The sequence below is a fragment of the Streptomyces acidicola genome, from assembly GCF_009377235.1.
Taxonomy (GTDB): Bacteria; Actinomycetota; Actinomycetes; order Streptomycetales; family Streptomycetaceae; genus Streptomyces; species Streptomyces acidicola.
The window spans coordinates 1-53,328 of record NZ_VMNX01000033.1 but is presented as its reverse complement, the minus strand read 5'-3'; the positions used below and the strand labels follow the sequence as shown (position 1 = coordinate 53,328).

Genomic DNA, 53,328 nt, shown 5'->3' with positions numbered 1-53,328 from the left:
CCCCCAGCACCCCACCACGGGGGCCTGGGGGCGGAGCCCCCGGGATGGGACCTACGTAGGCTTCACCACGTGAACGAGAACTTCAGCTTCGGCCCCGCCACCGGCATCGGCTCCATGCCGGGCACCGACGCCCGCGAGGCCGCCAAGACCGTCACCGGGACCTTCGAGGGCCCTCAGACGGGAATGCCGCACCTGCCCGAGCTACCCGCCCGCGGCCCCGGCGCCGACATGATCGGACGAACCGCCGGAATGCTCGTCGAGCTCTACGCGCGCGTGGAGCCCAGCGGCTGGCGGATCGGGGACCGGCCGGGCCGTGACACCAAGCGGGCCAGGTCCTGGCTGGGGGAGGACCTCGACGCGCTGGAGGAGTTCACGCAGGAGTACGAGGGGCCGCTGAAGGTCCAGGCCGTCGGGCCATGGACGCTCGCCTCGGCACTGGAGCTGAAGAACGGCGAGGCGGCCCTGTCCGATCCCGGTGCCTGCCGGGATCTCGCCGGGTCACTCGCCGAGGGGCTGCGGGCGCACATCGAGGACGTACGCCGGCGCGTACCCGGAGCAGAGGTCGTCCTCCAGCTCGACGAACCGTCCCTCGTCGCCGTCCTGCGCGGCCAGGTGAAGACCGCCAGCGGCTACCGCACCCACCGCGCCATGGACCGCCAGGTCGTCGAGGCGACGTTGCGGGACGTCATCGGCGCACACGGCACACATGGCGCAGGCGGCCCCGTCGTCGTCCACTCCTGCGCGCCCGACGTCCCCTTCGCACTGCTCCGCCGAGCCGGCGCCGCCGCGATCTCCTTCGACTTCGCGCTACTCACCGAGCGTGATGACGACGCGATCGGGGAAGCCGTCGAGGCCGGCACGAGGCTGTTGGCCGGCGTCGTGCCGGGCACGGACGGCCCATTGTCAGACCCTGCCGGTAGCGTCATGGGTGTCAGGACGCTGTGGCGCAGGCTGGGGCTGAATCCGGGGCTTCTCACGGATGCGGTCTCCCTCACGCCGTCGTGCGGACTCGCAGGGGCTTCCCCGGCGTACGCGCGCGCGGCGCTCGCCCACTGCGTCCGGGCGGCGAGATCCCTCGCGGACAACCCTGAGTAACGGGAGGACAACACGGTGGCCGGCGACAAGCAAGCGGAGACGGCGGTGCCCGCCGAGGCACGGGACAAGCACGCGCAGCTCGCTGAGCAGATCGAGGAGCACCGCTTCCGGTACTACGTGAAGGACGCCCCCGTCGTCAGCGACGCGGAGTTCGACAGGCTCCTGCGCTCACTGGAGGCACTGGAGGAGGCGTATCCCGAGCTGCGCACCCCCGACTCACCGACCCAGAAGGTGGCGGGGGCGTACGAGACGGACTTCACCGCCGTCCAGCACCGCGAGCGCATGCTCTCGCTCGACAACGCGTTCGACGACGAGGAGCTCGCCGCCTGGGCCGAGCGGATCGCCAAGGAGGTCGGCACCTCCGAGTACCACTTCCTGTGCGAGCTCAAGGTCGACGGCCTCGCCGTCAATCTGACGTACGAGCACGGCCGCCTCACACGCGCGGCGACCCGCGGCGACGGCCGCACGGGAGAGGACATCACTCCCAATGTCCGGACCATCGCGGACATTCCGGACCGTCTCCAGGGTGATCACGTCCCCGATCTTGTCGAGATCCGCGGCGAGGTCTACTTCCCGATGGAGAAGTTCGAGGAGCTCAACGCCCGTCTGGTGGAGGCCGGCGACAAGCCCTTCGCCAACCCGCGGAACGCGGCGGCGGGTTCCCTGCGCCAGAAGGACCCGCGCGTCACCGCCACCCGCCCGCTCCACATGGTGGTCCACGGCATCGGCGCACTGGAGGGCTTCGAGGGCCTCACCCGCCTCTCCCAGGCGTACGACCTGCTGAAGACCTGGGGACTTCCCACCTCCCCGCACAACAGGGTGGTGGACGACCTCGACGGCGTACGGGAGTTCATCGCGTACTACGGGGAGAACCGCCACTCCGTGGAGCACGAGATCGACGGCGTGGTCGTGAAGCTCGACGAGATCCGCCTCCAGGGCCGCCTCGGATCCACGGCCCGCGCCCCGCGCTGGGCCATCGCGTACAAGTACGCACCGGAGGAGGTCAACACCAAGCTCATCAACATTCGTGTGGGTGTGGGCCGTACGGGCCGGGTGACGCCGTACGCGCAGGTCGAACCGGTCACGGTCGCGGGCTCGGAGGTCGAGTTCGCCACGCTGCACAACCAGGACGTGGTCAAGCTCAAGGGCGTCCTCATCGGTGACACGGTCGTGCTGCGCAAGGCCGGCGACGTCATCCCGGAGATCCTCGGCCCGGTCGTCGACCTGCGGGACGGCAGCGAGCGGGAGTTCGTGATGCCGGCCGAGTGCCCTGAGTGCGGTACGGCGCTGCGGCCCATGAAGGAGGGCGACGTCGACCTCCGCTGCCCGAACTCCCGTACCTGCCCGGCCCAGTTGCGCGAGCGGCTGTTCTACCTCGCGGGCCGCAAGGCGCTGGACATCGAGCACTTCGGATACGTCGCCGCCGCAGCCCTCACCAAGCCGCTGGAGCCGGCCGATCCGCCGCTGGTGGACGAGGGCGACCTGTTCGACCTCACCGTCGAGCAGTTGCTGCCCATCAAGGCCTACGTCCTGGACCAGGACAGCGGCCTGCCCAAGCGCGACCCGAAGACGGGCGAGGAGAAGGTCGCCACGGTCTTCGCCAACCAGCAGGGCGAGCCCAAGAAGAACGCGGTGGCGATGTTGGAGAACATCGCCGCCGCCAAGGAGCGCCCGCTCGCCCGCGTCCTGACCGGTCTGTCGATCCGTCACGTGGGGCCGGTCGCGGCCGAGGCCCTGGCCCGCGAGTTCCGGTCGATCGACCGTATCCAGCAGGCCACCGAGGAGGAGCTGGCGAACACCGACGGCGTCGGCGCCATCATCGCGGCCTCGCTCAAGGAGTGGTTCGCGGTCGACTGGCACCAGGAGATCCTCCGCAAGTGGAAGGCCGCCGGCGTCCGCATGGAGGAGGAGGGCTCCGGCGAGGACGAGGGCCCGCGCCCGCTCGAAGGGCTCACCGTCGTCGTCACCGGCACGCTGGAGCATCACACGCGTGACGGTGCGAAGGAGGCCCTGCAGAGCAGGGGAGCGAAAGTGACCGGCTCGGTTTCGAAGAAGACCTCATTCGTCGTAGTGGGCGACAACCCCGGGTCGAAGTACGACAAGGCGATGCAGCTCAAGGTGCCGGTCCTGAATGAGGAGGGCTTCGCCGTCCTGCTCGGACAAGGGCCGGACGCAGCAGCGGAAGTCGCGCTTCCGACTGAGGAGTAGCGGTTGAAGGCCACCCGTTCGGCGCATACCAGATGCATACGGGTGGCCGGGTCGCATTCGGGCAACCGTCGACGACCGCTGCCCGCGGAAGCCTTCTGCGGCCTACTGTTGAGGTGTGCGCCTGCCGTGCCCGGACGCGTGGTGGGTTGTCAGACGCGGTGCCGTTGAGGGTTGTCGGGAGCATCGGGCCGCGCTGCGTGAGCACCGCCGGCTGTGAGAGGGACGGGAATGGAACCGACCGAGAGCGCCGCCCCGGACTCACGGCTGCGTCTGCGCCGGGTGCCCGGGGCATGGCTGAGCAGCCGACGAGCGGGTGCAGGCCGATCGTCGGAGCGCGCGAACGGTGCTTCCGTGCGCGGCGATGACGCCGCCGCACGCGGCGCTTTGGTGCACACCACGGGCGCGCACGGTGCCGCGCACCACCCCTCCGCGCACCAAGGCGCCGGGCGCGATGTGGGACTCGCGGGACACGAGTCCGAGCGGCACCTGTCCTGGCCCGCGGTGCCCGCCGCCATCGTCGGGGTGGCCTGCGCGGTGCTCGGTGTCGGGTTCTACCGGGCGTTCACCGGACAGCACGCGCTCTTCCCGTCCGGCACGGCCGGCTGGTCGCTGGCCGTGTTGGCCGGCGTCATCGTCGGCCACCTGGTCGCGATGGGACGCGCCCGCTGGTGGGGCGGCACCGGATCGGGCGGCGCGCTCACCCTCGCCGCCCTGCTGCTCTACGGCTGGGTGCCCGCCGGGATGGTCAGCCTCACCGTCGTCGTCCTCGTCGGCGCGGCGCGCCGGGGCCGCTGGCGGCAGGGCGTGCTGCACGGCGCCGTCGACATACTCGGCATCGGTGCCGGCGCGCTCGTGCTCGCCGCGTTCGGACGCGTGCCCTCCGTCGAGTCGCCGTGGACTCCCACGAGTTGGAACATCTACGCGGTACCCCAGGTGGTGCTGGTCGCCACCGCGTACCTCGCGGTCACCCGCGGCCTGCTCTGGTACGTCCACGCGCCCCGCGGGGGCGGCGTCCCCACGGTCGCCCGCACGGCCCTGGTCAGGCACGGCCTCGTTGCGGTCGCGCTGCTCGGCATCGCGCCGCTCGTCTGTGTGGTCGCCGAGGCCCAGCCCCTCCTGCTGACGCTGTTCGCCATCCCCCTCATCGCGCTCGACTACACGCTGTGGATCGCCCGCGCCCGGGCGGAGGAACAACTGCGCGATCCGCTCACGGGGTTGCCGAACCGTCAGTGGCTGCTCGAACGGACCTGGACGGCGCTCGACGACGCGGAGCGGATCGGTGCGCGGGCGGCCCTGATGCTGATCGACATGGACCGCTTCCGATCGGTGAACGACACACTCGGTCACCTTGCCGGTGACCGGTTGCTGCTGCAGATCGCCGACCGGCTGAAGCTGGCGCTGCCCCGCGGAGCGGAGGCCGCGCGGCTCGGCGGCGACGAGTTCGCCGTCTTACTGCCCGTGGCCGACTCCACGACGTCCGCGTCGCGGGTCGCCCGCAACCTCGTCGCCGCGCTCGGCTCTCCCCTCGACCTCGACGGGCTCACCCTCGTGCTGGAGGCCAGCGCCGGGGTCGCCGTCTTCCCCGACCACGCGCTCGACGCGGAGGGCCTGCTGCGGCGGGCGGACGTGGCGATGTACCAGGCGAAGCGGGACCGTACGGGGGTGGAGGTGTACGAGTCCAAGCGGGACTCCAACACCCCCGACCGCCTCGGTCTGCTGGGCGATCTCAGGCGCGCGCTCGACGCGCACGAGGTCGAGTTGCACTACCAGCCGAAGGTCCGCTTCGACGGGAAGGTGGCCGGGCTGGAGGCCCTTGTGCGGTGGGTGCACCCCGAGCGGGGCAAGGTCCCGCCGGACGAGTTCATAGCGATCGCCGAGTCGTCCGGACTGATGCCGCATCTCACGGAGTACGTGCTGGAGACGGCACTGGAGCAGGTCGCACGCTGGCGCGCCAAGGGGCTCCACGTACCGGTCGCGGTGAACGTGTCACCGAGGGACGTCCACACTCCCGGGTTCGCTGGGGCGGTCGCGGCGCGGCTCGCCCGGCACGGGGTCCCGGCGGGAGCCCTGCAACTGGAGATAACGGAACACGTGCTCCTGGAGGACCCGCAGCGAGCCGCGGACACCCTGGCCGGGCTCGCCGGGCACGGAGTGAAGATGTCGCTGGACGACTTCGGTACGGGGTACTCATCGCTCGTGCACCTGCGCAGGCTGCCCGTGAGCGAGCTGAAGATCGACCGGTCGTTCGTGGCGCGGCTGGCCGTGGACACCGAGGACGCGGAGATCGTGCGGTGCACGGTCGATCTCGCGCACTCCCTCGGGCTGTTGGTGGTCGCCGAGGGCGTCGAGGACGACGAGACCTGGGAGCGGCTGCGGGACCTCGGATGCGATGCGGTGCAGGGGTGGCTCGTCGCAGCCGCCATGCCTCCGGAGGAGACCACGGCGTGGTTGCGGGCGCGGGGATCACGGGGATGGCAGCGCCCGGCGGCTGCACTGCCGGCGGCCACGACGGACGAGTAGGGCGGGGCGCCGAGGGGGCTGCGCACCCTGGACCCCGTTCCGGGGGCGGCAGCCCCCAGGTAAGGGACGGGAATGGGTAGGGGCGGCGGGGGCGAGAACAACCCGTCCACACCCCGCTCACACCCCGCCCTCCACACCGCGCCCCAGTGACGCATCCCCCTCAGACACAATCCCGTGCGCGCGCAAGTCGGCGTGCCCCATAGGATTGAGCTCAAACCACACACACTCACCCCAGAGGATCGCTGCATGCCTGGCATCACGCGCGAGGAGGTCGCCCACCTCGCCCGGCTGGCGCGTCTGGAGCTGAAGCCCGAAGAGCTCGACCACTTCGCAGGCCAGCTGGACGACATCATCGGCGCGGTCGCCCGCGTCAGCGAGGTCGCCGACCAAGATGTACCGCCGACCTCGCACCCGCTGCCGCTGACGAACGTCATGCGCGCGGACGAGGTCCGTTCGTCGCTCACCCCCGAGCAGGCGCTCTCCGGCGCCCCGGCCCAGGAGCAGCAGCGTTTCAAGGTGCCGCAGATCCTGGGGGAGGACTGATCACGTCATGACCGACGCCATCATCAAGCTCACAGCGGCCGAGATCGCCGCGAAGATCGCTTCCGGCGAGCTCACCGCCGTAGCCGTCACCGAGGCCCACCTCGCCCGCATCGAGGCCATCGACGAGAAGGTGCACGCCTTCCTGCACGTCGACCGCGAGGGCGCCCTGGCGCAGGCCCGCGCCGTCGACGAGAAGCGGGAGCGCGGCGAGAAGCTCGGCCCCCTCGCCGGTGTGCCGCTCGCCCTCAAGGACATCTTCACCACCGCCGGGGTTCCGACGACCGTGGGATCGAAGATCCTCGAAGGCTGGATCCCGCCGTACGACGCCACCCTCACCAAGAGGCTGAAGGACGCCGACGTCGTCATCCTCGGCAAGACCAACATGGACGAGTTCGCCATGGGGTCCAGCACCGAGAACAGCGCGTTCGGGCCGACCGGCAACCCGTGGGACCTGACCCGCGTCCCCGGCGGCTCCGGAGGCGGGTCCTCCGCCGCGCTCGCCTCCTTCCAGGCGCCCCTCGCCATCGGTACCGACACCGGTGGCTCCATCCGCCAGCCCGCCGCCGTCACCGGCACGGTCGGTGTGAAGCCGACCTACGGCGGGGTCTCCCGCTACGGCATGGTGGCGTTCTCGTCCTCCCTCGACCAGGGCGGACCCTGTGCCCGTACGGTCCTGGACGCGGCCCTCCTGCACGAGGTCATCGGCGGGCACGACCCGCTCGACTCCACCTCCATCGACGCCCCTGTACCGCCGGTCGTCGAGGCCGCCCGCAACGGCTCGGTCGCCGGTATGCGCGTCGGCGTCGTCAAGCAGTTCCGCGGCGAGGGCTACCAGGCCGGCGTGGTGCAGCGGTTCGACGAGGCCGTGGCCCTCCTCAAGGAGCTGGGTGCCGAGATCGTCGAGCTGGACTGTCCGTCCTTCGACCTGGCGCTCTCCGCGTACTACCTGATCGCGCCCAGCGAGTGCTCCAGCAACCTCGCCCGCTTCGACGGCCTGCGCTACGGCCTGCGGACCGGCGACGACGGCACGCACTCGGCGGAAGAGGTCACGTCCCTCACCCGCGCGGAAGGCTTCGGGGCCGAGGTCAAGCGCCGGATCATGCTCGGTACGTACGCACTGTCGAGCGGCTACTACGACGCGTACTACGGCTCCGCCCAGAAGGTCCGTACCCTCATCACCCGCGACTTCGAGAAGTCGTTCGAGAAGGTCGACGTGATCGTCTCCCCGACCACGCCCACCACGGCCTTCGCGATCGGTGAGCGCGCCGACGACCCGATGGCGATGTACCTGGCGGACCTGTGCACCATCCCGACCAACCTGGCAGGCAACGCCGCCATGTCCCTGCCCTGCGGCCTCGCGCCGGAGGACGGGCTGCCGGTCGGCCTGCAGATCATCGCCCCCGCGATGAAGGACGACCGCCTGTACAAGGTGGGGGCGGCCGTCGAGGCCGCCTACGTGGAAAAGTGGGGGCATCCGCTTCTTGAGGAGGCTCCGTCGCTGTGAGTGCACTGACCAAGGCCAAGGGCTTCAAGAAGTCCAAGTCCGGTACGTACCTGTCCATGGCCGCCACCGCGTTCGGCGCGATCGGCGTCGCCAAGCAGCTCAAGAAGGCCCGCGCCGAGAACGACACGCTGGTCCTGATCGACGCCACCGTGTCCGCCGCCGCCATCGTCACCGGCCTCGCCATCCTGTACCGCGAGCTGAAGCGGCTGGGCGACGACGACGTCCTGCTGGGTTGAGAGGGAAGTTTCACCGTGACCACCACGACCGACCTGGTGTCGTACGAGGACGCGCTGGCGTCGTACGACCCCGTCATGGGCCTTGAGGTCCATGTCGAACTCGGCACCAAGACCAAGATGTTCTGCGGGTGCTCCACCGAGCTCGGCGCCGAGCCCAACTCGCAGTCCTGCCCCACCTGCCTCGGCCTGCCCGGCTCGCTCCCGGTCGTCAACGCGACCGGCGTCGAGTCCGCGATCAAGATCGGTCTCGCGCTGAACTGCGAGATCGCCGAGTGGTGCCGCTTCGCCCGGAAGAACTACTTCTATCCGGACATGCCGAAGAACTTCCAGACCTCCCAGTACGACGAGCCGATCGCCTTCAACGGCTACCTCGACGTGCAGCTGGAGGACGGCACGACCTTCCGCGTGGAGATCGAGCGCGCCCACATGGAGGAGGACACCGGAAAGTCCACGCATGTGGGCGGTGCCACCGGGCGTATCCACGGCGCACAGCACTCGCTGCTCGACTACAACCGCGCAGGCATCCCGCTCATCGAGATCGTCACCAAGCCGATCGTCGGCGCCGGGGAGCGCGCCCCCGAGGTCGCGCGGGCGTACGTCGCCGAGCTGCGCGAGCTCATCAAGGCGCTCGGTGTCTCCGAGGCCCGTATGGAGATGGGCCAGATGCGCTGTGACGTGAACCTGTCGCTGATGCCGAAGGACGCCGACAAGTTCGGTACCCGCAGCGAGACCAAGAACGTCAACTCGCTGCGGTCCGTCGAGCGTGCCGCGCGGTTCGAGATCCAGCGCCACGCGGCCGTGCTGAGCGGCGGCGGCACGATCGTCCAGGAGACCCGCCACTTCCACGAGGACACGGGAAGCACCACCTCGGGCCGCGTGAAGGAGGAGGCCGAGGACTACCGGTACTTCCCGGAGCCGGACCTCGTGCCCGTCGCCCCGTCCCGTGACTGGGTCGAGGAGTTGCGCGCCACACTGCCCGAGCTGCCGCTCGCCCGCCGCAACCGGCTGCGCGAGGAGTGGGGCGTCAGTGCCGTCGACATGCAGGCGATCCTGAACGCCGGTGCCATCGACCCGATCGTCGCCACCATCGAGGCGGGCGCCGACGCGACCTCCGCCCGCAAGTGGTGGATGGGCGAGCTGGCCCGTACGGCCAACGAGACGGGCACCCACCTGGAGGCGCTGCCCATCACGCCCGAGCAGGTCGCCCGGGTCACCGCGCTGGTCGCCGAGGGCTCCCTCAACGACAAGCTGGCCCGCCAGGTCATCGAGGGCGTCCTCAAGGGCGAGGGCACCCCGGACGAGGTCGTCGAGAAGCGCGGCCTGAAGGTCGTCTCCGACGAGGGCGCCCTGACCGCCGCCGTCGACGAGGCCATCGCGGGCAACCCGGCCATCGCGGACAAGATCCGCGGTGGCAAGGTCGCCGCGGCCGGTGCGCTCGTGGGCGCCGTCATGAAGGCCACCCGCGGCCAGGCCGACGCGGCCCGTGTCAAGGAGCTCATCCTGGAGAAGCTCGGCGTCAGCGAGGGCTGATTCGCATCATCCGCGGATCGCGCGGATCGCACGTCCCCAGGGGCGGTACATCGACCACACCGATGTACCGCCCCTGGGCGTGTCCGCAGGTGTGAGGAGAGGCGAGAGAGTCCGCCGATCTGTCCTGTGACCTGGCTCGCACTCCTGGGACGGAACCCGTGAAAACGGCAAACGATCTTCTCCGTTTGCCAGAGTGTGGGCCATCAGACATGCGTTCTTTGCGGGTCCTTCGGTTCGCCCACGACTGTTCCCGGTCAAAGATCCACCCATTCCCCAGGGAGCACGTTCGTGGCAGCCCTCGCGCGCTGGTGTGTCCGGCACCGCCTCGTCGCCGTACTTCTGTGGCTTCTCACCTTCGCGGGCGCCGCCGCCGTCGCATCCGTCGCAGGATCCGCGTACTCGAACGACTATGCGACCCCGGGGACCGAGTCCAGCCGCGCCACGCAACTCCTCGACGAGGGCTTCCCGCGCCTCGGCGGCGACAGCGACACCATCGTCTGGCACACCACCCACGGCACCGTGCGGGCCGCCGACGTCGAGCAAGCCATGACCCGCACCCTGGACGAGATCGCCGACCTGCCCTCAGTGGCGTCCGTGACCAGCCCGTACGAAGGGTCACCCGGCGGCCGGATCAGCCGTGACGGACACACCGCGTACGCCACGCTCACCTTCGACGACCAGACCCAGGACATCGACAAGGCCGAGGCCCAGAAGGTCGTAGACACCGCCAAGGCGGCCGAGACCGACGGACTCCAGGTCGAACTGGGCGGCAGGGCGATCGGGCTCACCGAGTCGACGGGCGGGCATATCGCCGAGGCGGCCGGCGTGCTCGTCGCCGCCGTCGTGCTGCTCCTCGCCTTCGGCTCGCTCGCCGCCTCGCTGCTGCCCATCGCGACCGCGCTCGTCAGCGTGGGGACCGCGTACGCCGGGATCGTGCTGCTCGGCCACGTCATGACCGTGGCCGACTTCGCGCCCATGCTGGGCATGCTGATCGGGCTGGGCGTCGGAATCGACTACGCGCTGTTCATCGTCACCAGGCACCGCAGGGAACTCAAGCGCGGGTTGTCCGTCACCGAGGCCGTGACCAGCGCCGTCGCGACCACGGGGCGGGCCGTCGTGTTCGCCGGCGCCACCGTGTGCATCGCCCTCCTGGGCATGCTCATCCTGCGGCTCGGCTTCCTGAACGGCGTCGCCATCGCCGCGTCGCTCACCGTGGTCCTCACGGTCGCCGCCTCCGTGACACTGCTGCCCGCCCTGCTCTCCCTCATCGGCATGCGCGCCCTGAGCCGCCGTGAGCGCCGCCGCCTCGACGAGCACGGCCCCGAGCCGGAGCGGCCCACCGGGCTCGCCGCCCGCTGGTCCGCGTTCGTGGAACGGCACCCCAAGAAGCTCGGGGCCGTCGCGCTCGGCGTCATGACCCTGCTCGCGCTACCCGCGCTCGGCCTGCACCTGGGCACCTCCGACCAGGGCAACAACCCGAAGACGGCGACCACGCGCCAGGCGTACGACCTCCTCGCGGACGGCTTCGGCCCCGGTGTGAACGGGCCCCTCACCCTGGTCACCAAGGTCGGCGGCGCCCAGGACAAGCTCGCCCTCGACAACCTCGACGCCACCCTCCGAGCTACCGAGGGCGTCGCCGGGGTGAGCCCGGTGACGTACGACACGGCGGGCGACACCGCGTACCTCAGCGTCGTCCCGGAGTCCTCCCCGCAGTCCACGCACACCAGCGACCTCGTCGACCGGCTGCGCGACGAGGTGCTGCCGCGCGTCGAGGCGGGCACCTCGCTCGACCTGCACGTCGGCGGGGTCACTGCCGGCTACGACGACTTCGCGGACGTCATCGTCGGCAAACTGCCGCTGTTCGTGGGCGTCGTGATCGGGCTCGGCTGCCTGCTGCTCCTGCTCGCCTTCCGGTCCATCGGCATCCCGTTGAAGGCCGCCGCGATGAACGTCGCCGCCGTCGCTGCCGCCTTCGGGGTCGTCGTCGCGATCTTCCAGTGGGGCTGGGGCAGCGAACTGCTGGGCCTCGGCAGCGCCGGGCCGATCGAGCCCTTCCTCCCCGTGATCATGGTCTCGGTGCTCTTCGGGCTGTCCATGGACTACCAGGTCTTCCTGGTCAGCCGGATGTACGAGGAGTGGCTGGAGACCGGCGACAACCGGCGCGCCGTCCGCGTCGGCCTCGCCGAGACCAGCCGGGTGATCAACTCCGCCGCCGTCATCATGATCTCGGTGTTCCTCGCGTTCGTGCTCAGCGGGGACCGCGTCATCGCGATGTTCGGCATCGCACTGGCCACCGCTGTGGCCCTCGACGCCTTCGTCCTCCGTACGCTCCTCGTGCCCGCCCTCATGCACATGCTCGGCGGCGCCAACTGGTGGCTGCCCCGCTGGCTCGACCGCCGCATGCCGCGCATCAGCATCGAACCGGCCGAGTACCGGGCCGCCGCGGACGCGGCCGAAAAGACCAGCACGGAGAAAGCCGCCCGTGCGACCATCCCCGGGCAGTGAGCGGACGGTGGCGATCCGGCCACCGACGACGAGCTCGACGACGAACCGGTCGTACTGGCTGACGAACCGGTCGCACTGGCTAAGGAGCGGCAACAGGATGTACGCGATATCTCTGGGTGACGACGGCGCCGAACTGCGGCCTCTGGACCCCTGGCACGCCGAGGAGTTCCTCGCCCACCTCGACCGGGGGCGCGAGTTCATCGGGCAGCACATCCCGTTCGGCGCCAAGGCCACCGACATCGACACCGCGCGCGAGCTCCTCCAGTCGTACGCCGACAAGCGCGCCGCCGACACCGGCAGCCTGCACGGGCTGTGGCTGGAGGGGAAGCTCGTCGGCGGTGTGCTCTTCCGGATCTTCGACGCCGTGAACGGCACCTGCGAGGTCGGCTGCTGGCTTGAATCCGCCGCCACGGGGCGGGGTTTGATCACCCGCGCCGTGCGCGTCCTCATCGACTGGGCGGTTGACGAGCGAGGCATCCACCGTGTGGAGTGGTTGGCGTCGTCCGCCAACGAACCGAGCATCAACGTGGCGCGGCGACTGGGCATGAGCCGCGACGGCGTCCTCCGGCAGCGCTACCCGTACCGGGGCGTACGCCAGGACACCGAGGTGTGGTCGGTCCTCGCGCCCGAGTGGCGAGAGGCACGCGCGCGTACGGAACGATGACACCCACGCGCACGCGTACTGCTCACAACGATCATTAAGAGACTTCTCAGACAGCGTCCGTACGGTGCGAGGCATGGGTTCGAAGACAGTGAATGAGGCCGGGGTCGAGACCGGCGCAGAGGAACAGCGCGACAAGGAGACGGTGGACGTCTCCAAGGCGGCTCCTGAGACCAAGGAGGCCACCGGGGTCGCGGAGACCAAGGAGGACACTTCCGCGGAAGCCTCCGTCGACGAGACGGACGGTTCCGACGACGTGGCCGACGAGCAGGACGAGGCCGCCGACGGGAAGGGCGCCTCCGACGCCTCCGCCGGGGTCGGCCAGGGAGCGGCGGCCATCGTGTCCGTCGGGCTCGGGCTGGTCTCGCTGACAGGCAGCTGGGTCGGCACCATCGCGCAGGCCCGCGAGTCGCTGTACGGCCAGCTGGAGGCCGCGCAGGGCGTGAGCGTCGCCACACAGATCAAGCAGGTGTACGCCGACTCCTGGAACGCCAACGCCCTGGTGGCAGGCGTGTTCGCGCTGATCGCCCTGATCGCGGGCGTCGCCGTGCTGGTCCGGCCGGCGTTCGGCGACCCGGAGCGGGCGCCGCAGACACCCTGGATCAAGTCGGTTGCCTGGGCGGGTATCTCGCTCGGCTTCCTCGGCCTGGTACTGGCCGCCGTGAAGTACTCGGACATCCTGCTCTCCACGCCGACGGTGGGTTGACCCCGCCGCACAAGGAGGCTGATCAGTCTGATTAGCGATCCGTAGCGATCCTGTGGCAGGCTGTCACCTGCACGCCCGGCGCCCAGGCGACGTCGGGCACCCTCCTCGGCCCATAGCTGTGCAGGCTGGCCGACCAGCGTCCGGAGGGACGTGCCACGAGGGCTGACGGCACCTGCCACTCAGCACCAGGGCACGAAGACGATTGGCTCACACCTTGAGCAACACTGAAGGTCACTAAGCCAATCAGAGACGCTTGTCCTCGCAGCTCTGAGGGGCCTTAGACCCGCCGTACACGACGTACGGCGGACCTAAGGCCCCTCGCGCGTGCAAGATGCGGAACTCTCCCGATGTGGCTCGCCCCCCTCGGAGACGAAGGTGGAGGCATCGCAGCAAGCGAGCCCGAAACCAACGCCTCACGAGGAGTACGAGATGTTCCCGTACGAGCTCCAGAAGATCCGGTCCGCCGAGCTGATGCGCGATGCCGCCGAGTACCGGATCGCCCGGGAGGCCCGCCGCGCCGCCCGCGAGGCGTCCGGGCAGCACGACGCCGAGAGGAGGCCGCATAGTCCCCGCCCCCGTCGGCACCGGCTCGCCCGCCCGGCGTGAGCCCCCGGCCGGGGGAGGACGGCCGCCCGGGGGGTGGCCTGTCTCCGGTGAGTACGGCGAGTGCCCTGCCGGCCCGGCAGGGCACTCTGCCCGTCCGTGTGAGCGCCCCGCACGCGCGTGGCGGCGCCGTTGTGCCGATATTCGGTGCCGCGCTGTCAGATCCGCATGCGATGCTCGGCAGCGTGGAGATGAGATCGGTCAGCCCGGTGTTCGTCGGTCGTGCCGACGAGCTGGAGGTGTTGCACGACGCGCTCTCCCGCGCCGCCGCGGGGGAGCCCCAGGCGTTACTGCTCGGGGGCGAGGCCGGGGTCGGCAAGACGCGCCTGGTCGAGGAGTTCGCCACCACGGCCTGCCGCGAGAGCGCGGTCGTCGTGCTCGGCGGCTGCGTCGAGATCGGCGCCGACGGGCTGCCCTTCGCGCCGTTCTCCACCGCTCTGCGCTCCCTGCGCCGACAGCTCCCCGACGAGGTGGCCGCCGCGGCCGAGGGGCAGGAGGCGGAGCTGGCCCGGCTCCTGCCCGAGCTGGGCGAGGCGCCCCGCCGACTCGACGGCCGGCACGACGAGGAGGGCACGGCCCGCCTCTTCGAACTCACCGCCCGCCTCCTGGAGCGCATCGCCGCGGACCGCACGGTCGTCGTCGCGCTGGAGGACCTGCACTGGGCCGACGCCTCCACCCGCCACCTCCTGGCCTACCTGTTCCGCACACTCCGCACCGGCCGCCTCGTCGTCGTCGCCACCTACCGCGCCGACGACATCCACCGCCGTCACCCGCTCCGCCCACTGCTGGCCGAGCTCGACCGCCTGCGCACGGTCCGCCGCGTCGAACTGCGCCGCTTCAACCGCGCCGAGGTCGCCCGCCAGCTCGCCGGGATTCTCGCTTCCGCACCCGACCCGGCCCAGGTCGACGAGATCTTCGAACGCTCCGACGGCAACGCGTTCTTCGTCGAGGAACTGGCCGTCGCGGCCCACGAGGGCTGCCGGACCGGCCTCACCGACTCCCTGCGGGACCTGCTCCTCGTACGCGTCGAGGGGCTGCCCGAGGACGCCCAGCGTGTGGCCCGGATCGTCGCCGAGGGCGGCTCCACCGTCGAGTACGGCCTGCTGGCGGCCGTGGCCCGGCTCTCCGAGGACGACCTCATCGAGGCACTGCGCGTCGCTGTCGGCGCCAACATCCTGCTCGCCGTGCCCGACGGCGACGGCTACCGCTTCCGGCACTCCCTGGTCCGCGAGGCGGTCAGCGACGACCTGCTGCCCGGCGAGCGCTCCCGCCTCAACCGCCGGTACGCCGAAGCGCTGGAGGACGACCCGACGCTCGTCCCGGCCGACGGCCGCGCCACCCGCCTGGCCAGCTACTGGTACCACGCCCACGACGCCGCGAAGGCCCTCCCCGCCGTCCTCCACGCCTCCGTGGAGGCCCGCGGCCGCCACGCCCACTCCGAGCAACTGCGGCTCCTGGAGCGGGCGATGGAGCTGTGGGAGAACGCCCCCGACTCCGTGCGGGTCGGACTGCGCCCCGTCGACTACACGGAGGTCTACCCTCCGTGCGGCTGTGATCCGGCCACCACGCCCCTGCGCTATCTCGACCTCATGGCCGAGGCCGCCGTCGCGGGACGGCTGTGCGGGGAGCGCGAGCGCGCCCTGAAGATCACCAAGCGGGCGCTGCACTTTTTGGAAGACGAGAGCGACCCCCTGCGCGAGGCCTGGTTCTGGGTGCAGCGTTCCATGCTGGTGCAAGGCCTGGCCCGGGGTGACGGGTGGAAGGAGCTCGGCACCGCACAGGAGCTGGTGCGCGGGCTGCCCCCGTCCGAGGTGCACGCCGAGGTACTGGCCATGGTCGCGGGCTGGTCCATGCTCCACGCACCCGGACCCGAGGCGCTCTCCGACGCCCAGCGCGCCGTCGAGTACGCGCGCATGGTGGGCGCCGAGGACATCGAGCTGAACGCACGCCTCACACTCGGCACCCTGATGGTCGACGCGGGGGACATCGAGGCCGGGCTCGCCGAGATGTACGCGGTCAAGGACCAGGTGGAGAAGCGCTCCCTGACCGCCGTCGTGGGCCGCAGCCATGTGAACCTGCCGTCGGCCCTGGAGAGCGTCGGCCGCTCCGGGGAAGCCATCGAGGTGCTGCGGACAGGTCTCGAACTCACCCGCAGGATGGGCCTGTCGGACTCGGAGACCTGGGTCTGGGGCAACCTCGCCGAGTCGCTGTTCCCCTTGGGCCGCTGGGACGAGGCCGCCGAGGCCGCGGCGAACGCGATCAGCGGAGGACAGAGCGCGAAGCCACGCGCCGGCGGCTCCCTGCATCTCACGAACGTCGAGCTCGCCCGGGGGGACGTGGCCGGTGCCGCCCGCCATCTGGCCGACGCCCGCGCCTTCAACGGCACCCACGACCCGCAGCCCCAGAGCAACATCCCGCTGGCCGCCCTGACCATCGGTGTGGCCGCCGCCGAAGGCCGGCTCCTCGACGCCCGCGCCGAACTCCGCCGCGCCCTGGACGCCGGCTTCCCACCCGGCATGCAGCGCCATGCCTGGCCCCTGTTGCTGGCCGCGGTCACGGCTGAGGCCGACGCCCGCGGTCTGCCCGTCGCCGAAGAAGGGCGCACCGAGGTCCTGTCGGACATCTTCGAAGCCGTCAGGAAGCTCACCACGGGCGCGCCGGTCTGGCTCGCGTACGAGAGGTGGGTGCGGGCCGAACTCCGCTGTGCCGAGGGCGTGCTGGAGCCCGGGACATGGTCCGAGGTCGTGGCCGCCTTCGAGCTGCTGGAGCGGCCGTACGACCTCGCCCGCGTCCGGTACCGGCTCGCCGAGGCGCTTCTGGTGAGCGGCGCCGACCAGGAGAGCCGGGACCGCGCGACGGAACTCCTCCGGCTGGCCGCCGCCGTCGCCGACCATCTGGGAGCCCGCCCGCTCGCCGACTCGGTCGCCCTGCTCGCCCAGCGCGCACGCCTCACCCTGGCCCGCGTCCCCGAGCGGTCCGCCCCGGCTCCCGACGACCCCGTCGAGGCCCTGGGCCTCACCAGCCGCGAGCGCGACGTCCTGCGCCTGGTCGCCGTCGGACGCAGCAACCGTCAGATCGCCGAGGAACTCTTCATCTCCCCCAAGACGGCCAGCGTCCACGTCTCCAACATCCTCGCCAAGCTGGGCGTCTCGGGCCGGGGCGAGGCGGCGGCGCTGGCACATCGACTGCGGTTGTTTCCGCCGGGGGCGGAGGCGCAGACGGCAGCGGGATAGAGGAGCAGACGGCAGCGGATAATGACCCCAGGCCGTCAGCGGCGAGGACATCTGCAGAGACGAGGGCCGGTGGGGCCGGTCCGGGGAGGTGCCCGTGTTCAACGCCTTCGAGGAACTGTTCGCGCCCGGACACAAGCACACCAGCGATGAACGCAATCGCCTGGAGATGACCCGGGAGGACGTCGGCGACAGCGACCCCGCGCGAGGACCGATAGACCTGGAGTCGGGCACCGCGGTGATACGCCCATCATCCGTCCGGCTCCACGACGCCAAGGACCCCAACGAGGGGGAACCGGACGAGGATTGAGTCCCCCTGGTGCTGTGTGAGGGCGCTCCGGCGGCCCACCCCGCCCGGCTACTGCACCTCCAGCTCAAGGATCTTGTCGTCGCCCTTCCCAGGTGAGCCTCGGCCGTCCGTTTCGCTCGTCGTCAGCCACAGCCTGTCGCCGCCCGCGGAAACGACCGTGCGGAGGCGCCCGTACTCGTCCGTCAGGAAGGCCTGGGGGTCCGCGGAGAGCTCGGTGCCCTTCAGGGGGATGCGCCACAGGCGCTGGCCGCGCAGACCGGCCATCCAGACCGAGCCCTCGGCCAATGCGATGCCGCTCGGCGAGGCCTCCGCCACGCCCCACTGGGCGACCGGATCGACGAAGCCGGACTTGCCTTCCTTGCCCTCGACGTCCGGCCAGCCGTAGTTGCCGCCGGGCTTGATCTGGTTCAGCTCGTCCCAGGTGTTCTGGCCGAACTCCGACGCCCACAGGCGCTGCTTGTCGTCCCAGGCCACGCCTTGCACATTGCGGTGGCCGTACGAGTACACGAGCGAGTCGCCGAAGGGATTGCCCGGGGCGGGCTCGCCGTCCGGGGTCATGCGCAGGATCTTGCCGCCGAGGGACTTCTTGTCCTGCGCCAGCGGGCCCTCGTACCGCTCGCCCGTCGTGGCGTACAGCATCCGGTCAGGGCCGAAGGCCAGACGGCCGCCGTTGTGGTTCATGCCCTTCGGGATGCCGCGCACGACCGTGTCGGGGGCACCCAGCTGCTCACCCGACGGCTTCTCCGGGGCGTACAGCATGCGCACGATGCGGTTGTCCGACTCCGAGGTGAAGTACGCGTAGATCATGTGGTCCGACGCGTAGTCCGGGGAGATCGCGAGGCCCAGGAGACCGCCCTCGCCGCCGGGGGAGACCCCGGGGACCTCCCCGAGCTCCGTCTTCTTGCCGGTCTTCTCGTCGACGAGCGTGATCGTGCCCTCGTCCCGCGAGGACACCAGCAGCCCGCCCTCGGGGAGCGGAGCCAGGCCCCAGGGGCTCTTCAGGCCCTCGGCGACCGTACGCACCACCTTGACCGAGCCCTTCGCGGGCGCGGCGTCCTCCGGGGCCGACTCGTCCGACGACGCCCCCGGCCCCTTACTGTTCGCAGCCGAGGTCCCGCCCGCGCCCGGCTCCTCCCCGTCGCCGGAGGAACAACCGGACGTCACCAGAAGCACGGCCGCGGCCAATACGGCCGTCACAGCTCGACGTTGCACGATCAAGATCCCTTCGACGCGGAGCCACTACTGTTCTTACACCGCGAACGCCCCACAGGTTCCAGCTCCGGCGGATCAAGACAACTTTTCAACCGGAACCCTGTCCCGGACGGCCACCGAGAGCCTCTTCGGGACCTGTGCCCTCAGTCCCAGGAACCCTGCGCCGCCGGCAGCGCCGCGAGCTCTGCCAGGTCCTCCGGGGACAGGCGGAGATCGCCGGCGGACGCGTTCTCCGCCACCCAGCGCTCCTGCTTGGTGCCGGGGACCGGTACGACGTGGGCCCCCTGGGCGAGCACCCAGGCGATGGCCACGTGGGCCGGGGTCACCAGATCGCCATGACGTGCCGCCACCCTGCGCAACCCCGCCACGATCGGCTGGTTGGCCGCCATCATCTCGGCCGTGAAACGAGGGTGCCGGGCGCGCATGTCATCGGGTTCGAAGCCCTCGCCCGGCGTCAGCGTGCCGGTGAGGAAACCGTTGCCCAGGGGCATCGCAGCGAGGAAGCCCACGCCGTGTGCCGTGCACCAGGGAAGGAGCGCGTCGAGGGCGTCGGGCGACCACACCGACAGTTCCGCCTGGACCGCGCTGACCGGGAAGACCTGCTGGACACGCTCCAGCTGGCGGATCGTCCCGTCGTGCAGCCCCGCCCCGGCCCGGCGCGCGGCCCTCGCTCCCACCGCGCTCAGGCCCAACGCCCGCACCTTCCCCGCCCGGACGAGCTCCGCCATCGCGCCCCAGGTCTCCTCGACCGGCACCTCCGGGTCCGCGCGGTGCAGTTGGTAGAGGTCGATGACGTCCGTCTGGAGGCGGCGGAGGGAGGCGTCACAGGCGCGCTTCACATAACCGGGGCGGCCGTTCGCCACGATGTGCTGCTCGCCGACCAGCAGGCCGACCTTCGTCGACACGAAGGCATCCGCGCGGCGTTCCTTCAGAACCCGGCCCACCAGGAGCTCGTTCGTGAACGGCCCGTACATGTCGGCCGTGTCCAGGAGCGTGGAGCCCAGGTCGAGCGCACGGTGCAGCGCTCGGAGCGACTCGTCACCCCGCTGCCGCGACCCGCAGTACGCCCAGCTCATCGGCATGCACCCGAGCCCCACCGCCCCCACCGCGAGCGCCGCCGCGCCGATCGTCCTGCGCTCCACCTGGCCTTATCCTCCCTCTCCTGGCACCCCAAACTAACCAATGAGGCTCAGGAGGCTTCGCATAGCCTCCTTGGCATGACTGGTGACGTGTGGCTTCCGTTCGGCGCCGACGAGATCGAAGGGCTCCCTGATGGGCCCAACTACCTCTATTGGGATGGTGACCAGGAGTTTCCCGGTGATCCGGGCGAGTGTGTCTTTTACGTCGTGCCCTATATGAAGGCACCCGCGATCTCCCAGCGGCCGCTGCCCGACATGACCTCCGTCCAGGTCGTGCAGACGCTCTCCGCGGGCATCGACCACGTCGAGCCGGGCCTGAAGCACCTGCGCCCCGGCGTGCGGCTGTGCAACGCGCGCGGGGTGCACGAGACGAGCACGGCCGAGCTCACCCTCACGCTGATACTCGCCTCGCTGCGGGGCGTCCCCGACTTCGTACGCGGGCAGGAGCGTCAGGAGTGGCGGAGCGGGTTCCGCCCGGCGCTGGCCGACAAGACCGTACTCATCGTGGGGTACGGCTCGATCGGTGCCGCCATCGAGGACCGGCTCGCACCTTTTGAACTCGCGCGGGTGGCGCGCGTCGCGCGCTCAGAACGCACCACGGCACGCGGACCGGTGCACCCGCTCACCGAACTGCCCTCCCTGCTGCCCGAAGCGGACGTCGTCGTCCTGTCGACGCCCCTCACGGAGAGCACACGCGGCCTGGTGAACGCCGAATTCCTGGCCCGCATGAAGGACGGAGCGCTGCTCGTGAACGTCGCGCGCGGACCCGTCGTCGACACCGAGGCGCTCCTCGCCGAGCTGGAGAGCGGGCGCATCACCGCGGCCCTTGACGTCACCGATCCCGAGCCGCTGCCCAAGGGACATCCCTTGTGGCACGCGCCCGGCGTGCTCATCAGCCCTCATGTCGGCGGCCCGACGTCCGCCTTCCTGCCCCGCGCGACGAGGCTTCTGGCGGACCAGTTGAATCGATTCGTGAACCGGCAGCCGCTGCGAAACGTGGTCCTTATGACGGGCGATACGGCCGACGACTAATCCACTTCGGGCACCCTCCGCAGTCCCCCGGATGCGGATGGTGTCCGTATCGCCGCTGTTCGTCACGGAGCGTAGAGCGACTATGTCCCTGAGTGACGAGACTGGTGTATCGTCCCGACAGGGGTTGCGCCGCGCACCGTTCGGCGCCGGGGAAGGAATGCGACTGCGAGGGGGGCGACGGGCGATGCACGGCCTATGGACGAACGATCCGACGCGGCGGGGCCGTCGACGGCGACCCCTGCAGGGCGCGACGGCCAGACAGGGTCAGCGCGGTCACGGCCATCACCACAGCAGGCACAGCAGCCGTAGGCGGCACACGCATCCGGCGTCCCGGTACCAGCGGGACGCAGGAGCGGCACGGATGGGAGAGGTCCGGTGAGCGCCCGGTCGTCGTCCGTCACCACGCTCAACCCGATGCTGCGGGCACAGTCGCTGACGAGCCCCCAGCCGACCGGCGAGCCGGCCCTGCGCGGCGGCTCCGTGACAAGCGTGCGCTCGCAGCTCGTGCTGGCCCTGGTGTGCGCGGGATACGCCGTCGGCGCCGCCTTCGGCTGGGGCTCGCCGTACATGGCGCTCATCATGGGCGACTTCGGGCTGAGCGCCGCCGCGATCGCCGCGGCCGTGTCCTGCTTCCGCTACGCGCGCAGCCGCCGCAGCCGCTTTCGACCCGCATGGCTGCTGTTCGCGCTGTCCTCCATGATGGCGGCGCTCGGCAACCTGGTCTGGGGCTGGTACGAGGTCGTGCTGCGCCGGCCCATGCCCGACCCGAGCTATGCCGACCTGTTCTTCCTGTGCTTCGCGCCGCCCGCCATCGTCGGCCTGCTCGTCCTGGCCAAGAGGCCCGTGACCAAGGCCGGCTGGGTCTGCCTGGCGCTGGACGCCTGGCTGATCGGTGGCTCACTGGTCACGCTCTCCTGGAGCCTGGCACTCGCGCAGGCCGCGAAGGACGACGGCGACGTCGCGCACACGGCGCTCTCGCTCGCCTACCCGCTCCTCGACATCGCCCTCGTCAGCATGGTGCTCGCACTGCACTTCCGGCGCTCGGCGGTCAACCGCTCCGCGGTGAACACCGCGATCGGCGCCCTTGCGCTCACCGTGATGTGCGACGCCCTGTTCACCTCACCCCTGCTGCACAACAGCTACCGCTCCGGCCAGCTCCTCGACGCGGGCTGGTTCGCGGGCTCGCTGCTCCTCGCGTACGCCCCCTGGGTCAGCCACCGACGCGGCCGGCCGGCCGCCGACAGCCACCACACCGCCAGGGGCACCGCGGCCCCGCACACCACGGACGGGCACACGCGCGTGGTGCACGAGCACATCCCAGGGCAGCGACACGAGACCAAACGGCAGGAAACCGTACGGCACGAAACCCCACGGCACGAAGCGCAACGACCCGAAGCAGACCGGCACGACGGACACCAGGGAGGACATGTGCACATGCTCCTCCAGGGAGTAGGGCTCAGTCGCTGCCCGGCCCCCCGTCCGATCGCCGGATCACTGTCCGCGCTGACTCCCTACCTGGCCGCCGCCGTCTGCACCCTGGGCATCCTCTACAACGTGCTCAACGGCCGCAGCGTCGACCGCGTGGTGCTCATCACCGCCTGCACCGTCGTGCTCGCCCTCGTCGTACGCCAGGGCATCATGCTCCTCGACAACATCACCCTCACCCAGGAGCTGGCCCAGAAGGAGAACCACTTCCGCTCCCTGGTGCAGGGCTCCAGCGACGTCATCATGATCGCCGCCCCCAGCGGCATCCTGAGGTACGTCAGCCCGGCCGCCGCCGGTGTGTACGGTCGCCCCGCCGAGGACCTCGTCGGGACCGAACTCGCCTCGCTCATCCACCCGGAGGACCTGGGCTGCGTGGTGCACGAAGTACGCCGCTTCCTCGCCGCCAGCCCCCTCGAAGAGGCCACCACCCGCATCGAGTGCCGCTTCAAGTCCGGCTACGGCGCCTGGCTGAACGTGGAATCGACGGTCAACCGCCACCACGGCGGCCTCATCTTCAACAGCCGGGACGTGACCGAAAGGGTGCGCCTCCAGGCGCAACTCCAGCACAACGCCGAGCACGACCCCCTCACCGACCTGCCCAACCGCGCACTGTTCACCAAGCGCGTGCAGCAGGCACTGTCCGGCCGCCGCGCCACCGACCGGGGCGTCGCCCTGCGCAACACGGCGGTCCTCTTCATCGACCTCGACGGCTTCAAGGCCGTCAACGACACGATCGGCCACCAGGCCGGCGACGAGCTGCTGATCCAGGCCGCCCGCAGACTCCATGACGCGGTCCGGCAGGGGGACACAGCCTCCCGCCTGGGCGGCGACGAGTTCGCGGCCCTCATCGTGGGCGACAACACCCGCGACCGCGCCGCACGCGAGCGGCACATCTTCGAGCTCGCCGACCGGCTCCGGGTCACCCTCTCCCAGCCGTACATCATCGACGGCAACGACGTGCGGGTGGCCGCCTCCATCGGTGTCGCCTTCGCCGAGCCGGGCCTCGGCGCGGGCGAGCTGCTGCGCAACGCCGACCTCGCCATGTACCGCGCCAAGGCCTCCGGCAAGGGCCGCGTCGAGCTGTACGCCCCACAGATGCAGCAGGACGTCGTACGGAAGGCCGAGCTGGCCACACGGCTGCGCGCAGCCCTGCGCGACGGCGAGTTCACGCTGCTGCACCAGCCCGTCGTGGCGCTCCAGAGCGGCCGGATCACATCGGTGACGGCCGAGGCCCGCTGGCGCTCCTCCCAGGGGGTCCTGTTCACCCCCGCCGAGTTCCTGCGGGTCTCCGAGGACAGCGACAGGACCGCCGAGCTGGACCGCTGGTTGCTGGAGGAGGCCATCGAGCAGGCCGCCGAGCGCACCGCGGCCGGAGTCGGCGTGCCGGTGACCGTCCGGATGCGCGCCCGGCGTCTGCTGGACCGCTCTCTGCCCGCCGGTTCCATCGAGGCGCTCCTGACCCGCCACGGACTCCCCTCCGGCGCCCTGGTGATCGAGCTGGCGGACCTCGACGCTCGCCTCTGTCTGGACGATCTGGAGCGCCGGCTGAGCACCCTCCGGCGGCTCGGTGTCCGGATCGCCCTGGACGGGTTCGGCAGTGGCCACGAGGCGATGACGGCGCTGCAGCGCCTCCCCGTGGACATCCTCAAACTCGACCGCGGTCTGGTCGAGGGGATCGTCGAGTCACCGCGGCTGCACACGATCACCAGTGGGCTGCTGCGGATCGCGGGCGACCTGGGCGTGCAGTCGCTCGCGGACGGGGTGGACCTCCCCGAGCAGGTGATCGCCCTGCGCGCGATGGGCTGCACCCACGGACAGGGGGCGGCCTTCTCCGCGCCGCTGGACGAGTACCGGCTGCGCCGGGCGCTGGCCACGGGGCACTGTCCGGTTCCCCACGGACCGGCGGAGCCCGTGTTCGCGGGCAGCGTCCGAGAGTCGACGGGGCGCGTCGGAGTCGAGGGCGCGACCGCCTAGCGGCCCGAAGAGCCGAGCACGGTCGTGGCCTCGACACCGACGGTGGCGCCCCGGAGATGAACGAGCCGGAGAGAGGGGGAGCGAGGGGTGTACACCAGTGGAGTGCCCGCAGTTCACGGAGGCCGTACGCCCTTCAGCTCACATAATGAGACTCCCGTCCCACCCACTTGACACGTGGTGCGTGGCGGGTAGAGGGTCTGTGCCATGCGCACCCGAATTCTCGTACTTGGAAAGCGCGTCGGCTGAAGCTGGGGCCCACCGGAGGATCAACCGGAACCCCCAGCGACCGTATCCGGCGCGCTCCCCTCGCTTGCCTCACGGCACGAGGGGTTTTTTGTTGCACAGGCACCTGTCGCACACCGAACAAACCTCGCAAAAACCCTCAGCATCGAGAAGAGAAGCCGATGACCGAGCAGGCCACCGGGGCCCACCATCCGCAGCCGCGGCCCCGATCCGGAGGACAGCAGTCCACCACCGTCGAGCACGTGACGGGCGCGCAGTCCCTCATCCGCTCGCTCGAGGAGGTCGGGGCCGAGACGGTATTCGGCATTCCCGGGGGCGCCATCCTTCCGGCCTACGACCCGCTGATGGACTCCACTCGGGTGCGCCATGTGCTGGTCCGTCACGAGCAGGGCGCAGGCCACGCGGCCACCGGTTACGCGCAGGCCACCGGCAAGGTCGGGGTGTGCATGGCGACGTCCGGCCCGGGCGCCACCAACCTGGTGACCCCGATCGCGGACGCGCACATGGACTCCGTGCCGCTGGTCGCGATCACCGGGCAGGTCGCCTCCAAGGCGATCGGCACGGACGCCTTCCAGGAGGCGGACATCGTCGGCATCACGATGCCGGTCACCAAGCACAACTTCCTGGTCACCAAGGCCGAGGACATTCCGCGGGTGATCGCGCAGGCGTTCCACATCGCCTCCACCGGCCGCCCGGGCCCGGTCCTGGTCGACATCGCCAAGGACGCCCTCCAGGCGCAGACCACCTTCTCCTGGCCGCCCGTCATGGACCTGCCCGGCTACCGGCCCGTCACCAAGCCGCACGCCAAGCAGATCCGCGAGGCCGCCAAGCTGATCACCGCCGCCAAGCGGCCGGTCCTGTACGTCGGCGGCGGTGTCCTCAAGTCCCGCGCCACCGCCGAGTTGAAGGTCCTCGCGGAACTCACCGGAGCGCCCGTCACCACCACCCTGATGGCGCTTGGCGCGTTCCCCGACAGCCACCCGCTGCACGTGGGAATGCCGGGCATGCACGGTTCGGTCACCGCCGTCACCGCGCTGCAGAAGGCCGACCTGATCGTCGCCCTCGGCGCCCGCTTCGACGACCGCGTCACCGGCAAGCTGGACAGCTTCGCCCCGTACGCCAAGATCGTCCACGCCGACATCGACCCGGCCGAGATCGGCAAGAACCGCGCCGCCGACGTGCCGATCGTCGGTGACGCCCGCGAGGTCATCGCCGACCTGATTCAGGCCGTTCAGAAGGAGCACAGCGAGGGCCAGCAGGGTGAGGCCGCCGGGCCAAGGTACGCAGCCTGGTGGACCGACCTGAACCGCTGGCGCGAGACCTACCCGCTCGGCTACGACCAGCCGGGCAACGGCTCGCTCTCCCCGCAGCAGGTCATCGAGCGCATCGGCCAACTCGCCCCGGAGGGCACGATCTTCGCGGCGGGCGTCGGCCAGCACCAGATGTGGGCCGCCCACTTCATCCAGTACGACAAGCCCGCGACCTGGCTGAACTCCGGCGGCGCCGGGACAATGGGGTACGCGGTGCCCGCCGCGATGGGCGCCAAGGCCGGGACGCCGGACCGGGCCGTCTGGGCGATCGACGGCGACGGCTGCTTCCAGATGACCAACCAGGAGCTCACCACCTGCGCCCTGAACAACATCCCGATCAAGGTCGCCATCATCAACAACGGCGCCCTCGGGATGGTCCGCCAGTGGCAGACCCTGTTCTACAACCAGCGCTACTCCAACACCGTCCTGCACAGCGGCCCCGAGGCCGACGGCAAGCAGCCGAGCGCCGGCACCCGCGTCCCCGACTTCGTGAAGCTGTCGGAGGCCATGGGCTGCCATGCGATCCGCTGCGAGTCCCCGGACGAGCTGGACAAGGTGATCGAGGAGGCGAACTCGATCAACGACCGCCCGGTCGTCATCGACTTCATCGTCCACGAGGACGCGATGGTGTGGCCGATGGTCGCCGCCGGCACCTCCAACGACGAGATCATGGCCGCCCGGGACGTCCGCCCCGACTTCGGCGACAACGAAGACGACTGAGCGAGAGAGACCCTTCAGACATGTCCAAGCACACGCTCTCCGTCCTGGTGGAGAACACCCCGGGCATCCTCGCCCGGATCGCCGCCCTGTTCTCCCGCCGCGGCTTCAACATCGACTCCCTCGCGGTCGGGGTCACCGAGCACCCGGAGATCTCCCGCATCACCATCGTGGTGAACGTGATCGAGGAACTGCCCCTCGAACAGGTCACCAAGCAGCTCAACAAGCTCGTCAACGTGCTGAAGATCGTCGAGCTGGAGCCTGGGCAGGCCGTTCAGCGTGAACTCGTTCTGGTGAAGGTGCGCGCCGACAACGAGACGCGCTCCCAGATCGTCGAGATCGTCCAGCTGTTCCGCGCCAAGACCGTCGACGTCTCCCCGGAGGCCGTCACCATCGAGGCCACCGGCAGCAGCGACAAGCTGTCGGCCATGCTCAAGATGCTGGAGCCGTACGGCATCAAGGAGCTCGTCCAGTCCGGAACGATCGCGATCGGCCGTGGCGCCCGTTCGATCACGGACCGGTCGCTGCGTGCGCTGGACCGGTCCGCGTAACACTCGAAGAAGAGCCGTTCACGGCCGGAAACGGGCGGTCGGCAGGCGTCGGCCGCCCGTATTCCGAGACCCCGAAACCCCCACCGACCCCACCGTCATACGGTGGGACGCAACACCTGCACTCCCAAGGAGAGAACCCAAAGTGGCCGAGCTGTTCTACGACGCTGACGCCGACCTGTCCATCATCCAGGGCCGCAAGGTCGCGGTCATCGGCTACGGCAGCCAGGGCCACGCCCACGCCCTGTCGCTGCGCGACTCGGGTGCCGACGTCCGCGTCGGTCTCCACGAGGGCTCCAAGTCCAAGGCGAAGGCCGAGGAGCAGGGCCTGCGCGTGGTGAGCCCGTCCGAGGCCGCCGCCGAGGCCGACGTCATCATGATCCTCGTCCCGGACCCGATCCAGGCCCAGGTCTACGAGGAGCACATCGCCCCGAACCTGAACGACGGCGACGCCCTGTTCTTCGGCCACGGCCTGAACATCCGCTACGGCTTCATCAAGCCCCCGGCCGGCGTCGACGTCTGCATGGTCGCCCCCAAGGGCCCGGGCCACTTGGTCCGCCGTCAGTACGAGGAGGGCCGCGGCGTTCCCTGCATCGCCGCCGTCGAGCAGGACGCCACGGGCAACGCCTTCGCGCTCGCCCTGTCGTACGCCAAGGGCATCGGCGGCACCCGCGCCGGCGTCATCAAGACGACCTTCACCGAGGAGACCGAGACCGACCTCTTCGGCGAGCAGGCCGTCCTCTGTGGTGGTACGGCCGCGCTGGTGAAGGCGGGCTTCGAGACGCTGACCGAGGCCGGCTACCAGCCGGAGATCGCGTACTTCGAGTGCCTGCACGAGCTGAAGCTGATCGTCGACCTCATGTACGAGGGCGGCCTGGAGAAGATGCGCTGGTCGATCTCCGAGACCGCCGAGTGGGGCGACTACGTCACCGGCCCGCGCATCATCACCGACGCCACCAAGGCCGAGATGAAGAAGGTTCTCGCCGAGATCCAGGACGGCACGTTCGCCCAGGCCTGGATGGACGAGTACCACGGCGGTCTGAAGAAGTACAACGAGTACAAGACCCAGGACTCGGAGCACCTGCTGGAGACCACCGGCAAGGAGCTGCGCAAGCTGATGAGCTGGGTGAACGACGAGGACGCGTAGCAGTCCGCGGGTCCGGCCGCGACCCGGGCTCGCCCGGTGTCGCGGCCGGACCGCCGGCCGCGGTCCTGCCACGGGGCCCCGCCCCGGACCCCGCTCCTGGGAGTCCGTTGACGGGGTCGGCCCGTGGGGGTGATCCTTCCGGAGGAGCACAAGACGCGCCCGCCACGCCACTACACTGCCGTACTACATACGCGTCAGGCCCACAGCGTCGTGCGTCTTCCACGCGGCCAAGCGACACCGAAGAAGTCCAGGCACGTCCCCACACCGCCCGGCACAGGCATCCCCCACTCTCGGCTCCGCTCGAGCGGGGGGACCCCCACCGCGGCGGGCGCGGGAACGCACCCGCCCCTCTTCCGGTGCCACACCCCTCCACCGCCAGCGGCCGTCGGGACGGCCGTCCGCATTGGACATGTAGAGGACTCACGTGAGCTCGAAACCAGTCGTACTCATCGCTGAAGAGCTGTCGCCCGCCACCGTCGACGCGCTCGGCCCGGACTTCGAGATCCGGCACTGCAACGGAGCGGACCGCTCCGAGCTGCTCCCGGCCATCGCCGAGGTCGACGCCATCCTGATCCGTTCCGCGACGAAGGTGGACGCCGAGGCCATCGCCGCCGCGAAGAAGCTGAAGGTCGTCGCACGAGCCGGCGTCGGCCTCGACAACGTGGACGTCTCCACCGCCACCAAGGCCGGCGTGATGGTCGTCAACGCCCCCACCTCGAACATCGTGACCGCCGCCGAGCTCGCCTGCGGTCTCCTCCTCGCCAGCGCCCGCCACATCCCGCAGGCCAACACGGCGCTGAAGAACGGTGAGTGGAAGCGCAGCAAGTACACGGGTGTCGAACTGGCGGAGAAGACCCTCGGTGTCGTGGGTCTCGGCCGCATCGGTGCGCTCGTGGCCCAGCGCATGTCCGCGTTCGGCATGAAGGTCGTCGCGTACGACCCGTACGTCCAGCCTGCCCGGGCGGCGCAGATGGGCGTGAAGGTGGTGTCGCTGGACGAGCTGCTGGAAGTCTCCGACTTCATCACCGTCCACCTGCCGAAGACCCCCGAGACCGTCGGTCTCATCGGTGACGAGGCGCTGCACAAGGTCAAGCCGTCGGTGCGGATCGTCAACGCCGCGCGCGGTGGGATCGTCGACGAGGAGGCGCTGTACTCGGCGCTCAAGGAGGGCCGGGTCGCGGGCGCGGGCCTCGACGTGTACGCGAAGGAGCCGTGCACGGACTCCCCGCTCTTCGAGCTCGACGAGGTCGTCTGCACGCCGCACCTCGGTGCGTCCACGGACGAGGCCCAGGAGAAGGCGGGTATCGCGGTGGCGCGGTCCGTCCGGCTCGCCCTCGCGGGTGAGCTGGTGCCGGACGCCGTGAACGTCCAGGGCGGTGTCATCGCCGAGGACGTCAAGCCGGGTCTGCCGCTGGCCGAGCGTCTGGGCCGTATCTTCACCGCGCTCGCCGGCGAGGTGGCGGTCCGCCTCGACGTAGAGGTGTACGGCGAGATCACGCAGCACGATGTGAAGGTGCTGGAGCTGTCGGCGCTCAAGGGTGTCTTCGAGGATGTGGTCGACGAGACGGTCTCGTACGTCAACGCTCCGCTGTTCGCGCAGGAGCGGGGCGTGGAGGTGCGGCTGACGACGAGCTCGGAGTCGCCGGACCACCGCAATGTGGTCACCGTGCGCGGCACCCTGGGCAGCGGCGAGGAGGTCTCGGTCTCCGGCACGCTCGCGGGCCCGAAGCACCACCAGAAGATCGTCGCGGTGGGCGAGTACGACGTGGACCTCGCCCTCGCCGACCACATGGTCGTCCTCAAGTACGCGGACCGTCCCGGTGTCGTCGGTACCGTCGGGCGCGTCTTCGGTGAGGCCGGCATCAACATCGCGGGTATGCAGGTCGCCCGCGCCATCGCCGGCGGCGAGGCCCTCGCGGTCCTGACGGTGGACGACACGGTGCCTCAGCCGGTGCTCACGGAGGTGGCCGAGGAGATCGGCGCGACGTCGGCGCGGTCGGTGAACCTGGTCTGAGGTTCGTTCCTGGACGACGTTCGGGGCCCGTCACCTGCTGGTGACGGGCCCCGAACGCGTACCCCCGGCGGTTGGTCAGACGGCTGCTGTCTCGGCTGCCTTCTCGCGCTCAGCCGCCTCCGCCGCGGGCACCCGCACTCCGCGCAGCACCACCGCGCCCGCGACCGCCGCGCCGAGCAGGACCACCGCCCCCGCGATCGCCGCGCCGTGCATCCCGCTGGTGAACGCCTCCCGGGCGGCGGCTGCCAGGGCGTCCCCTGCGCGCCCCGGCAGCTGCTCGGCCACGGCGAGGGCGCCGCCGAGGGTTTCGCGGGCGGGTTCGGCCGCCGACGCGGGCATCTCGTGGTGGTAGATCGCGGTACCGATGGAGCCGAGCGTCGCCATGCTCAGGGCGCCGCCGAACTCGGCGGAGGTCTCCACGAGGGACGAGGCGCTGCCCGCGTTCTCGACGGGCGCCGCGCTGATGGCCAGGTCGGCCAGCTGGGCGGTGGTGGCGATGACCCCGGAGGCCAGGACACCGGACGCGACGAGCACCAGCCACAGCGAGTCCGTGCCGGCGAGGGCCAGCAGACCGTAACCGCACGCAGCGGTCGCGAAGCCGCCGGCCACGACGTAGGCGCGAGCCATGCCCCGCTGCACCAGATGGGCCGAGACCGGCCCCGCGAAACCGATGAACACCGAGGGCAGCAGCGCCCACAGCGCGGCCTCCAGCGCCTCCTTGCCGAGGACCGACTGGACGTACTGGGTGGTGAAGTACGCCGAGCCCATCATCCCGAAGATCGCGACCAGGTTCAGGGCCACGGCCGGGGTGAAGCCCCGGCCGTGGAACAGCCGCGGCGGGATCATCGGAGCGGCCGCGGTGCGCTGGCGGTGGACGAACAGCGCCGCGAAGAGCAGGCCCACCGTCACCGACACCACATACCGCACGTTCCAGCCCTCGGCGGCCAGCTCCTTCAGGCCGTAGATCACCGGCAGGACCGCCACCATCGACAGCGGCACGCTCAGCAGGTCGAAGCGGCCGGGGTCCGGGTTCTTCGACTCGGGGAGCAGAATCGGGCCGAGGGCCAGCAGCAACGCCATCGCGGGCAGGTTGACCAGGAAGACCGAGCCCCACCAGAAGAACTCGACCAGCACACCGCTCATCACCGACCCCAGGGCGACGCCCGCCGTCATCACACCGGACCAGAGTCCGATCGCCTTCGTCCGCTGGCCCGGGTCGGTGAACATCGTGCGCACCAGCGCCATCGTCGACGGCATCAGGGTCGCCCCGCCGATGCCGAGAACCGCGCGGGCCGCGATCAGGGTCTCGGCGCTGTGCGCGTACGCGGCCACCAGGGAGGCGGCGCCGAACGCGACCGCGCCGATCAGCAGCAGCCGACGGCGGCCGATGCGGTCACCGAGCGAGCCCATCGTCATCAGCAGACCGGCCAGCACGAAAGCGTAGATGTCGAAGATCCACAACAGCTGGGTGCCGCTCGGCTCCAGGTCCGCGCTGATCGCGGGGATCGTGAAGTAGAGAACCGAGACGTCCATCGAGACCAGTAGCAGCGGAAGCATCAGCACGGCGAGCGCGGTCCACTCGCGGCGGCCGGCACGGGTGGGGTGCTCCGGGCCCGCGCTTGTCGGGTTCGTAGTCATGCCGAGGAATGTACAAGCGTGTTAAACGCTTGTCTAGAACGAGCGTATGAGACGTTCGTGTAGTGCATGTGTCCAGTACGCTCGTTTAAGCCAGGCGTCTAAGACGGTTGTCTGTATTCGGCGGTAGGCTGGCCGGTATGGGACACCGTGAGGATCTGCTCGAAGGCGCCAAGCGCTGCCTGCTGGAGAAGGGCTTCCTGCGCACGACCGCGCGCGACATCGTCAAGGCGTCGGGGACGAACCTGGCGTCGATCGGCTACCACTACGGCTCGAAGGACGCGCTGCTGGCGCAGGCGTACGTGGCCATGGTCGAGGAGGTCTCGGACGCCTTCGAGGGCGGTGGGGCGATCGAGAGCAGTTCCGCGCCCGGCTCGGTCGAGCGGTTCCGGGAGGTGTGGTCGAACATCGTCGACACCATGCGGGAGCCCGGCTCGCAGTGGCGCCTCAGTATGGAGATCCTGGCCATGGGGGACCAACTGCCCGAGGTGCGCGAGCATCTGGCGCGGGCCCAGCGGGAGGGGGCGCGCGGCATTGTCACGCTCTTCATGGGCGGGCATGAGGAGGATGTCACGGACAGGACCACGGACACCCTCGGCAGCTTCTACACGACCCTGCTGATGGGCCTCGTCGCACAGTGGACCTTCGACCCCGAGAGCGCGCCCGACGCCGACGCGCTCACCGAGGGCCTGCTCCAGGTGATGGAGGCCGCCAAGCAGGCGTGACCTCGGCGACGCGCCCGTCCCGCAACTCGATCGCCCGGTCCGCGAAGTGCCGTACGACGGACCGGTCGTGACAGATGAACAGGTACGCGAGCCCCAGCTCGTCCTGGAGGTCCGCGAGCAGGTTGAGGACTCCGGCGCGGACGGACGGGTCGAGCGCCGAGACCGGTTCGTCGAGGACGAGGAGGCGGGGCTCGGACGCCAGCGCGCGGGCGATTCCGGCGCGTTGGCACTGGCCGCCGGAGAGTTCGTACGGGAAGCGGTCGCCGTACGCCGGGTCCAGGCCTACCCGGTCGAGGAGTTCGGCGACCCGGGCCGGGCCCGCCGCGTCCCAGCGGCCCTGGACGCGCAGGGGTTCCGCCACCGCGTCGCGGATGCGGTGGCGGGGGCTGAGGGAGCCGTACGGGTCCTGGAAGACCGGCTGCATCCGGGGGCGGACAGGACGCAGTTCGCGTTCGGTCAGGCGCGTCAACTCCCGGCCCTCGAAGCGTACTTCACCCGCATCCGGGCGGCGTAGCTGCAGGACCGCCGTGACCGTGGACGACTTGCCGCAGCCGGACGGGCCGTTCAGCGCGAGCGTCTCGCCCGCGTCCAGGGTGAAGGAGACGCGGTCCACGGCGGTGACCGTGCCGTAGCGGACCACCAGGTCACGAACGTCGAGGAGGGGCTGGTTCGGGCTCATGCTCGCTGCTCCTGGAACAACTCGGCCGCCGGGTACGGGACGTCGTCCCAGCGATGACAGGAGACCTCGTGGCCGTCGTCCACCTGCCACGGCTGCGGCTCCTCACGACGGCAGCGGTCCTCCGCGAGAGGGCAGCGCGGTGCGAAGGCGCAGCCGGGCGGAAGGGCGTCGGGGACGGGCGGGACGCCGGGGATGGTGGGGAGGCGCCGGCGGACACCCGCGCGGGCCGGTTCGCCTGGTGCGCCCGGTTCACCGGAGGGCAGCGACGCCAGCAGTCCCGCCGTGTACGGCGCCCTGGGGCGGTCCAGTACCCGCGCCGCCGGGCCCTGTTCGACCTGGCGGCCCGCGTACATGACGAGCACACGGTCGGCGTGCTCCCGGACCACCGCAAGATCGTGCGTGATCAGCACGAGTGCGGCGCCGACGGCCTCGCGCTGCTCGCCGAGGACCCGCAGCACCTGCTCCTGGAGCTCCGCGTCCAGCGCGGTCGTCGGCTCGTCGGCGACCACCACGTCCGGTTCGTTGACGGTCGCCATGGCGATGACGGCGCGCTGGCGCATGCCGCCGGAGTACTCGTGCGGGTACGCGCGCGCCTTGCGTACGGCGTCGGGGATGCCCACACGGTCGAGTGCGGCGACCGCGCGGGCGCGGGCCTCCTTACGGGAGACGCGGGCCACCGACCGTACGGCGGCGGCGAGTTGGTCGCCCACGGGATGCACGGGGGAGAGTGCGGAGAGGGCGTCCTGGGGGACGAGCGCGATACGGCTCCCGCGCTGGGCGCCGCCTCGCGTGTCCCCGCGCAGGCGCACCGAACCGCTCGCCGTCGCGCCCCGTGGCAGCATCCCGAGCAGTGCGCGTGCCGTGAGGGACTTGCCCGCGCCCGACTCGCCGACCAGGGCGAGCACTTCGCGCGGCCGGACGTCGAAGGACAGACCGCGCACGGCCTCCACCCCCGCGAAGGCGATGCGCAGCCCACGCACCGACAGCAACACCTCAGACTCCAATGGGGGTCTCCTCCTTACGGGCCCGGGCCCGGGTCCGGGCGCGGGCCCCGGCGGCTTTACGCGCGTTCCGTGCTTTCCGTGCGTTCCGTCCCGAACGACTCCTCGCGCCCTGCTCCGCGTATGCCGCCGTCGACACCGCGAGCCCCGCCAGCAGGGCGAGGGCGACCGCCGGGGCCAGGGCCGCCCACGGGGCGCGTTCCACATAGGCGCGCGACTCGTCGAGCAGCAACCCCCACTCGGGGGTGGGCGGTTGGGCGCCCAGGCCCAGGAAGCCCAGGGAGGCGAGGGCGAGGGCGATGCCGGGGAGACGGAGGAGTGCGTGGCGGGTGACGGGACCGGCCACGGAGGGCAGGACGTGCCGGGTCAGGATCCACACAGGGCTTGCCCCGATGGCCCGTTGGGCGGTCAGGAACGTCGATGCGCGGACCTCCTGGACCAGGGCCGCCGCGTGCGCCGCCAGCGCGGGCCAGGAGAGGAGGGCCACCGCGAGGGCCGCGCCGCCCGTGCCGGGGCCGACGACCGCCGCGACCAGGATGCCCGCGATCACCGGTGGCAGCGCGTTGGCGATGTCCGAGGCGCCGGACGCCACGGACGGCAGGAAGCCGAGGGCGAGGGAGAGCACCAGACCCGCCAGGCAGACCGCGGCCGCCGTGCCGATCGTGGAGGCCGCGCCGTGCCCCAGCCGGGCCAGCACGTCCCGCCCGAGCCCGTCCGTACCGAGGGGGTACGCCCAGGACGGCGCCCGGAGCCTGGCCGTCGTGTCCACGGCGTACGGGTCGCGCAGCAGCCCCCAGCCGACCGCCGTCAGCAGCACCGCCGCGAGCGCCACCGGAACGGCCGGGTGGGAGCGGACCGGGCGGGCCGTGGGCAGGGTCAGTCCCGCGTCCCGCAGCGCCGGGCCGAGCAGCCGGCGCCGTACGAGTGCCACGAGCGCACCCGTGACCAGCCCGAGCGCGAGCAGCGCCAGGACCGACCCCTGGAGCAGCGGCAGGTCCTGCGACTTGGCCGCGCCCAGTGCCGTACGCCCGATGCCGGGCACCGCGAACACTGTCTCCACGGCGACCGCGCCCCCCGTCAGCCCGACGGCCGCCATTCCGAACTGCGGGAGCAGGGGCGGCAGTACGCGCCGCAGGGCCGCCGCCGCGACGCGCACGCCGCTCACCCCGGCACCCCGCCACAGCTCCACCCAGCGCTCCTCCAGCACGGCGGGCAGCGCGTCCGCGACCAGGCGGCCGAGCAGACCGCCCGCCGGCACGCCGAGCGCGATGGCGGGAAGCACCATGTACTGCGGGCCCTGCCAGCCGGACGTCGGCAGCAGGCCCAGCCACACCCCGCACACCAGCAGCGCCACGGTGGCCAGCAGGAACTCGGGCACGGCGGCGAGCATCGCGGCGAACGCCCCGGCCGACCCCCGTCCTCGTCCGAGGACGGGCGCCACGAGCGCGCACGCCAGCAGCACCGCGATCCCGAAGGCGGCGGCCATGAGGCCGAGCGACACCTGGAGGCCGGACACCACGGAGGGGAGCACGTCCGTGCCCGACACCCATGATGTGCCGAGGTCGCCGCGCGGCAGTCCCAGCGTCCAGCTCCCCAGCAGGGACAGGGGGCCCGCGTCCAGGCCGAGGTCGGCGCGGACCGCGGCCAGGGCCTCCGGGGTGGCCTCCTGCTCGGCCGACCGCGCCCGCAGCACGGTCAGCGCGGGATCCCTGCCGGAGAGCCATGGCAGCAGGCCGACGGCCGTCACGACGGCGGCGAGGCAGACGAGACGGGTCACCCCGGCCGGGCCGGTCCATCTCCTTACGGCGCTTACGGTGAGCCTCACTTGACGTAGGTGCCGGCCGTGACCAGCTCGCGCTCGCGCGGGTCGTGGGCCGCGCCCGTGACCCCGGCGGCGTCCCCCTGGATCACGCGTTCGTGCAGCATCGGCACCGCCGCGTCGGTGGCGAGCACGGCGGCCTCGGCCTCGATGACCGCCTTCCGGCGCGCCTCGCCGGCCTTGGACTTCGAGGCCTTGTCCAGGGCGGCGTCGACCGACTTCTCGGCGAGCTGGGAGATGTTGAACGAACCGTCGGAGCCGAAGTCGCTGTAGAGGTACGCGGCCGGGTCGCCGGAGTCGAGGACGGTCGCCCGGGAGAGGACGAACGCGTCGAACTCGCCCGCCAGCGCGTCGGACTCGATGTTGGCGTACTCGCGGATCTCCAGCTTCACCCTGAACCCGGCCTTCTGGAGCTGCTGTTGCAGCGCGGCCGCGACCTCGGGCAGCTCGGCCCGGTCCGTGAACGTGCCGATGGTGACGGACCTGCCGGACGGGTCACCGGCCTCGGCCCGCCGCACCGGCGACCGCAGGTCGGCGGCCCACGGGAGCGCCGGTCCGAGCAGCCCCTCGGCGACATCCGCCCGTCCCTCGTACACGCCCTCGACGATCGACGTCGCGTCGACGGCCTCACGGGCCGCCGCCCGGAGACCGGCGTCCTTGAAGACGCCCTTCACGGTGTTCAGATACAGGGTGTTGGTGCGGGGCATCGGAACCTCGGTGATCAGGTCCTGGTCGAGCACCGCGGCCTGGGAGACGGGGACGGCCTCGACGATGTCGGCCTCGCCGCTGCGCAGGGCGGCGGCACGCGCGGTGCCGTCGGGCACGAACTTCACATCGATTCCCGGGGACTTGGCCCTGCCGCCCCAGTAGTCGTCGTAGCGGTCGAGGGTGGCCGAGGACGTGCCGTTCACCTTGGTCAGCTCGAAGGGGCCGGTGCCCGCGCCGACCGGGTTCACCGTCTTCCCCGCGTACGCCCTCGCCGCCAGGACCGCCAGCTGCGGCGAGCTGAGGCGCTGCGGGACGAGCGGGTCCTCGGCGGCTGTGGTGACGGTGACGTGGCCGTCCTCGGCCTTCGCGGTGAGCTCGACACCGTCGAGGATGCGGGGCTTGGGGGAGGCGCCGGCCGCCCTGGTCAGGGAGCGGACGACGGCCTCGGGGGTGAGTTCGGTGCCGTCGTGGAACGTCACCCCGTCACGTATCTCGAACGTCCAGGTCCGCCCGCTCTGCCGCCATCCGGTGGCCAGCGCGGGCTCGGCGTCGCCCTGGGCGTCCAGCTTCACCAGCGTCTCGGCCGTCGACCAGCGCGACAGCTTGAACGCGTCGTCGGAGAGCGGGGACAGGCCCGAACGCGGGGGCTGCATCATGGCGAGCCGTATGCGCTTGCCGTCGCCCTTCGCCGACGGCCCGGCGGACGGATCCGCGTCGGCGAAGCATCCGGTGAGCAGGGCGGAGGCCGCGGAGAGAGCCGCGACGGGAAGCAGACGGGCGGGCAGGCGCACGGGACCCTCCGGGCAAAGGGGTGGTAGGGAGTGAGTGCGCCGACCGTAGCATGATGATAATCGTTTTCAATAATGTGGGTCGTGTCGTACGGAGCTCCGCGGCGGTGCGCCTCAGAGGCGATGCGCCTTGAGGGTCATGTGGAGCAGCAGGCGGTCCTCGCCGTCGTCCAGGTCCAGGCCCGTGAGCTGTTCCACGCGGGAGAGCCGGTAGTACAGCGTCTGCCGGTGGATGCCCAACTCGGCTGCCGTGCGGCCCGCTTGGCCCGCGCAGTCCAGGAACACCTCTGCCGTGCGGACGAGTTCCTGGTGGGTGTCGGTCAACAGTCCGCGTACGGAAGGGTCCTGGACCGCCTCGGGTGGCAGCGTGGTGAGCAGTCGGTACGGGCCGATCGCGCTCCATTCGGCGACCGGTCCCAGCCGGGGCTCCGCCAGTGCGGCACGGGCCGCCCCCGACGCCTCCTGCCACGCGGTGCCCAGCTCGGCCAGCCCGGAGCGGGCACCCGCGACGCCGGCCGCCGCGTTCGCCCCGGCTCGCTCCAGCAGCCGGGCCGCCGCGGTCCGCGCCGGCTGCGGCAGGTCCGCCGAGCGCAGCCGCACCAGCAGCGCCAGGCTCTGCGCGGCGGCGCCCCACGGCACCGTGCACAGGGCGGTCGCCCCCGGCACCGCTCGAACGGACGGCGCGTCGGACGGGTCGGCGGACGGCCAGGGCGCCACGCAAACGACGGTGTGCAGGCCGACCGCGCGCGGGCCAAGCGCCGTGCGGAGCTCTCCCACCGCCATGTCCTGCTGCCAGCCGGGCTCCGCCGTGAGGGCCGCGCGCAGCTCACGCGTCAGGTCCGCGCCCGCCTGGGCCTCGTCCGCCAGCAGGGCGCCGATCCGGGAGGTCACCTCCATGGCGGCGGAGAGCTGGGCGTCGGTGGGCCCCGGCTCGCCCTCCAGCAGCCAGACGTACCCGAGGACCACACCCCGGTGCCGGACGGGAAGGCAGATGCGCCCCCGGTACACCCCCGCCTCCGGAGTGGGCGGGATCCGTACCGGACCTGTCGCCCGGGTGATGCCGAAGCCCTCGAACCACTCCCGTACGGCCGGCGTCGAGCGGCGCGTGAGGATCGAGCGGGTACGCACGGGGTCCAGCGCCGACTCGTCCAGGTCGCCCTCGCTGTCGTACGCCCCGAAGGCGATCAGCTCGAAGTCGCGGTTCTCCAGCGTCGCGGGCAGGCCCAGCAGGCCGGAGATCTCGTCCACCAGCTCCTGATAGTCGCCCCGGCCGCCCGCCCTTCCGGTCCTGAAAACGTCCGTCACCCGGGCATTCTCCCGCATTCCGCGAGCCCTTCATACATCTGTCTGAGATCCAGGGCACGGATGCGTGACAGCTGTCGATGGCCGAGGATCGGAGGGATCCTTAGGTTTCACGGTGGTTCTCCGTGCCGTACCCGGCTGGTCGGGTCACGGCCTTCCGCTGGTCCTTTGTGGAGGTGCCCCGTGCTGGGTCCCGTGATTCTCGCCGCGTCGCGCAGCGACCGGATGCGCCGGATGGTCTCGGCGGCTCCGGTGACGAAGTCGGTGGTCGACCGTTTCATCCCCGGTGAGACGGTGGACGAGGTCGTGCCCGTCATCGAGGACCTCACCGGCAAGGGCCTGGACGTGACCATGGACGTGGTCGGTGAGGACATCACCACCGCCGAGCAGGCCGAGGCCGCCCGCGACGCGTACCTGGAGCTGGTCGAGAGGCTGGGAGACCTCGGGCTCGGGACGCGGGCCGAGATGTCGGTCAAGCTCTCGATGTTCGGCCAGGCACTGCCCCACGGCCACGAGCTGGCCCTCGCCAACGTCCGCCCCGTCGTCGAGGCCGCCGCCGCCATCGGGACCACGGTCACGCTGGACGCGGAGGACCACACCACCCTCGACTCGATGTTCGCGATCCACGACGAGCTGAGGAAGGACTTCCCGCAGACCGGGTGCGTGATCCAGGCGTACCTGTACCGCACCGAGGAGGACGCCCGCCGCCTCGCCGCGAGCGGCAGCCGCGTACGCCTCGTGAAGGGCGCGTACAAGGAGCCCGCCGCGGTCGCGTACCAGCGGAAGCACGAGATCGACAAGGCGTACGTGCGTGTCCTGAAGGTCCTGATGGAGGGCTCGGGGTACCCGATGATCGGGTCCCACGACCCGCGCCTCATCTCCATCGCACAGGAGCTGGCCCACCGCGCCGCGCGCAAGCCGGACGAGTACGAGTTCCAGATGCTGTACGGGATCAGGAGCGAGGAGCACCTCCGGCTCGCCGCCGACGGCCACCGCATGCGTGTGTACACCGCGTACGGCACCGACTGGTACGGGTACTTCATGCGGCGGCTCGCGGAGAAGCCGGCGAATCTGCGGTTTTTCCTGCGCTCGATGGTCAGCAAAGGGTGAGCGGCAGCTGTCGGCACCCGGGTGCATCCTGGGTACCGACAGCTACCGCCCACCGGCCGGCTGAGCCGACCCGGTTCCGCACCACAAGGAGTACGGAACTTGTGACTCCGCCCCTGTGGGGACTTCTCACTCGCTCGCCGCAGCGGGTTCGTGACGGTCAAGCCCTGACCGCCGCCCAAGATACGCAGACGACTTTGGCTCCCTCCAGCCGAAGTCAGGGATTCACCCGGAAGAGGTAGCTCATGGATGCTGTGACCCAGGTCCCCACCCCCGTCAACGAGCCGGTGCACGGCTACGCCCCCGGCTCGCCCGAGCGAGCCCGGCTGGAGGCCAGGCTCAAGGAGCTGTCCGAGAACCCCGTCGACCTGCCCTGCACCATCGGCGGCGAGAAGCGGCTCGGCGGCGGCGAGCGCTTCGACGTCGTCCAGCCGCACAACCACAAGGCCGTACTCGGCAGCTACCGGAACGCGACCCGGCAGGACGCGCGGGACGCGATCGACGCGGCCCTCGCCGCCGCGCCCGCCTGGCGCGCCATGTCCTTCGACGACCGTGCCGCGATCATCCTGCGCGCCGCCGAACTGCTGTCCGGACCGTGGCGCGAGACGCTGGCCGCCTCCACCATGCTCGGCCAGTCGAAGACCGCCCAGCAGGCCGAGATCGACTGCCCCTGCGAGCTGGTCGACTTCTGGCGCTTCAACGTGAAGTACGCCCGCGACCTGCTCGCCGAGCAGCCGGTCGCCAACTCCCCGGGCGTCTGGAACCGTCTCGACCACCGCCCGCTGGAGGGCTTCGTCTACGCGATCACCCCCTTCAACTTCAGCGCGATCGCCGGCAACCTGCCCACCGCGCCCGCCCTGATGGGCAACGTGGTCGTGTGGAAGCCGTCGCCGACCCAGACCCACGCCGCCGTGCTGCTCATGCAGCTTCTGGAGGAGGCCGGTCTGCCCAAGGGCGTCATCAACCTCGTCACCGGCGACGGCATCGAGGTCTCCGAGGTCGCCCTGGAACACCGCGACCTCGCGGGCATCCACTTCACCGGCTCGACGAAGACCTTCCAGTACCTGTGGAAGACCGTCGGCAGCAACATCGAGAAGTACCGCTCCTACCCGCGCATCGTCGGTGAGACCGGCGGCAAGGACTTCCTGGTCGCCCACCCGAGCGCCGACCGCGCGGTGCTGAAGACCGCCCTGACCCGGGGCGCCTTCGAGTACCAGGGCCAGAAGTGCAGCGCGACCTCCCGGGCGTACATCCCGGCGTCGATCTGGAACTCCGGCTTCAAGGAGGAGTTCGCCGCCGAGGTCGACGGCCTCACCATGGGCGACGTCACCGACCTGTCCCACTTCATCGGCGCCGTCATCGACGAGCGTGCCTTCGCCAAGAACAAGGCCGCGATCGACCGCGCGAAGACGGACCCGGCCTGCACGGTCGTCGCGGGCGGCTCGTACGACGACTCGGTGGGCTACTTCGTCCGCCCGACCGTCGTCGAGTGCGGTGACCCGGAGAACGAGGTCTTCACCACCGAGTACTTCGGTCCGTTCCTCGCCGTGCACGTCTACGAGGACGACCGGTACGAGGAGATGCTGACCCAGATGGAGTCGGTGGCCGACTACGCCCTCACCGGCTCGGTCATCGCGGGCGACCGCGCGGCCGCCGCGTACACCGCCGAGAAGCTCCGCTACGCGGCCGGCAACTTCTACATCAACGACAAGTCGACGGGTGCCGTCGTCGGCCAGCAGCCCTTCGGCGGCGGCCGCGCCTCGGGCACCAACGACAAGGCGGGCGCCCCGCAGAACCTGATGCGCTGGACGCTCACCCGCGCCATCAAGGAAACGCTGGTTCCGCCGACCGACTACACCTACCCGCACATGGGCTGACATCCCGGCAGACTCTCCACCATGACCTGGACGGAGAGCGGGACGACGCGGACGGTGACCGCCGACGACGGAGTACGGCTGTGGGCGAGCCGTTCGGGCCGTGGCACACCCCTGGTGCTGTGCCACGGCGGCCCCGGACTGTGGGACATGTTCGAGGACGTGGCCGGGCTGCTCGGCGGCCTGGCCACGGTGGTCCGCTGGGACCAGCGCGGCTGCGGACGGTCCGAGCGGTGCGCCGGACCGTGGACGAGCGAGCGGTTCGTGGCGGATCTGGACGCCGTGCGCGCGCACTTCGGACTGGAGCGGACGGCACTGCTCGGCCACTCCTGGGGCGCGCAACTGGCGCTCAGCTACGCGCTCGCCCATCCGGAGCGGGTGAGTGCGCTGGTGTACGTGGCCGGAACGGGCATCGGGCCGGATGCCGACTGGCACGGCGCCTACGAGGAGAACCTCCTCGCCCGGCTCGGCGAACAACCCGAACGGTTCGCCCGCTGGCTTGAGTTGACGGACCGTCCGCAGCGCACCGCCGAGGAGGAACGGCAGCGCGCGGTGCTCCAGTGGACAGCCGAGTTCGAGGACCGCGAGCGGGCTCCGGAACTCGCCGAGCGCATGGCCGACCCGTGGTTCGGCGTCAACGCCGAGTGCAACAAGGCCCTCAACGCCGAGCGGAAGCGGACCTGGGGCACTCCCGAGCTGTACACCGCCTGCCAGGCCCTCGACCTGCCCGTGCTCATTGTCGACGGTGAGCGGGACATCCGGCCGCGCTCGGCCGTCGACTCGCTGGAGCGGGCCCTGCCCCGGGCGCGGCGGGTCATCCTGCCGGACGCGGGCCACCTCCCCTGGGCCGAGGACCCGCAAGGCTTCCGCGAGGCGGTCGCGACGGTGCTCTGAGCCCCGCCGCGACCGCCCCCCGGATCAGCTGTCGCAGGTGGTCCGGCCCTGCCACCAGCGGCACGCCTGCGCCGCGAAGCCGCCGTCCGCGACCACCGGTACGGCGAGGGTGTCGCCGCCCCGGACCACGTGCGGCGTGCGGACGAGCCCCGACGGGCCGTCCGTGACCGTCTCCACCAGCCAGCGGCCCGCACCCAGCCGCAGCGGTACGTCCACGGTCTGTGCCGCGCCCGCGAACGTTCCGCCGATGAACCACCGGCCGTCGGGCGCCTGCCGGGCGAGGACCGCGGAGCGCCCGGGGTCCCCGGTCAGCAGCCGAGTGCGTTCCCAGCGCGCGGGCAGCTGCTCCAGGTAGCGGCGGGCCTCGGGGCGGGCGTCGTACGACTCGGGCGTCCCGGCGAGGTTCTGGATGCCGGACTCGTACAGGACCGTCAGGCCCAGCTCACCCGCGTCGGAGGCCACGTTGGGCCGGTAGGGGCGGTGGAAGGCGCCCGGGGTGAAGTCCATCGAGCCGATGACGTTGCGGGTGAAGGGCAGGGCCGCGAGGTGCTCGGCGGTGTTGGTGCGCTTCTCCTCGCCGCCGATGCCCTCCATGGTCATCACGTGCGGCCAGGTGCGCTGCATGCCCTTCGGGATGGTCGAGCCGTGGAAGTTGACCATCAGACGGTGGCGGGCGGTGGCCTCCAGGGCGTCGTCGTACCAGCGCATGCGCTCCTGGGACTCCGAGTCCATGAAGTCGATCTTGACGCCCGTCACGCCCCAGCGCTCCAGCGTGGACAGCCACTTCTCGCGCTCGACGGGGTCCGTGAGCAGGGTGTAGTGGAGCCAGACCTGGATCTTGACGCCCTTCTTCGCCGCGTACCGCACCAGCTCCGGCATCCAGTTGTTCGTCTGCCAGTCGGGGTCGATGACGTTCCACTCGCCGGGCTTGTAGTACCAGCCCGCGTCCACGACCTCGTACGGCCAGCCGCGCTCGGCCGCGTAGTCGACGTACTTCTTCTGGGCTTCGAGGCTCTGCCCGGCCTCCCTGCCGCCCGCGAGCCAGGTCCACAGGGCCGGACCGGGCTTGATCCAGGAGGTGTCGCGGACGCGGGAGGGCGGGGCCAGGTCGTCGACGAAGGTGGACTCGGTGACGGTCGCCAGGTCGCCGGTGATGACCGCCCGCCAGGGTGTGGTGAGCCCGGCGCCGTCGGACACCTGGACCGGTTCGTCGTTCCAGAGTGCCACCTTGTACGTCGAGGAGCCCGCCTCGTGCGTCAACTGGGCACCCGCGTAGCTGCCGTCGACGTCCGACTCGGCGATCAGTGCCGGGCCGCCGGGGGTGTTGAAGAGGGCCTGCATCATGTAGCGGCCCGTCGCCGGCTCCGTCGCGGACGCGTACCGGGAGAAGAGCAGCTCGTTGTCGGCGCGGTACCCGCCGATGACCGCGTCCGTGCCCGTGGGCAGGGTGAACGCGGAGGCCTCGCGCAGGACGTCGCCCTCGTCGCGGGGGAGTACGTAGCGGTAGGCGACGCCGTCCCGGGCCACCCGGGTCACCAGGTCGACGCGGGCGCCGTCCGCCGTACGGAACCGGAAGCGGGACTCGGTCATGCGGACGACGCGCCGCTCCGACTTGCCCGACGTGCTGGTGTAACTCCCGGCCACCGTACGGTCGGTGCGGCCGGTGAAGGTCAGCTCCTTGGAGAAGTCGGCCCGCTCGGTGACCAGGCCGACCGGCGAGGGTTCGAGAACCGTACGGTCGCCGCGTCTGACGGCGAGCGTGGGCCGGCCGTCGGCCGGGTCGAGCGCCACGACGGCGGTGGGGGAGCCGGGCGGCCCCGCCACCTCCCAGGACTGTGCCTGTGCCGTGGGGTCGGCGTGGGCGGGGGGCATCGCCACCGCGGTGGCGAGGAGCGCGGAACAGAGCGTCAACACGATGGTGCGCGGCCTTAACAGGGCCGGTATGGCGGGCATGCGGCTCTCCCTGTCGCAGTCATCCGATGACTGTGAGAGTGGAGGCGGTAAATGGGGCTGTCAAGGAGTCGTGCAGCTATATACATCGGATAACTGCGGAGAACTGCACGATGTGATCCACTGCACTGTCTCAGATAGTAGGAAGGCCAAGTATTTGTGGAGACAAGCGACCCCTCGTCGCTTACTTTTGTAGAAGCCGAACGTCTCGCTCGACCCAGCGAATGGCGGTCGTGAGCCGGAGCCCGAAGGCAGGCAATCCCTGCGGCACCGCTCCCCGCCCCATCCGGCGACTGTCTCGTAACCCCTCTTTCCGCACTCCCGGATGACCTCGAAGGAGTCGATTCCGCATGGCCGAGACGACCGCCCGCCGCCGAGTCCGCCGCCACACCCGTACGAGCGAGTCCGACCGCAAGAACGCCGCCGCCGCGCTCCAGCGCGCCCTCGACCGCAGGGACAACGGCGGAGCGACCGGACACTGATGCCGAGCGCCACCGCACACCAGTCACCACCACACCCCAGCCGGGAGCCGCGCCCGCACGAGGTGCGGCGCGGCCGTGGGTCCCGACTCACTTGCCGCGCCGCACCTCGAAATGATCGATGCGCTCGCCCTTGTGGGTGAGCGCCGACACCTTGAGCCGGGCGGGCCCGGTGCCCTTGCCGGGCTCCGCCTCCACCGAGAGGAACGAGTACCCGGTGTAGCGCACGCGCGACCACTCCACGGTCTCGTCCTTCCGCTGACGCGACCTGGTCCAGACGAAGGACTCGATGGACTCGCGTCCCCTGATGTGCCCCTCGTAGCTGTCCTTGACGTCCGGGTCGAAGCCGTAGAGGGTCTTGCCGCCGCCGCCCGCGGTGACGTACACGATCCCGTCCCGTTCCGGATTCGTCGACGCACCGATCGGTAGGGGCTTGCCGACCTCGCCGTTCTTGATGGCGTCCGTCCGCTCGTACGCATGGTTGTGGCCGTTGATCACCAGGTCCACCTGGTGATCAACGAACAGCGGTAGCCAGTCGGCGCGCAGCCCGCCGTCGGACGCGTGCTTCGACGTCGAGTACATGCAGTGGTGGAAGAAGACGACGATGAAGTCGACCGAGTCCTCCGCCCGCAACTCCTTCAGCGTCCGGCTCAGCCATGCCGTCTGCTCGCCGTCCGTGTAGCCGAAGTTGGCGGGAATCTCGTACGAGACGTCGTTCGCGTCCAGGGCCACCACGCCGACGTTGCCGTACGTGAACGCGTACACGCCCGGCGCCTTCCGCGGGTCGAATCCGCTTTCGGGTAGTGAGAAGCGGGCCAGTTGCCCGCCGTACCCGTCCGGCGAGTACCAGGCCTCCATGTCGTGGTTGCCGGTCGTCACCAACCACGGCACCGACTTCGCCACCGGCTCGGTCTGCTTGAGGAACGCGTCCCAGGTCGATGGGTTGAACAGGTCCGACTTCTCGCCATGGCCGGTGTTGTTCGCGTAGCAGATGTCGCCCGCGTGCAGGTGGAACGCCGGGTCCTGACGCAGCAGCACCTTGTCGTTCTCGATCGCCTCCTTGCTGACGCCCTGGTCGCCGAAGGCGGTGAAGACGAACCTCTCCGGGCTCGCGGGCGCCGTACGGAACGAGGCGATGGTCGACCGGTGGCGCGGCGAAGCCGGGTCGAAGCCGTCGTGGCCGACGCCGTAGTAGTACGTCGTGCCGGGCTGCAGGCCGTCCAGGGCCGCGTGCACGTAGTACTGCTCGTACCGCGGGCGTCCCCCCAGCTCCGGGGTGACCAGATCGCGGACCTCGGCCTCGATCTTCCGGCTCAGGTCGTCGGGCCGGGAGCCCACACGGATGAACGGCTTCCTGACCGCGAACGGCACCTGCCAGGAGATCCGCATCTGCGTCTTCGGGTCGGCGCCGAAGGAGAGATGGCGGCCGAAGGGGGCGACGACGGAACCGTGCACCCGCTCCGTCGCGGTCGCGGACGAGCGGTCCGCCGTCGGTGTCCGCGATCCCGAGCAGCCGGTCAGCAGCCCGCCGGCCAGTGCGCTCGCGGTCACCAACGTCCGCCGCCGGGACAGTTTCGTGCGGAGGTACTCGTGCTGTTCCGCCATGCTCATATGGCGCGCGAGCCGTTCTGGAATGCCGAAGTCCGGTGTCTCCATGGTCGAGAACTTCCCAGCAACACCCAACTCAGGGCAAACGCAGGGGTGAACACCAGTCAACGGAATGGCGTAACGGTGACACGATGAGGTCCATATCGCGGACAGCCCGTGTCATCCCATGGGACAAGGAGTACGGTGCCGTCATGTCTCGCAGCATCGATCTCGCAGTGATCCCCGGTGACGGCATCGGCCAGGAAGTCGTGGCCCAGGGACTCAAGGTCCTCTCCGCCGTCCTCCCGCAGGATGTGAAGCTGGAGACCAAGGAGTACGACTTCGGCGCCAGGCGTTACCACGCCACCGGTGAGACCCTCACCGACGCCGACCTCGACGCCCTCAAGCAGCACGACGCCATCCTGCTCGGCGCGATCGGCGACCCGTCGGTGCCGTCCGGTGTCCTGGAGCGCGGCTTCCTGCTCAAGCTCCGCTTCGCCTTCGATCACCACGTCAACCTGCGGCCGAGCAAGCTGCTCCCCGGCGTCGCCACCCCGCTCGCCGGCCAGCCCGAGATCGACTTCGTCGTGGTCCGCGAGGGCACCGAGGGCCCGTACACCGGCAACGGCGGCACCATCCGTAAGGGCACCCCGCACGAGGTCGCCACCGAGGTCTCCGTCAACACGGCCTTCGGTGTCGAGCGCGTGGTCCGGGACGCCTTCGCCCGTGCGCAGGCCCGCCCGCGCAAGAAGCTGGCGCTGATCCACAAGAACAACGTGCTGACGTTCGCCGGTCACCTGTGGACCGATGTCTTCAACCGGGTGGCCGAGGAGTACCCCGAGGTCACCACCGAGTACATGCACGTCGACGCGGCGACGATCTACCTCGTCACGCAGCCCGAGCGCTTTGACGTGATCGTCACCGACAACCTCTTCGGTGACATCGTCACCGACCTCGCCGCGGCCGTCTCCGGCGGCATCGGCGTGGCCGCCTCCGGCAACATCAACCCGAGCGGCGAGTTCCCGTCCATGTTCGAGCCCGTCCACGGCTCGGCGCCGGACATCGCGGGCCAGGGCAAGGCCGACCCGTCGGCCACCGTCCTGTCCGTCGCGCTCCTGCTGCGTCACCTCGGCTACGAGGCCGAGGGCGCCCGTATCGAGGACGCCGTCTCCGCCGACCTCGCCGAGCGCGTGGGCAAGCCCGCCCGCTCCACCGACGAGATCGGCGAGGCGCTCGCCGTACGAGTAACCGGCTGACCTGTCGGGCCACTCACCCTCTGAGTAAGCCGCCGGGTCGCACCCCATGCACCCGGCGGCTTTTCCGTGCCCTCGCCGGGTGTCACCATCAATCCCCTGGGCCATCCCAAGGGCCGCATTCACTCCATTCCTTCCCTGGCCAACCGCTTGCGATAATCGAACGCGGAGCTGCCCAGCGGGGGAATGCTCGGACGTCCTAGCACTGGTCCTCCAGAGCCGTACCGATGCGCGCCCGTCACAACAACCGGTGAAGGACAACGACTCATGACGACGCCCACGATCGAACTCAAGCCCTCGGCCAATCCGCTCTCCGACACCGAGCGCGAGGCGATTCTGGCCAACCCCGGGTTCGGCCGCCACTTCACCGACCACATGGTGACGATCAAGTGGACCGAGGGTCGCGGTTGGCACGACGGCCAGCTCGTGCCGTACGGCCCGCTTTCCCTCGACCCCGCGAACATGACCCTGCACTACGCCCAGGAGATCTTCGAGGGACTCAAGGTCTACCGTCAGCCCGACGGCTCCGTCGCCACCTTCCGCCCCGAGATGAACGCCCGGCGCTTCCAGCGCTCCGCCCACCGTCTCGGCATGCCCGAGCTGCCGGTCGAGACGTTCATCGAGGCCTGCGACGTCCTGGTCCGGCAGGACGAGGCATGGGTGCCCGCGTACGGCGGCGAGGAGTCCCTGTACCTGCGCCCGTTCATGATCGCCACCGAGGTCGGCCTGGGCGTGAGGCCTGCCAACGAGTACCTCTTCCTCGTGATCGCCTCCCCGGCGGGCGTGTACTTCCCGGGCGGCGTCAAGCCGGTCTCCATCTGGCTCTCCGAGGACCGCGTCCGCGCCGTCCCCGGCGGCATGGGCGACGCCAAGACGGGCGGCAACTACGCGGCCTCCCTGCTCGCCCAGGCCGAGGCCGCCGAGAAGGGCTGCGACCAGGTCTGCTACCTCGACGCGGTCGAGCACCAGTGGATCGAGGAACTCGGCGGCATGAACCTGTACTTCGTGTACGGGGACCGGATCATCACGCCCTCGCTGACGGGCTCGATCCTGGAGGGCGTCACCCGCGACTCGCTCCTCACCGTCGCCCGCGACCTCGGCTACACCGCCGAGGAGGGCCGTGTCTCCATCGACCAGTGGCAGCGCGACGCCGAGAACGGCACGCTGACGGAGGTCTTCGCCTGCGGTACCGCCGCGGTCATCACCCCCGTCGGCACGGTCAAGCGCACGGGTGTCGAGTGGCAGCAGACGGGCGGGGAGCCCGGCGAGGTCACCCTCAGGCTCCGCGAGGCGCTGCTCGACATCCAGTGCGGCAGGGCGGAGGACGCCCACGGCTGGATGCACGGGCTCGGCTGACCCCGGCGTGACGGCTGATCCCCACCGGTGACCTTCAGGGCCGCCCCGGACTCCAGGTCCGCGGCGGCCCTGACGTGTACCCGCGTGCCGTCGTACGGCCGCCGTGGTTCGCGGACACCTGATCAGCCGTCCGGGTTGTACGTAAACGAGCGCATTGACCCGGGTCGAGCGGTGCACTTGTATCCCGGTGAGCCCTCGGCGCGGGGCCGGGGGAGAGGACAAGTGGGAGAAGGCAAGGTCGTCGCGTTCGACTCGGCGTCACTCGATCCGGTGGAGGGGGACACCAACGGGGTGTCGGACGTGTTCCAGCGGACATTGCAGTGATGCGGACCGCAACGACCAGGACCGCAATGAACCGGGCCACCACGACCCGGACCGCAATGGCAACGAGAAACCACGGGGGAACAACCATGCACCGGACCAAGCACCGCGCCGCCCTGACGGCCGCCGTCGTCGCGGTCGCCGCCACGGCGGCGCTGACCGGGCCCGCGGCGAGCGCCGCACCCAGGGCCGCGCACACCGAGCCCGTCAGCGTCACGCCCGAGGGCAAGGCAGGTGACCATCCGTCGGGTCCGGCCGTGATCAGCCGCAACGGCCGCTACCTCGCCTTCACCTCCGAGGCCACGGACCTGCTGCCCGGCACCTCGAACGGCGGCATGTTCGTGCGCGACCTGCGCACCGGAAAGACCCGCTGGGCCGGATACGGGGAGGGAGTGTCGGTCAGCGGGGACGTGGTGTCGATCAGCGACGACGGGCGCCGCCTCGTCTTCGTCTCGGCCGACGACGTGTGGCTGCGTGACCTGCGCACGGGCCGGAACACGGCGTTCGGCATCCAGGTCCCCGAGGGATTCACCGGGCAGCCGCGTGAGGTCTCGGCGACACCGAACGGCCGCTACGCGGTCTTCACCCTCCAGGAGATCGACGAGGGCAACGTGGTCTTCCTGCACGACCGGGTGACGGGCACCACCGAGCGGATCAGCCACCCCCGGCCGACCTGGGAGCCCCGGAATGCCTACCAGCCGACGGTCAGCGACGACGGGAGCCGCGTCGTCTACCAGTACAACTACCGCAACGGCCCGCGCGGCGACGACTGGGGCGACATCTGGCTGTACGACCGCGCCACGGCCACCCGCACCCAGATCGACCGCTCCTACGACGGCTCGAAGACGGAGCGGGAGTCGCTGGAGCCGTCCCTCAGCGGCGACGGACGGACGGTCGTCTTCGAGTCCCGGGACACCCATCTGATCCCCGACGACAACGACGGCAGCTGGAACGTGTTCGTGCACGACGTCGCCACCGGCGTCAACCAGCGCCTCCACGCCGCCCACGGCGGACCCCGCGCCGCCCACACCCGCAACCCCGCGGTGAGTGCCGACGGCCGGTACGTCACGTTCAGGTCGGAGGTGGAGGAGCCCGGCAGCCGGTACGGCACGGAGTGGCCCGTCTACGTGCGGGACATGAAGAAGGGCACCACCACCCTGGTCACCCCCGACAGCACCGGCGGCACGGCCACGGCCGACGTCCTCCCGGGCGGTATCGCCGACGGCGCCCGCCGCATCGTGTTCCGGTCCAGCGATCCGGAGCTGATCCCGGCCGGCGACACCAACGACGGCACCGACGTGTTCGTACGCCACCTGCGCTGATCAGCGCAGTGCTCGCATCCTGAGACGGACGGTGAGCACGGGGGCGGGTTGTGCCAGAATGCCCCCGTGCTCTCGTTCGCCATGATTATTGGCAGCAGGCGCGCCGGTCCGCAGTGACCGCCACGTACGACAACGTACGGGCGGACACCGTCGTCCTCGACCCGCGCGCAGACCTCTCGCACCCGCGAGAGGTTTTTCGTTTTCCTGGCCCACCACCAGCCGGGAGGGGAGCGCGAGGGATCCTTGGGGGATGGCGGAACCGGTCATTCCGGTAGACCGAGATCCAGTACAGGAGCCGAAAGCGATGACCAAAACCAGCGAGCTCGACGATTCCTTCCACGTCTTCGACACCACCCTGCGCGACGGCGCGCAGCGGGAGGGAATCAACCTCACCGTCGCGGACAAGCTGGCCATCGCGCGGCACCTGGACGACTTCGGCGTGGGCTTCATCGAGGGTGGCTGGCCCGGCGCCAACCCGCGCGACACCGAGTTCTTCGCCCGTGCCCAGCAGGAGATCGACTTCCGTCACGCGCAGTTGGTCGCCTTCGGCGCGACCCGCCGCGCGGGCGGCAAGGCGAGCGAGGACCCGCAGGTCAAGGCGCTGCTCGCCTCCGGCGCCCCCGTCATCACCCTGGTTGCCAAGGCCCACGACCGGCATGTGGAACTGGCCCTGCGCACCACGCTGGAGGAGAACCTGGAGATGGTGCGGGACACCGTCTCCCACCTCCGCTCCCAGGGCCGCAGGGTCTTCGTCGACTGCGAGCACTTCTTCGACGGCTACCGCGCGAACCCCGAGTACGCGAAGGAGGTCGTCCGTACGGCCTCGGAGGCCGGCGCCGACGTCGTCGTCCTGTGCGACACCAACGGCGGCATGCTCCCCGCCCAGGTGCAGGCCGTCGTCGCCACCGTCCTCGCCGACACCGGTGCCCGCCTCGGCATCCACGCCCAGGACGACACGGGCTGCGCGGTGGCGAACACGCTGGCCGCGGTGGACGCGGGCGCGACCCACGTACAGTGCACGGCCAACGGCTACGGCGAGCGCGTCGGCAACTCCAACCTCTTCCCGGTCGTCGCGGCATTGGAGCTGAAGTACGGCAAGAAGGTCCTCCCCGAGGGCAGGCTGCGCGAGATGACGCGGATCTCGCACGCCATCGCCGAGGTCGTGAACCTCACGCCCTCCACGCACCAGCCGTACGTGGGCGTCTCGGCCTTCGCGCACAAGGCCGGACTGCACGCCTCCGCCATCAAGGTCGACCCCGACCTGTACCAGCACATCGACCCCGAACTGGTCGGCAACACCATGCGCATGCTGGTCTCCGACATGGCCGGACGCGCCTCCATCGAGCTCAAGGGCAAGGAACTCGGCATCGACCTGGGCGGCGACCGCGAGCTGGTCGGCCGGGTCGTGGAGCGGGTCAAGGAGCGCGAGCTGGCCGGCTACACGTACGAGGCCGCGGACGCCTCGTTCGAACTCCTGCTCCGCGAGGAGGTGGCGGGCAAGCCCCTGCGTTACTTCCGCACGGAGTCCTGGCGCGCCATCGTCGAGGACCGCCCCGACGGCAGCCACGCCAACGAGGCCACGGTCAAGCTGTGGGCCAAGAGCGAGCGCATCGTCGCCACCGCGGAGGGCAACGGCCCGGTGAACGCCCTCGACCGCGCCCTCCGGGTCGCCCTGGAGAAGATCTACCCGCAGCTCGCCAAGCTCGAGCTCGTCGACTACAAGGTCCGCATCCTCGAGGGCAAGCACGGCACGAACTCCACGACCCGGGTGCTCATCTCCACGTCCGACGGCACGGGGGAGTGGTCCACGGTGGGCGTCGCCGACAACGTGATCGCCGCGTCCTGGGCGGCCCTGGAGGACGCGTACACCTACGGCCTGCTGCGGGCCGGGGTGGAACCGGCGGAGTAACCCCCGCCGACCTCACGAGCCGGGCTCCCCGAAGGCTGAGCGCCCAGTCCCGGGGAGCCCGGTCGGCCCTGGGCCCTGTCATCGGACTGGAGTCCGACGACAGGGCCTAGAACCCTCCGCCGAAGTCCCCGCCGCCCCCGAAGTCGC

The 53,328-nt window shown here is 70.8% G+C and carries 38 protein-coding genes; 28 read left to right on the top strand and 10 right to left on the bottom strand.

The genetic code is table 11. The features are described 5' to 3' along the window. Positions 1 to 69 precede the first annotated feature (69 nt). The 13 genes from FPZ41_RS12295 to FPZ41_RS12235 all read left to right on the top strand — a co-directional run bounded on the left by FPZ41_RS12295 (position 70) and on the right by FPZ41_RS12235 (position 17,651). Entirely contained in the window at positions 70 to 1,095 is a 1,026-nt protein-coding gene (locus FPZ41_RS12295) for a methionine synthase (RefSeq protein WP_322620143.1), read from the top strand. A gap of 15 nt (positions 1,096 to 1,110) precedes the next feature. Next, complete coding sequence (gene ligA, locus FPZ41_RS12290; protein WP_322620142.1) at positions 1,111 to 3,303, top strand: NAD-dependent DNA ligase LigA; 2,193 nt, start codon at positions 1,111 to 1,113, stop codon at positions 3,301 to 3,303. 228 nt (positions 3,304 to 3,531) lie between these two features. Next, entirely contained in the window at positions 3,532 to 5,823 is a 2,292-nt protein-coding gene (locus FPZ41_RS12285; RefSeq protein WP_152861969.1) for a putative bifunctional diguanylate cyclase/phosphodiesterase, read from the top strand. 246 nt (positions 5,824 to 6,069) lie between these two features. After that, on the top strand, positions 6,070 to 6,366 hold the full coding sequence (gatC, locus tag FPZ41_RS12280; protein WP_131558265.1) for an Asp-tRNA(Asn)/Glu-tRNA(Gln) amidotransferase subunit GatC: 297 nt from the start codon (positions 6,070 to 6,072) through the stop codon (positions 6,364 to 6,366). 7 nt (positions 6,367 to 6,373) lie between these two features. After that, complete coding sequence (gene gatA / locus FPZ41_RS12275; RefSeq protein WP_152861967.1) at positions 6,374 to 7,870, top strand: Asp-tRNA(Asn)/Glu-tRNA(Gln) amidotransferase subunit GatA; 1,497 nt, start codon at positions 6,374 to 6,376, stop codon at positions 7,868 to 7,870. Then, on the top strand, positions 7,867 to 8,106 hold the full coding sequence (locus FPZ41_RS12270; protein WP_322620141.1) for a hypothetical protein: 240 nt from the start codon (positions 7,867 to 7,869) through the stop codon (positions 8,104 to 8,106). Before gatA ends, FPZ41_RS12270 begins: the two co-directional genes overlap by 4 nt. 15 nt (positions 8,107 to 8,121) lie before the next feature. Next, complete coding sequence (gatB, locus tag FPZ41_RS12265; RefSeq protein WP_322620140.1) at positions 8,122 to 9,636, top strand: Asp-tRNA(Asn)/Glu-tRNA(Gln) amidotransferase subunit GatB; 1,515 nt, start codon at positions 8,122 to 8,124, stop codon at positions 9,634 to 9,636. Positions 9,637 to 9,924: 288 nt separating this feature from the next. Continuing rightward, the gene (locus FPZ41_RS12260; RefSeq protein ID WP_322620139.1) at positions 9,925 to 12,141 is read left to right on the top strand and encodes an MMPL family transporter; all 2,217 of its coding nucleotides are present in this window, start codon (positions 9,925 to 9,927) and stop codon (positions 12,139 to 12,141) included. 97 nt (positions 12,142 to 12,238) lie between these two features. Then, the gene (locus FPZ41_RS12255) at positions 12,239 to 12,805 is read left to right on the top strand and encodes a GNAT family N-acetyltransferase (protein WP_152861955.1); all 567 of its coding nucleotides are present in this window, start codon (positions 12,239 to 12,241) and stop codon (positions 12,803 to 12,805) included. A gap of 73 nt (positions 12,806 to 12,878) precedes the next feature. Continuing rightward, positions 12,879 to 13,508, top strand: a complete 630-nt coding sequence (locus tag FPZ41_RS47035; protein ID WP_194236072.1) for a hypothetical protein — start codon at positions 12,879 to 12,881, stop codon at positions 13,506 to 13,508. 429 nt (positions 13,509 to 13,937) lie between these two features. Next, positions 13,938 to 14,114: a hypothetical protein gene (locus FPZ41_RS47030; protein WP_194236071.1), complete on the top strand. Its 177-nt coding sequence runs from the start codon at positions 13,938 to 13,940 to the stop codon at positions 14,112 to 14,114. Between the two features lie 170 nt (positions 14,115 to 14,284). After that, a complete protein-coding gene (locus tag FPZ41_RS12240) occupies positions 14,285 to 17,344 on the top strand; it encodes a helix-turn-helix transcriptional regulator (protein WP_152861984.1) in 3,060 nt (1,019 codons plus the stop codon). Positions 17,345 to 17,438: 94 nt separating this feature from the next. Beyond that, positions 17,439 to 17,651, top strand: coding sequence for a DUF6191 domain-containing protein (locus FPZ41_RS12235; RefSeq protein WP_322620138.1), 213 nt, complete (start codon positions 17,439 to 17,441; stop codon positions 17,649 to 17,651). A gap of 48 nt (positions 17,652 to 17,699) precedes the next feature. Here FPZ41_RS12235 and FPZ41_RS12230 read toward each other — a convergent pair whose 3' ends face one another. Then, positions 17,700 to 18,848, bottom strand: a complete 1,149-nt coding sequence (locus FPZ41_RS12230; protein ID WP_322620137.1) for a PQQ-dependent sugar dehydrogenase — start codon at positions 18,846 to 18,848, stop codon at positions 17,700 to 17,702. A gap of 158 nt (positions 18,849 to 19,006) precedes the next feature. Then, positions 19,007 to 20,005 carry an aldo/keto reductase gene (locus FPZ41_RS12225; protein WP_322620136.1) on the bottom strand — a complete coding sequence of 333 codons (999 nt, stop codon included), beginning with the start codon at positions 20,003 to 20,005 and terminating at the stop codon, positions 19,007 to 19,009. 75 nt (positions 20,006 to 20,080) lie between these two features. Between FPZ41_RS12225 and FPZ41_RS12220 the strand changes: the two genes are divergently transcribed. The 6 genes from FPZ41_RS12220 to serA all read left to right on the top strand — a co-directional run bounded on the left by FPZ41_RS12220 (position 20,081) and on the right by serA (position 30,472). Beyond that, the gene (locus FPZ41_RS12220) at positions 20,081 to 21,034 is read left to right on the top strand and encodes a 2-hydroxyacid dehydrogenase (RefSeq protein WP_152861948.1); all 954 of its coding nucleotides are present in this window, start codon (positions 20,081 to 20,083) and stop codon (positions 21,032 to 21,034) included. 375 nt (positions 21,035 to 21,409) lie between these two features. After that, positions 21,410 to 24,493 (top strand): putative bifunctional diguanylate cyclase/phosphodiesterase, encoded by a 3,084-nt coding sequence (locus FPZ41_RS12210; RefSeq protein WP_322620135.1) that lies wholly within the window; start codon positions 21,410 to 21,412, stop codon positions 24,491 to 24,493. A gap of 404 nt (positions 24,494 to 24,897) precedes the next feature. Then, positions 24,898 to 26,766 carry an acetolactate synthase large subunit gene (locus FPZ41_RS12205; protein ID WP_152861946.1) on the top strand — a complete coding sequence of 623 codons (1,869 nt, stop codon included), beginning with the start codon at positions 24,898 to 24,900 and terminating at the stop codon, positions 26,764 to 26,766. 20 nt (positions 26,767 to 26,786) lie between these two features. After that, a complete protein-coding gene (gene ilvN / locus FPZ41_RS12200; RefSeq protein ID WP_131558287.1) occupies positions 26,787 to 27,314 on the top strand; it encodes an acetolactate synthase small subunit in 528 nt (175 codons plus the stop codon). A gap of 142 nt (positions 27,315 to 27,456) precedes the next feature. Continuing rightward, a complete protein-coding gene (gene ilvC / locus FPZ41_RS12195) occupies positions 27,457 to 28,458 on the top strand; it encodes a ketol-acid reductoisomerase (protein ID WP_322620134.1) in 1,002 nt (333 codons plus the stop codon). Between the two features lie 424 nt (positions 28,459 to 28,882). Next, positions 28,883 to 30,472: a phosphoglycerate dehydrogenase gene (gene serA, locus FPZ41_RS12190; RefSeq protein ID WP_322620133.1), complete on the top strand. Its 1,590-nt coding sequence runs from the start codon at positions 28,883 to 28,885 to the stop codon at positions 30,470 to 30,472. Between the two features lie 75 nt (positions 30,473 to 30,547). Here serA and FPZ41_RS12185 read toward each other — a convergent pair whose 3' ends face one another. Beyond that, a complete protein-coding gene (locus FPZ41_RS12185) occupies positions 30,548 to 32,110 on the bottom strand; it encodes an MFS transporter (RefSeq protein WP_152861944.1) in 1,563 nt (520 codons plus the stop codon). Positions 32,111 to 32,247: 137 nt separating this feature from the next. Between FPZ41_RS12185 and FPZ41_RS12180 the strand changes: the two genes are divergently transcribed. Beyond that, positions 32,248 to 32,832 (top strand): TetR/AcrR family transcriptional regulator, encoded by a 585-nt coding sequence (locus tag FPZ41_RS12180; protein ID WP_152861942.1) that lies wholly within the window; start codon positions 32,248 to 32,250, stop codon positions 32,830 to 32,832. Here FPZ41_RS12180 and FPZ41_RS12175 read toward each other — a convergent pair. The 5 genes from FPZ41_RS12175 to FPZ41_RS12155 form a co-directional block, all read right to left on the bottom strand. After that, a complete protein-coding gene (locus tag FPZ41_RS12175) occupies positions 32,786 to 33,511 on the bottom strand; it encodes an ATP-binding cassette domain-containing protein (RefSeq protein WP_152861940.1) in 726 nt (241 codons plus the stop codon). The genes FPZ41_RS12180 and FPZ41_RS12175 overlap by 47 nt on opposite strands. After that, positions 33,508 to 34,515 carry an ABC transporter ATP-binding protein gene (locus FPZ41_RS12170; protein WP_152861938.1) on the bottom strand — a complete coding sequence of 336 codons (1,008 nt, stop codon included), beginning with the start codon at positions 34,513 to 34,515 and terminating at the stop codon, positions 33,508 to 33,510. The genes FPZ41_RS12175 and FPZ41_RS12170 overlap by 4 nt, the downstream gene beginning before the upstream one ends. Further along, positions 34,505 to 36,289 (bottom strand): ABC transporter permease subunit, encoded by a 1,785-nt coding sequence (locus FPZ41_RS12165; RefSeq protein ID WP_322620132.1) that lies wholly within the window; start codon positions 36,287 to 36,289, stop codon positions 34,505 to 34,507. The genes FPZ41_RS12170 and FPZ41_RS12165 overlap by 11 nt, the downstream gene beginning before the upstream one ends. A 44-nt stretch (positions 36,290 to 36,333) precedes the next feature. Continuing rightward, positions 36,334 to 37,830: an ABC transporter substrate-binding protein gene (locus FPZ41_RS12160; protein ID WP_322620131.1), complete on the bottom strand. Its 1,497-nt coding sequence runs from the start codon at positions 37,828 to 37,830 to the stop codon at positions 36,334 to 36,336. A 111-nt stretch (positions 37,831 to 37,941) separates the two neighbouring features. Continuing rightward, complete coding sequence (locus FPZ41_RS12155; protein ID WP_152861936.1) at positions 37,942 to 39,150, bottom strand: PucR family transcriptional regulator; 1,209 nt, start codon at positions 39,148 to 39,150, stop codon at positions 37,942 to 37,944. A gap of 162 nt (positions 39,151 to 39,312) precedes the next feature. Here FPZ41_RS12155 and FPZ41_RS12150 point away from each other — a divergent pair, with 162 nt between their 5' ends. The 3 genes from FPZ41_RS12150 (at position 39,313) to FPZ41_RS12140 (ending at position 43,004) form a co-directional block, all read left to right on the top strand. After that, positions 39,313 to 40,239 (top strand): proline dehydrogenase family protein, encoded by a 927-nt coding sequence (locus tag FPZ41_RS12150; RefSeq protein ID WP_322620130.1) that lies wholly within the window; start codon positions 39,313 to 39,315, stop codon positions 40,237 to 40,239. Between the two features lie 242 nt (positions 40,240 to 40,481). Beyond that, entirely contained in the window at positions 40,482 to 42,113 is a 1,632-nt protein-coding gene (gene pruA, locus FPZ41_RS12145) for an L-glutamate gamma-semialdehyde dehydrogenase (RefSeq protein WP_152861932.1), read from the top strand. A 21-nt stretch (positions 42,114 to 42,134) separates the two neighbouring features. Further along, entirely contained in the window at positions 42,135 to 43,004 is an 870-nt protein-coding gene (locus FPZ41_RS12140; RefSeq protein ID WP_152861930.1) for an alpha/beta fold hydrolase, read from the top strand. Between the two features lie 24 nt (positions 43,005 to 43,028). On the opposite strand, the gene FPZ41_RS12135 is transcribed toward FPZ41_RS12140, so the two are convergent. Beyond that, positions 43,029 to 44,957 (bottom strand): glycoside hydrolase family 97 catalytic domain-containing protein, encoded by a 1,929-nt coding sequence (locus tag FPZ41_RS12135; protein ID WP_152861928.1) that lies wholly within the window; start codon positions 44,955 to 44,957, stop codon positions 43,029 to 43,031. A gap of 347 nt (positions 44,958 to 45,304) precedes the next feature. On the opposite strand from FPZ41_RS12135, the gene FPZ41_RS49455 reads away from it, so the two are divergent. Next, entirely contained in the window at positions 45,305 to 45,436 is a 132-nt protein-coding gene (locus FPZ41_RS49455; protein WP_131558315.1) for a hypothetical protein, read from the top strand. 87 nt (positions 45,437 to 45,523) lie between these two features. Here FPZ41_RS49455 and FPZ41_RS12125 read toward each other — a convergent pair whose 3' ends face one another. Continuing rightward, positions 45,524 to 47,089 (bottom strand): purple acid phosphatase family protein, encoded by a 1,566-nt coding sequence (locus tag FPZ41_RS12125; RefSeq protein ID WP_152861926.1) that lies wholly within the window; start codon positions 47,087 to 47,089, stop codon positions 45,524 to 45,526. Positions 47,090 to 47,232: 143 nt separating this feature from the next. Between FPZ41_RS12125 and FPZ41_RS12120 the strand changes: the two genes are divergently transcribed. From FPZ41_RS12120 to cimA, 4 genes are all read left to right on the top strand, one after another. After that, positions 47,233 to 48,276: a 3-isopropylmalate dehydrogenase gene (locus FPZ41_RS12120; protein ID WP_152861924.1), complete on the top strand. Its 1,044-nt coding sequence runs from the start codon at positions 47,233 to 47,235 to the stop codon at positions 48,274 to 48,276. A 264-nt stretch (positions 48,277 to 48,540) separates the two neighbouring features. Next, the gene (locus FPZ41_RS12115; protein WP_152861922.1) at positions 48,541 to 49,629 is read left to right on the top strand and encodes a branched-chain amino acid aminotransferase; all 1,089 of its coding nucleotides are present in this window, start codon (positions 48,541 to 48,543) and stop codon (positions 49,627 to 49,629) included. A 410-nt stretch (positions 49,630 to 50,039) separates the two neighbouring features. Beyond that, complete coding sequence (locus FPZ41_RS12110; protein WP_152861920.1) at positions 50,040 to 51,272, top strand: TolB-like translocation protein; 1,233 nt, start codon at positions 50,040 to 50,042, stop codon at positions 51,270 to 51,272. A gap of 304 nt (positions 51,273 to 51,576) precedes the next feature. After that, the gene (gene cimA, locus FPZ41_RS12100; RefSeq protein WP_152861918.1) at positions 51,577 to 53,181 is read left to right on the top strand and encodes a citramalate synthase; all 1,605 of its coding nucleotides are present in this window, start codon (positions 51,577 to 51,579) and stop codon (positions 53,179 to 53,181) included. The last annotated feature ends 147 nt before the right edge of the window (positions 53,182 to 53,328 follow it).

Bases quoted from the DNA above. Each gene is read 5' to 3' on its own strand.
- pruA (WP_152861932.1), top strand. From the start codon at position 40,482: ATGGATGCTGTGACCCAGGTCCCCACCCCCGTCAACGAGCCGGTGCAC.
- ilvN (WP_131558287.1), top strand. From the start codon at position 26,787: ATGTCCAAGCACACGCTCTCCGTCCTGGTGGAGAACACCCCGGGCATC.
- FPZ41_RS12155 (WP_152861936.1), bottom strand. From the start codon at position 39,150: ATGCGGGAGAATGCCCGGGTGACGGACGTTTTCAGGACCGGAAGGGCG.
- gatA (WP_152861967.1), top strand. From the start codon at position 6,374: ATGACCGACGCCATCATCAAGCTCACAGCGGCCGAGATCGCCGCGAAG.
- FPZ41_RS12115 (WP_152861922.1), top strand. From the start codon at position 48,541: ATGACGACGCCCACGATCGAACTCAAGCCCTCGGCCAATCCGCTCTCC.
- FPZ41_RS12240 (WP_152861984.1), top strand. From the start codon at position 14,285: ATGCTCGGCAGCGTGGAGATGAGATCGGTCAGCCCGGTGTTCGTCGGT.
- cimA (WP_152861918.1), top strand. From the start codon at position 51,577: ATGACCAAAACCAGCGAGCTCGACGATTCCTTCCACGTCTTCGACACC.
- FPZ41_RS12180 (WP_152861942.1), top strand. From the start codon at position 32,248: ATGGGACACCGTGAGGATCTGCTCGAAGGCGCCAAGCGCTGCCTGCTG.
- FPZ41_RS49455 (WP_131558315.1), top strand. From the start codon at position 45,305: ATGGCCGAGACGACCGCCCGCCGCCGAGTCCGCCGCCACACCCGTACG.
- FPZ41_RS12255 (WP_152861955.1), top strand. From the start codon at position 12,239: ATGTACGCGATATCTCTGGGTGACGACGGCGCCGAACTGCGGCCTCTG.
- FPZ41_RS47030 (WP_194236071.1), top strand. From the start codon at position 13,938: ATGTTCCCGTACGAGCTCCAGAAGATCCGGTCCGCCGAGCTGATGCGC.
- FPZ41_RS12110 (WP_152861920.1), top strand. From the start codon at position 50,040: ATGCACCGGACCAAGCACCGCGCCGCCCTGACGGCCGCCGTCGTCGCG.
- FPZ41_RS12125 (WP_152861926.1), bottom strand. From the start codon at position 47,089: ATGGAGACACCGGACTTCGGCATTCCAGAACGGCTCGCGCGCCATATG.
- FPZ41_RS12135 (WP_152861928.1), bottom strand. From the start codon at position 44,957: ATGCCCGCCATACCGGCCCTGTTAAGGCCGCGCACCATCGTGTTGACG.
- FPZ41_RS12175 (WP_152861940.1), bottom strand. From the start codon at position 33,511: ATGAGCCCGAACCAGCCCCTCCTCGACGTTCGTGACCTGGTGGTCCGC.
- FPZ41_RS12120 (WP_152861924.1), top strand. From the start codon at position 47,233: ATGTCTCGCAGCATCGATCTCGCAGTGATCCCCGGTGACGGCATCGGC.
- FPZ41_RS12185 (WP_152861944.1), bottom strand. From the start codon at position 32,110: ATGACTACGAACCCGACAAGCGCGGGCCCGGAGCACCCCACCCGTGCC.
- FPZ41_RS47035 (WP_194236072.1), top strand. From the start codon at position 12,879: ATGGGTTCGAAGACAGTGAATGAGGCCGGGGTCGAGACCGGCGCAGAG.
- FPZ41_RS12140 (WP_152861930.1), top strand. From the start codon at position 42,135: ATGACCTGGACGGAGAGCGGGACGACGCGGACGGTGACCGCCGACGAC.
- gatC (WP_131558265.1), top strand. From the start codon at position 6,070: ATGCCTGGCATCACGCGCGAGGAGGTCGCCCACCTCGCCCGGCTGGCG.
- FPZ41_RS12205 (WP_152861946.1), top strand. From the start codon at position 24,898: ATGACCGAGCAGGCCACCGGGGCCCACCATCCGCAGCCGCGGCCCCGA.
- FPZ41_RS12220 (WP_152861948.1), top strand. From the start codon at position 20,081: ATGACTGGTGACGTGTGGCTTCCGTTCGGCGCCGACGAGATCGAAGGG.
- FPZ41_RS12285 (WP_152861969.1), top strand. From the start codon at position 3,532: ATGGAACCGACCGAGAGCGCCGCCCCGGACTCACGGCTGCGTCTGCGC.